A 57,671-nucleotide genomic window follows, 5' to 3' on the forward strand; every position below is an offset into this window, starting at 1 on the left:
GGTGGACCCCCAGGACCTACGGGGCAAACCGGAATAACCGGAGCAACAGGACCTTCTGGTGGACCTCCAGGACCTACGGGGCCGACCGGAATAACTGGAGTGACAGGACCTTCTGGTGGACCCCCAGGACCTACGGGGCCGACCGGAATAACTGGAGTGACAGGACCTTCTGGTGGACCTCCAGGACCTACGGGGCCGACCGGAATAACCGGAGCAACAGGACCTTCTGGTGGACCCCCAGGACCTACGGGGCAAACCGGAATAACCGGAGCAACAGGACCTTCTGGTGGACCTCCAGGACCTACGGGGCCGACCGGAATAACCGGAGCAACAGGACCTTCTGGTGGACCTCCAGGACCTACGGGGCCGACCGGAATAACTGGAGCGACAGGACCTTCTGGGCCAACCGGGCCTTCTGGACTTACAACATCTGGCTTATCTCAGTATGCTTATGTTTTCAATACAGCAGCTCAAGTTGTTGCCTTAGAAGCACCTGTTCTTTTTAATTCACACGGCACAATCACATCCGGTTTTACTCATACTCTTGGAACTTCTCAGATGACAGTTATTAATGCTGGAGATTATAAAATTTCTTTTTCTGTATCAGGAGTTGAGCCTAATCAATTTGCACTCTTTTTAAACGGGGCTCCCGTTACCAACTCCGTTTATGGATCAGGTGCAGGAACTCAACAAAACAATGGGCAAACAGTTCTCACTTTAGCCGCAGATGATATTCTTACCCTTAATAATCATACTTCCGCTGCTGCAGTTACTTTGCAGACTTTAGCAGGTGGAACACAAACAAATATAAATGCTTCGATTGTAATTGAAAAATTAAATTAATTTAATCATTTATTTCTTGAAACTCTAGCAGTAAATAACCTAGAGTGGATTCTTTTTTTAACAAGCAGTTAGCTTTTGCTAGCTGCTCTTTTAATTAAAATAACTATTTTGTAGTAATTCTTTATAAATCGCTCTTAAACTTATATAATCTTTATATAAAAATATTAAAAATCGTTTAATTATAGGGGGCGCTTCGTATGCTACAAGGTATTAATCATATTTGTTTTTCTGTTTCAAACTTGGAAAAATCTATTAAATTCTATCAAAAAATACTTCAAGCAAAATTATTAGTAACAGGTAGAAAATTAGCGTATTTTGATTTAAATGGATTATGGATTGCTTTAAATGTTGAAGAAGATATACCAAGAAATGAAATTAAGCAATCTTATACACATATAGCCTTTACTGTAACAAATGAAGAATTAGATCATTTAAAAGAAATATTAATTCAAAATGAAGTTAATATTTTACCTGGTCGAGAAAGAGACGAGAGGGACCAAAGATCTCTTTACTTTACAGACCCGGATGGCCATAAGTTTGAATTCCACACTGGTACTTTGCAAAACCGCTTAGAGTACTATACAGAGGATAAAAAACATATGACCTTTTACATATAATAAGAAAGCTAAGGCTTTCTTATTATTTTTTATCAAATAACGCTTTTGTTAAGATCTATGAATCCATTTCTTAGGTGAAAAACTTTTATAGAAGCATCTTTTTTGGACAAATTTACCGGATGAATTAGCGGAAATTTCATGTTATTCTGAACTTGTTGAATAACCCAATACATTCAACAATGCTCTTGATTGCATACTTAGTATGTAACCATCCATCCAGATACCTTAGTTAATACATCCCCCTAGTCGTCGTTATTGCTAAGGTATCTTTTTAGATGCCCTGTGTGCAGGGCTTTTTCATTTCAGTTATGATGCTCTTTTTCCCATTTAATTATCGTTGCTTGAAGTCATATTTCTTAACAAAATTCAAATTTGATTATAACAACTGTGTTTTCCGTTCTTCCATCCGAATTACTTTTCCGCTTTGATATACAAATGATTGTTCACCAAATCCACCTTGAGGTGGTTCTATTAGTTGGACTTGACCATTTTTAACAACATATATTCCGTTTATTTTCAAATCTATTTCAGCTGTCATTTCTACAAGATTTTCTTTTCTGATTCCCACCAAGATCACTCCCATATGTTATAATTACTTTGTCGAAGTAAGTCGGGAGCAATCTCGGCTTTTTTGTTTGTCTACAAATATCGCACAACATTTTCTGGAACAAATGATTGTTCAAGTGATAAATGAAGCCGTATCGGAATCGACTCTTTGTTATCCCTTGCCCGTTTACACATATCTTCAGCTTCTTCATATACAAATTCTTTATCCTCCGCTCGCTTATAACGCCAAATCCCCATCGCGTAATCTTCAAATAACTCATAACGCTCATCAGGCGCTATCGTTGGTTTTAATTCATCGATTGCTTTTGCTTGACGTGGTATTTGAACAACTACATCTGCATACCGTAGTTTTGAATTCAAACGGTAAATGTGAGCTTTCTTAGGATCAAATGATACAACTTGTTCCACGTCAAAGATTGTTAGTTGCTTTGGCATCATTGGTTCCCTCCAATACTTGCAAGCTTGCGAGTAATATTCCCTCTAGCTGCGTTAATGTTAGTTGATCTAATGCTTGTCCGTTAATTTCCGATAATCCCATCACTGATAATTTACGGATAATTGCTAATTTTCTATGTTCCAATTCTTGCCGTAACAACATGATCAGGCCTCCTGTTGATGATTGAACTTACGCTCTAAATTTACAAACTTACTAAATTCTTTAATGAATGCTAGTTCAACAACACCAACTGGGCCATTTCTCTGTTTCGCTAAAATGATTTCCGTTATGTTTTTATTTTCTGTTTCACGGTCATAATAATCTTCGCGATATAAGAATGCGATCAAGTCCGCATCTTGCTCAATTTGACCATTTTCACGTAGGTCCGAAAGTAACGGCCTTTTATCTTGTCTACTCTCAACAGCACGACTTAATTGTGATAGTGCAACCACACATACATTTAGCTCTCTTGCCATAAGTTTTAGCTTACGGCTAATCTCACCAATCTCTTGCATGCGATTTCCTTTGTGCTTTGGATCACCTACAATAAGCTGCAGGTAATCAATTGCGACTAGCACCTTTTTGTCTGGGTATTTGCGCTTTAGTTTCCTAGTCTTTGCGTAAATCTCTTGCATCGTTACATTGGCTTTATCGTATATTTCTAACGGCAAATCATTTATTAACCCCATTGCTTGGCTAATCTTTTCCCAATCCTTTAAATTACATAGCTTTTTAGGGTTCTTTAATTTCGTAGCATCTATATTTCCAGTACTTGAGATCATACGCTTAAGTAACTGTTCTTCGCCCATCTCTAGAGAAAAGACCCCTGTTGCTGTATGAGCACTCGCTGCATGGAAAGCAATGTTTAATACAAATGCTGTTTTCCCCATCGAAGGACGGGCACCGACAATAATTAAATCGCCTTCTTGTAGTCCTGCTGTCATTCTGTTTAAGTCGTCATAACCAGTTGGTATACCGGTTAAATCTCCTACATCAATTTGCATATTCTTATACAGATCAACTAGGGTTTCCTTTAGATTAAATTCATCTGAATAACCAGTTTCCTCAATGGCACTTAATTCATCAATCGATGTACTAATAGCACTTATATCTCTTTCATGCTGAAGACGATTATATAAGTTGCCAGCAACCTCTTGAGCATGTCGCATCTTCCACGCCTCAATTACTAAACCTTCGTGATACGAAAAGTTTTTTGTTGTGGTAACAACTTCTGTCAAGTTTACAAAGAATCCAATTCCGCCAATTTGGTTCATAAAGCTTTCATCGAATTTCCCCATGAGAGCGACAAGGTCTATTGGAACCTCAGCATCCTCTAACTCTCTCATCGCTTTAAAAATCACTTGGTGTGTTGGTAAAGAAAACTGTTTTGCCTTTAGCTGGCAATCTTTAATTAAATCGCCTTCTTGGATAATGCTACCTAAAACACTTTGTTCAGCTTCTGTGTTACGAATCATATCGTTACTCATTGAACCATCCACCCACTTTTTTGATTAAGCGCTGCAAGTTCTTCATCCGTTGGAATGTTTTTCTCCCATGATTGTTGCTGCTGTATTACGTTTTTAGTAGATTCCGATAAGCCTTTTTGTTGATAAGGAGCCTGAATATTTTGTTGCCCTTTTGCTAATCGTTGATTACGAAATGCTTTATCAGCTGCTTCAACGTCCGCTACGGTTTTCAATCCCTTAAGGTGCCAATCTCGTAAAATTGTATTTACGTAATTCATGTTTCTTGTATTTTTCTCTAAAGCGATTTCCATAGCTTTTACAACAAGCTCTGCATTTAAATCATCTATCCATGCATGAATACCATCTGCAATAAAAGGTGTAATCAGTCCAAAGTTTTGTTCGTAAAAAGAAATCGGATTAACCTCAACAACTTCTTCCGCGCTTACGCGTTTTTCTTGTTGTTGTTCTTTTTCTTTTTCTTCTTCCTTGCTAGGGTCTTGGAAGCCCCTTATAAGCCCCTCCAAACGCACTGATAAATACTCCTTAATTCTTGGAATCTTAAATTCTTGTTGCACTTCTAATTCCAAGCAGGTTTCATAGAAATCAACTAAAAAATCCTGATCCTTCACAGATTGAATTTCTTTTAATACACACTTTTCAATGTTCACATTTTTAATCGGATTGAATTTTAACCAGTTGATTAAGAACAACTCTTTTGTTTTTTGGTTGTAATTAATTTTCCCGTACTCTGCAAAACGTTCTAATAGCTTCATAACAGTTTCACGATTGTATCCTGTATCAGTTTCAATAATACGAAGTGGAAGCTCATAGATTCCTGATTGAGACGTCTTACTGTTTGTCATCAAATATAAGTAGAAATACTTCTCCTCCGGTGTAAGATCTAAAACAAATGAATCCTGCCAAAATGAAACGTGTACTGGTCTATAAACTGCCATATTATTCATCCTCCCGTTTACATATCGCGAATCCGTCCTCTACACGTAATAAGCGATAATTCTTGTATCCTATTTTGAGATATTGTTTTACTAAGTAAATTAGGTGTTGCTCTGATGTTGCTTGTTGAAACACTTTAGGATTCAACAACACTCTATATAATGATTTTTTTAAAAGCATGTAGCACACTCCGTTGTTATACGAATGCTAATTTGATATAATTAATCCTAAGATCTTTTGCAAAACCATTTATCTATCACTCTGCTAAGTGATAGATTTTTTTATTTTCTACGTCTTACTAATGAGGCGTTAACTCCTCTTGCTCTTAAATCTTTAATCACTACACGATAACTCATTGATGCCTCATGTTCTTCTTTTGTATCACGAAGCATTTTAAATTCCCTCATACATCGCTCCAGCTCTTCTTCCCAGTGATTTGATTCTTCGGTTGATTCTGCATTAAACATGTTATGAATACATGCAGCCATACAGTTATGAAGTTTATTAGCGAATGAGAAATCCCCTGGAAGAACTAGATCATGAAGACGATTGTTTTTATCATTCATGAATTACATCTCCTTTCTAATTAAATTGATGCTGTACGCATCGTTACAACCAGAAAGGAACATTGTAGGGGTATAGGGAGGAAGAATCCCTTTTTGGTCATAACGACAAGCACAGTGGCTTGTCCAAATGATTTATATAATGCTATAATTGCTTTATGATATTTTTCAGAGCTACTGTTGTCTAGGCGGTAGCTTTTTCTTTTGCCCATTTATGTTTTAAAATGAATGATGCTTCAATAATTTTAATTCGAATTCCCACTAACTTCTTCTCTTGCTTTAACGCAACTGACTTTGAATCCTCACCAAGTGTTTTCGCTATTTTAATTTCACCAGTTAGTTTTGCATCATAGCAAATTAATTCCTTATATTCTCTTAAACTTGGTTTCTTATAATCTACTGTCATTTTTCTTCCTCCTTTACAGCATTTTTGTTAAAGCCATTAAGCTATCCACCGATTGAATAATAACGTTCTCTGACATAGCCTTTTGCAACCAACTTCTTTGTATTTGTTCCATAATGCCAAAATGAACTTGTTCAAGAACTTGTACTACACACTGAGTAGCTTGGATTGTATCGAAGATTTCTTTTGCATGAACTGCGTATTCATGTTTCTTCTTTTCATCAAGCTTCCATGACCTTGTTGCAACTTGTAAGTTCATGATTTCCTTCGCTGCTAAAATCCCCTCTTCAGCTTGTTTAATGTAATTCATCAATTGTAAATTCACATCTTGAGTTAATCGTGGATCTGTAGGCGGTAATCCAACACCATAAATATGTTTAATTGCTTGTTGATTTAATTTTGCTCCTGTTGCATGACACCAATCCATCGCAAGCTCAAATTCTGGTTTAGAAAGTCCAGATTCAATACGAGTTAAGCGTTCATGTGTAATGCCAAGATACTTAGATAGTCCTTTCTTCGTTTTCAGCTGAACATTATCACAACATTCTCTAGCATTCTGTAATAATTCCCCTATTGCTGAATTGCAGTATATGCTTGTTCCCATATCTGTTCGCCTCCATATTTAGTTTTCAAATGGTTATAATAAATGTAGTACATGCGTAACTTGTCTATTTTTCATGTAAAAAGAGAGGAATTATTCCTCAATGTTTTCTTTCACTTGCATTTCTTTGATGATGGCCCAACCAGCCTTGTAATATGCTTGAAGGAGTTTATCAATATCTTTTTGCGATTTTGGCTCAGGAGCCACAACATGGACTTTCGTTTTTCCAAATTCATAAGTCGCCGCATATTCTTCTTGTTGGCTCATGGTGTCACCTCTTGAAGTGCTTTTTATATGTTTATGCGACGGATCTGTTGGTACTGCCATGTTAGTTGATGGCATTTTCTCACCTACTTCCTAGTCAAAAAGTATAAGATTCTTGTACTCACATGCATCAAATTAAATCTTTTACATCACACCCAAGAATAGCAGCCAACCTTATAGCTTTTTCAAGATTTGGATTACTATAGCCATTTTCCCAATTACTTATTGTAGATTTTGTAACTTGCATTCTACCTGCAAGATCTTGTTTCGTTAACTTACTTTTTTTCCTAGATCTAATTAACTTGATATTTTTGTTCACTGTCTAGCTCCTTGTATAAGTTATTTGTACTTTTATTATAAGTATAAGATTCTTGTACTTCAATGCATTTGTACAATTTTCTTGTACAAATTTTGATGTTTCATCTATATAATGTACAATATATTTGTACTTTTTTATTAACGGGGGGTGCTAAAAATGTTGAAACAAAGATTAAAAGAAACACGTAAAACACGTAAACTCACTCAACAAGAATTAGCCAATAAAGTAAATACAACTAAAGGCACCATTAGTAACTATGAGAATGGTCATAGCACTCCCTCAAACGAAATGCTAAAAGATTTAGCTAATGTTTTAGGGGTAACAACAGATTATTTATTAGGAAGAGAAGATGAATCAAGAGTATCCAATACACTGCCTGACTTAACAAAAAAAGATAGTCGTGATATTGCACGTGACTTAGAAAAAACATTAAAGGATTTAGAAAACAGTGATGAAGCGTTAATGTTTGATGGAGAACCAATAGACGACCATACAAAAGAAATGATTCGTATTTCTCTGGAGAACTCAATGCGCATGGCAAAACAATTAGCAAAACAAAAATTCACTCCAAACAAGTATAAGGAATAATGAATGGAGCAAAAAATGGACATTAAAGAATACGCACTTAAAATCGTAGAAAAACATGAAACAACAAATCCATTTGAAATTTCTAGACGAAAAAATATTATAGTGTTGTTTGAAGACCTTGGGAATACTCTTGGTTTTTACAACACATATAAACGTTTTAAATTCATTCATATTAATAATCAAATCGACGAAACTACACAACACTTTGTGTGTGCTCATGAACTTGGACATGCCCTATTACACCCAAAAGCAAATACTCCATTTTTAAGAAATAAAACTCTGTATTCTGTAGATCGATTAGAAATTGAAGCAAATACATTTGCAGTCGAGCTCTTATTACCTGATGAAATGATTTCTGAATATCAAGATACTAATCTATCAATTCAAGAAGTAGCTGAAATCTATGGAATTCCAGAAAGTTTTGCTCGTTTAAAAACCTATTAATATGAATTTAAAATACAACTTTATAAGTTAGGAGTTACATAGATGAAAATATTTTTCTCATTTTTATTTGCAATAGCAATGATAGCCACGTTCATTTTACTAATTACATCATTGGTGTTTCGTTTAAAAAAGAAACCAACCACTAAGAAATATTTTAAACTTACAGGTATAGCTTTTGTTTTATCTATCATTTCATTAATTGTAGTTAACATGAACATGACACCACAAGAAAAACAAGAAATTCTAGCTAAACAAAAAGCTGAAGAAAAGCTAAAAGCCGAAGAGAAACAAAAAGAAGCTGAAGAGAAACTAAAAGCCGAAGAGAAACTAAAAGATAAAGAGCAAAAAGAAGCTGATGAAAAGCTAAAAGCCGAAGAGAAACAAAAGGCTAAAGAGCAAAAAGAAGCTGATGAAAAGCTAAAAAACGAAGAGAAACAAAAGGCCAAAGAGCAAAAAGAAGCTGAGGATAAACTAAAAGCTGAAGAGAAACAAAAAGATAAAGAACAAAAAGAAGCTGATGAAAAGCTAAAAAACGAAGAGAAACAAAAGGCTAAAGAGCAAAAAGAAGCTGAGGATAAACTAAAAGCTGAAGAGAAGAAATTAGCTGAGGAACAAAAAAAGGCTGAAGAAAAACAAAAAGAGTTCATCTCCTATGCCCAAAATATCAGAGGTGGAAATTTTATTAAGGATATGAAGCTTAATAATAAAGAAGCTGAAATTACATTCCATGATTCATTTACATCTTATAAATTAGCAAAACCAGATAGCAACGTTACAGAAGAACAATATAAACAATATTTTTCAACTGGAGATGCTATTGAGAAAATGTTTATAAGTGAACCAGCTAGATTACTTAGACAGTTTCCAGATTTAAATACGGTAAAAATGACTCTTCCATTCGATGGGAAAACATATAGTACTAGCTTGGATAGAAATTCTTTGAATTCATATCTTGGATTTAAGATTGAAGATTTAAAAGTTGAAGACAAGTCTTGGGTTAAAAAGTTTAACGATCCATACGTGTATGATAAGGCAAAGCGTAAGGCATTCTTTACGAAATTTGTTACTGTCCAATAATGTATAACGTTTATTACTGATTCTTTACAGCAATAAACGTTTTATTAAATTATCAAAAGGAGTTATGATTTTTATGAGTGATATATCCAATGTACTCAAAGGGTTAGGAGGATTAGCCGCTACCCTTACTTTTCTTGTAGTTATATATCAATTTGTCCTTAAATATAGGACTACAAATGAATTTGATAAACTTTTTATAAGTAAAGCTGAACGAGAGAAACAAAATGATTTTAAATTTATAATGGAGGCCTTATTAATATTTTTTGCTTTTTATCTTTATCCATTGATTACTATTTCACAATTTATTTCCTTATCTAAATCTACTGTTAATGCTATGACTGGTTGGATAAGTATCCTTGTAATCCTTTCAACCATAATGTTTATGTTTACTGTTTATTATGCCAGTAGAAAAACAATTCCTACAGAAAAATACACTCTTGTTAAGAGTATAGGCCTAGTAAATGTAATACTTAGCCTACTTTGGTACATACCTTCATTACTAATTGTAACAACATATAAATCTTGGTCGGCATTATTCATTATAATTCCACTGGTTTTATTATATAGTCTAATTCTAATGAAATCCCTTTATAAGACTAGAAACACACCTCAGAGTAAGTATATCGTAACTACTATAGATGAAGAGGAATTCAGCAAGCTCGAGCTTATCCATGCATATATTATTGATGAAGATCGAACTGTTCTTTATGAAACTTCTGCAACTTCAGAAGAAACATTCTATGTATGCGATTTTTCTTCTGAAGTTTATTTAAAATATAAAAAATTTGATATGCCAACCGATCAAATTATTGAAGAAAATATAAGCCTAAATGTAAATTCAAATCAACAAAGTAATGAAAGTACCAACGCCGAAACAAATGCACGCATAGATATCAATGTAAATATAAATTCAAAATAAATTTATTATAGCTCCTTTTCAGGAGCTTTCTTTTTACTTCTTCCATCTGCCCATTTTTCGTATATTAGATATTAACAAGGAGGTCTAACGATGAAAACCGCAATCTACTTAAGAAAATCCCGTGCCGATCTCGAAGCTGAGGATCGCGGCGAAGGCGAAACTTTAGCAAAACACCGCTCTACCCTGCTGAAAATTGCCAAGGAAATGAACTTAAATGTTTTATCTGTCCGTGAGGAAATTGTTTCTGGCGAGAGCTTAGTGAAACGTCCTGAAATGTTAGCACTACTTGAAGAAATTGAAGACAATAAATATGATGTTGTTCTTTGTATGGATATGGACCGTTTAGGTCGTGGTGGTATGAAAGAGCAAGGAATCATTTTAGAGACGTTTAAACGCTCGAATACGAAGATTATGACACCTAGGAAGACTTATGACCTTAATGATGAGTGGGACGAAGAATACAGCGAATTTGAAGCGTTTATGGCACGGAAGGAGTTAAAGATTATTACACGTCGTATGCAACGCGGCCGTGTCGCAAGTGTAGAGGCTGGGAATTACCTTGGCACACATGCACCATTCGGATATGATATCCACCGTTTAAATAAGCGAGAGCGTACGTTAACGATTGATCCAGAAGAAGCTTCTGTTGTAAGGATGATATTTGATTGGTATGCAAATGAGGATATGGGTGCGAGTGCAATTAGGAACAAGTTAAACGATCTTGGCTATAAGAGTAAGTTAGGGAATGAATGGAATCCTTATAGCATCTTGGATATATTAAAAAACAATGTGTACATCGGAAAAGTAACGTGGCAAAAACGAAAAGAAGTAAAACGTCCTGACGCTGTGAAACGTAGCTGTGCAAGACAAGATAAATCAGATTGGATTATTGCTGATGGTAAACATGAGCCTATCATACCTGAAAGCTTATTTGAGCAAGTTCAAGAAAAATTAAATTCAAGGTATCACGTTCCTTACAATACGAACGGAATTAAAAATCCACTAGCTGGCATTATTAAATGTAGTAAATGTGGTTATAGTATGGTCCAACGTTATCCGAAGAACCGAAAAGAAACGATGGATTGTAAACACCGTGGCTGTGAAAACAAATCAAGCTATACTGAATTAATCGAGAAGCGTTTACTCGAGGCATTAAAAGAATGGTATATCAATTATAAAGCTGATTTTGAAGCACATAAGCAAGGTGACAAATTAAAAGAAACACAAGTTATTCAAATGAATGAAGCTGCATTAAGAAAGCTTGAAAAAGAATTAGTGGATGTCCAGAAACAAAAAAATAATTTACACGATTTATTAGAGCGTGGCGTTTACACCGTCGATATGTTTTTAGAACGTTCGCAAGTCATTTCCGACCGTATCAATGAAATTACTTCCACGATGGAAAACTTAAAGAAAGAAATTAAAACAGAAATTAAGAAGGAAAAAGTAAAGAAAGATACAATACCTCAAGTGGAGCATGTTCTTGATTTGTACTTTAAAACAGATGACCCCAAAAAGAAAAACAGCCTCCTAAAGTCGGTTTTAGAAAAGGCTGTTTATAAGAAAGAAAAGTGGCAAAGGCTCGATGATTTCGAACTTGTGCTTTACCCTAAACTCCCTCAAGATGGCGACATATAAGCGTTTATGCTTTGTCGTCACCTTGTTGGTGTAATTAGATTTACTCCATTAAGCCCTAAAGCATCATTCGTCGAAACAGCTAACACGACAGGCTTCCCATTTCTAAGCGTCGCTTTTGCTGCCATTAATACTGGAGAGTCTGTCATTGCATTTGCAAATTTACTCATCGAATTCCCTGTTAGTGGTGCAATCACCATGCAATCTAGTGGAATTTTCGGTCCTAGTGGCTCTGCGCCAACGATTGAATTAATTGCCTTAAAACCGGTTATTTCTTCGATCTTTTTAATCCATTCTTCCCCTTCGCCAAATCTAGTATTTGTTGATTGGACAGTATAAGAAACAACGGGACGTACTTCTGCACCTTCTGCAATTAACTTCTCTAAATGTGGCATAACTTCTTCATACGTACAATGTGAGCCTGTAAATCCGAAACCAATTCGTTTTCCCTTCAAACTCATTTCTCATCATCCTCCTTTGCGATTGCATCTGCTATTAATAACTGAGAAAGAACATTCGCTAATATTTGTCCTGCTGTTTTCGGTGCAACAATCCCAGGAAGACCAGGTGCTAATAGTGCCTTCACTCCACGCTTCTCCGCATAGCGAAAGTCCGTGCCACCTGGCTTAGAAGCTAAATCAATAACTAGCGTATGAGCTGGCATTTTTGAAATAACATTCGCTGTCACAACGAGATGCGGAATTGTATTAATAACAATATCGATATTACCTACTTCTTTCTCTATGTCTTGCATATGAAAAGGAGAAAACATCATTTCTGTAATACGAGCAATATGTTCCGAACGTCTCGCTCCAACTTTGACATGTGCTCCTAATGATTGAAAGGCTCTTGCAACACTCATACCAGTTCTACCAAATCCTAAAACCATTACATTCGATCCATGAATTGTGTAATCAGTATGTTGAATAACCATCATTAGTGTACCTTCTACGGTCGGAATAGAGTTATAGATTGCAACATCATCACGATCAAATAATTTTACAAGTTTGCGATTTGTAGTAGCTACAAGATTTTCCAAGTAAGGTGTACCAATACCTGAATATATAGTGAAGTTTTCTGGCGTCTTTTCAATTTGTTCTTTCGTTATGGAAACTTTTTCATTTGAAAAAATAGTATCTACTTCTCCTCTGGCATTCGTCCCTGCAACCGGCAAAATAATCGCATCTAAAGAAGTGAAATTTAAATCTTGTATACTTTCCTTTGCTGCCCCTGTGAAGCCATGATCTAACTGTTCAAACCCTATTAATGAAAGTTTCGCGTCCAGTTCGACTAGCTTGCGAATTACTTCTAGCTGCCGTGCATCTCCTCCTATGACAGCAATATGCATCTCAGTCAACATTCCCTAATTCACCTTCTTTTTCTTTCATTTATAAGAAAAATGCCTACTTTTTCTTTTTCCTCCACATCATATGTAATGTACGCGTTTGAGGTGATTGAAAAACAAAATGCACACGTGATTTATTTTCTTTATATAAAGATAAAAAAAAGACAACCAAAATGGTCATCTTTCACTATGATCTTGAATGGTTCGTAAGATCGCAAAGTATCATATCATTTCCAACCTTCTTTATTTTGCTCCATTCTACTCTCACTTCTTGCTGTTCTCTTTTAAAACCTCCCCATTTCCCAGCAGGTATAATAAGCGCTTGTATTTTTCCATCTCTCTCATCAATTTCTAAATCTGCATGACCTAAAACTCCCATTTTTTCTGCTCTTTCTAAATCCACAATCTCTTTGCCACTTAATTCACTTAAACGCATTAAATCTCCCCCTATCCTACTTTTTATGAAGGTTATCCTATAATAAGTACCTATTCTGCATATATAAAAAAAATAACCGTATCTCATATAAAAGAGATACGGTTATTGCCGAAAGCGAATGAATTACAAGATCGATTAAAGTTTCATTCCTTTTGGCAGTTTTCCATCCGGACTAATAAGTGCCGCAGAGAATTCATCGGTAAACATATTGCGAATTAACTCGTCTACATTTTGCTTTGTTACAGTGTTTACACTTTCAATAATCTCATCAAGAGAACGATGTTTACGAAGAAGCAATTCGTTTTTACCATTACGGCTCATACGACTATTCGTACTTTCTAAACTTAACATTAAGTTTCCTTTTAATTGTTCTTTACTGTTAACAAGCTCTTTTTCTGTAATACCTGTATTTTTCAACGTATTTAACGTTTCTTGCATTGTTTCATACAGTGTATCTAATTGTTTACTACCTGTTCCACCGTAAAGTGTTAACATACCTGTATCTTCATAAGAAGAATGGTAAGAAAATACTGAGTACGCTAACCCACGTTGCTCACGTACTTCTTGGAATAAACGGCTACTCATACTACCGCCTAAAACATTATTTAATACAATTAAGTTATAAATATCTTCGTGTCCCATTTGCAAGCCTTTATATCCTAAACATAAATGAGCTTGTTCTGTTTCCTTCTTACGTGCTACTTTATTGAAATGGAAAATTGGGCTATGTACTTGTTCACGATTTGTTGTCCCTTCGTAACTACCGAAATATTGCTCTACAGTTTGTAAAAATGCTTCATCAATATTCCCTGCAATTGATACAACAACATTTTCAGGTGTGTAATGATCTTTCATATATTGACGTAACGTATCACCTGTAAATGTTTCAAGCGTTTCTTCTGTTCCTAAAATAGGATATCCAAGCGGATGCGTTTCATATGTCGCTTTCGTTAACATATCATGCACAATATCATCTGGCGCATCTTCGTACATTTTTATTTCTTCACATACAACATTCTTCTCTTTTTTCAGTTCTTCCTCATCAAATGTTGAATTAAAGAACATATCTGCTAAAACATCTAATGCATATTTAGCATGCTCATCTAGCACTTTCGCATAGTAACATGTATATTCTTTTGAAGTAAAAGCATTTACTTGTCCACCAATGCTATCAAATGATTCTGCAATCTCTCTTGCACTTCGCGTTTCTGTCCCTTTAAAGAACATATGTTCCAAAAAGTGCGAAACCCCATTATTTTTTTCATTTTCATTTCTTGAACCTGCGTGGATCCATATACCAATCGCAACCGAGCGTACAGTTGGTATATTCTCCATAACAATTCTTACACCATTTTTACACGTATATTTTTTAATCAAAAACTTTCCTCCTAATGCCAGTTTCTCTAAATAATTGCTATTATTTAATGATAACAAGTTTAGAGATGAATGTCATGCAAATGTATTTAATCCACACGTTTTTCATCTAGTAATTCTGTAATATTCCCCACTTTATATCCTTGTTCCTTTAAATTTTTAATCATAGTATCTAGCGCTTCTGTTGTAGATGAAGTAGGATGCATTAGCACAATAGCACCTGGATGTATTTTTCGCATTACTCTCTGCAATAGCACACCCGGTTCTGGCCGCTTCCAATCAATTGTATCTACAGTCCACATAATCGTCCCCATTTGGAAATCATCCGCTATTTTTACTACCTCATCCCGAAAGCTTCCACTTGGCGGAGCAAACCATCTCACTTTCTGATTTGTAGCTGCTTCTATCATTCGATTCGTTTTTTGTAATTGATCTCGTATTTCATCTGTAGACAGCGTTTTCATATTAGGGTGTGTGTAAGAATGATTTCCTACTTCTTGATTTGCATCGACAATCATTTTGGCAAATCGTAAGTTTTCTTTCACCCAGCGTCCTTCTAAAAAGAAAGTCGCCTTCACATCATGTTTTTTCAATATCTCTAATATACGTGGCAAATACTCATTACCCCAGGCCACATTAATTGTTAATCCCACCATCTTTTTATGTGGATGTCCTCGATAAATGGGAGCTGGTGGTAAATCTTCTAAGTGAACACTCGGTGATACTTCCTTAAATTCAAGTTGTTTTTGATCAAACTTCTTGATTTTCTTCATATTATTATAGGACGCTTCTATATCCACTTGTTTTCCATTATACCCAGGCGTCGCCTTCCAAATCTTATCAATCATCGCATTTTGCGGCATAATCTCATACTGTTTTACATGCTTTTGAATCTCTTCATGCAAGTTATCCTGCGCAAAAACGGAATAAGAGCCACAACCCATATATAAAGAAAATATAAATATGTACGCTAATATACGAGCTTTCATATAAACCCTCCCATTAACTATAAAAAAGAAACCATTTTCTTCTTATCTTTGTTAATTTGAGCGTTATGATGAAAACTATACCTATACTCACATAAAAATCTAAATGAATCACATTTTTTACATAACAAAAAAAGCCAGCTAAACTGGCTTTCACTTATTGTTGCTCTTGTGCGTTTTCTTCTTTAGCTGCTTCTTCTTTAGCTGCTTCTTTTTCTTGCTCTTCTTTTAGCAATACTTTTCTAGATAAGTTTACACGACCTTGTTTGTCAATCTCGATAACTTTAACTGAAATCTCATCACCGATTTTCACAACGTCTTCTACCTTACCTACACGCTCAAGTGCAAGTTCAGAAATGTGAACAAGTCCATCTTTACCGCTAAATAATTCAACGAACGCACCGAATTTTTCAACGCGTTTAACTTTTCCTAAGTAGATTTCGCCTACTTGTACTTCGCGAACGATATCTTCGATAATTTTCTTCGCTTTTTCATTCATCTCTTGATTAATTGATGAAATGAATACTGTACCATCTTGCTCGATGTCAATTTTAACGCCAGTTTCTTCAATGATTTTATTGATCTGTTTACCACTTGGTCCAATAACATCACGAATTTTATCTGGGTTAATTGCCATTGTAATAATCTTCGGAGCATACGCAGATAACTCAATGCGAGGTTCCGCGATAACAGATAACATGTGATTTAAAATGTGCATACGACCAACTTTCGCTTGTTGTAATGCTTCTTCTAAAATCTCACGAGATAAACCATCGATTTTAATGTCCATTTGTAGTGCAGTTACACCTTTTGCAGTACCTGCTACTTTAAAGTCCATATCACCTAAATGGTCTTCCATTCCTTGAATATCTGTTAAAATTGTGTAATGCTCACCAGATTTCACTAGACCCATTGCAATACCAGCAACTGGTGCTTTAAGTGGTACACCCGCATCCATCATCGCTAATGTACTACCGCAAATACTCGCTTGTGAAGTTGAACCATTTGATTCTAATACTTCAGATACAAGACGAACTGTATATGGGAAATCCTTTTCAGATGGAAGTACAGGTTCAAGAGCACGTTCTCCTAGTGCACCGTGACCAATTTCACGACGACCTGGTCCACGCATTGGTCTTGTTTCACCAACACTAAATGAAGGGAAATTATAATGGTGCATAAAGCGTTTTGACTCTTCTACACCTAGACCATCTAAAATTTGCACATCGCCTAATGCACCTAATGTACAAATACTTAATGCTTGCGTTTGTCCACGTGTGAATAGACCAGAACCATGTGTACGAGATAAAATGCCAACCTCTGATGCTAAAGGACGAATTTCGTCACCTTTACGACCATCTGGGCGGATTTTTTCAACTGTAATAAGACGACGTACTTCTTCTTTTACAATTTTATATAAAATCTCACTTACTTGTCCTAATGTATCAGCATCAGCTTCCTGAGCTTCGTAATGCTCAATTACACGCTTTTTCACTACGCTAATTGCATCTTCACGTGCATGTTTTTCGTGCACTTGAATTGCAGAATGCATATCTGTCTCAGCCATTTCACGTACAGCTTGATTCAAATCAGCATCCACTTCATAAAGTTTCACTGCTGTTTTCTCTTTACCGACAGCTTGTACAATCTCTTCTTGGAATGCAATTAGACGTTTAATTTCATCGTGTCCAAACATAATTGCTTCTAACATTGTTTCTTCAGGTACTTGATCCGCTCCTGCTTCAACCATGTTAATTGCATCTTTCGTACCAGCTACAACAAGGTGCATATCACTTTGTTCTTGCTGTTCTACTGTTGGATTAATAACGAACTCGCCATTAATACGACCAACTGTCGCACCTGCGATTGGACCTTCAAATGGAATATCTGAAATAGATAATGCTAATGAAGAACCAAGCATAGCTGCCATCTCAGAAGAACAGTCTTGATCAACACTCATTACGATGCTGACAACTTGTACTTCATTACGGAAACCATCTGCGAAAAGTGGACGGATTGGACGGTCAATTAAACGACTTGCTAAAATTGCTTTTTCACTTGGACGGCCTTCGCGCTTAATAAAACCGCCTGGGATTTTTCCAACTGCATATAAACGCTCTTCATAGTTTACTGTAAGCGGGAAGAAATCTACATTTTTTGGCTCTTTTGATGCAGTTGCTGTAGATAGAACTGCTGTGTCGCCATATCTTACTAATACTGCTCCGTTTGCTTGTTTTGCAAGCTGACTTGTTTCAATTGTTAGCTGACGACCAGCTAAATCTATCGAGAAGACTTGCTTTTCCTGACTCATTTAAGTACCCCTCTCAATTTAAAATATTCAATTCTTCTATGTAAATGGGTAGTATATCACAATATTCTTTCCTCTAGTATTGCCGAAAATTAAGTAAGCTATAAAGAGTAGAAGATATATTTTTACCTAACAAAAAAGCGGGAATATTCCCGCTTCTTTGACTATCGACGTAAGCCAAGCTTTGTGATTAATTCACGGTAACGTGTGATATCGCTATTACGAAGGTAAGTAAGTAAGTTACGACGTTTACCAACCATCTTTAATAGACCACGACGTGAATGATGATCCTTCTTGTGAGTACGTAAGTGCTCGTTTAGAGTGTTAATTTGCTCCGTTAGGACAGCAATTTGAACCTCTGGAGAACCAGTATCAGTCTCATGAGTTCTAAATTGTGCAATGATTTCGTTTTTACGCTCTTGTGTTAAAGCCATCCTATTTCACCTCCTAATAATTAAACCCCCAGTTACCTAGCAAGCATCGGTGAGTCGCAATGCCAAGTAATGGTTGTCATAAAGTACATAACATAGAATACTACTTTTCATTTGAAAAAGCAAGTATATTCTTTACGCTCGCAAAATATTCTTCGGCAACCTTTTTATCTTGAGCGATTTGCGCAACTAACTCATCAATTCCATTAAACTTTTTTTCTTCTCTTATACGCATGTGCCATTCCACTGTAACACTTTGATCGTATATGTCTTTATTAAATTCAAATAGATGCACTTCAATAGATAATTGACGCTCATTCTCTTTGAAAGTTGGTTTATATCCGATATTACACACACCATCATACCATTCATCATGAACCTTCAACCTTACCGCATATACACCTACAGGTGGCAACAAATATTCATCACTTAAACCTACATTTGCAGTTGGAAAACCAATTTGACGTCCACGCTTATCACCGTGTACAACTGTTCCTTCTACCGTGTAAGCTCTCCCTAAAATAGATGGAATTTGTTCCATTTCACCGTTTCGAATTAACTTTCGTAATGAAGTAGAACTTACTTTTTCTTCTTGATATTCAACTTTTTCGATCACGGTCTGTGTAAACTCCCCTCTTGCATGAAATGGTAAAGTCTCCATCTTCCCTTTTCCTAAACGTCCATATGAATAATCAAAGCCTGCTACTACATGCTTTACATTTAAACCAATAATATACTCATCGACAAACTGCTGTGGTAATAATCCAGCAAATGGCTCATCGAATTTCACCACATATAAGATATCAATTCCTAAACTTGCGATGATTTCTTCTTTAAGGCGCATCGGTGTAATATACTCCACATGCGCTTCTTTTTTTCCTAATACAACAGATGGGTGTGGATGGAACGTCATGACAGCACTTTTACATCCTCTTTCATCCGCTATTTTTTTCGCTGTTCGAATCACACGTTGATGTCCTAAATGAATGCCATCAAAATATCCTAATGCCATTACAGTAGGTGGTAATTCTATTTTATTTTGTTCATGTGGATGAGTTAAATGAATAAGTTTCACGCTTGAATTCACCTTTTTCTGTAATAATCCTTCCAATAATTCATTATAGCTTTAGTTCTTGATTATTCACAAGTACTTTCATTGGCTTTAGCATTCCAGGGTGTTTTGGGTGATGCTCATAAATTGCTAAGCAACGATTATTTTTATCAAATACTGTAATAAATGGTGCTGTTGTTTCTAATTCATTCTTTAAGAACATACCGTTCTTTATTTTTTCAGCTTGCTTTTCATCTACAACCATTTTTGGAAACTTACTTAGCGCCTCATCAATTGAGATGAAAATAGACTCTACTGTTCCATTTTGCACGTTTTCTTCAATTTCTTCAAATGATATGCAATCTTCTAGTAAAAATTCACCAGATGCTGTTCTTACAAGGTGAGACATATGTGATGGAAATCCAAGTTTTTCACCTATCATTACTGCTAGTGTTCTTACATATGTTCCTTTACTACACGTTACACGGAAACGAAATGAAATATTTTCCCCTTCAAAAACTTCACGTTCATCAAGTAATACAAATTCATGAATTGTAATTGTACGAACTGGACGTTCAACTTCTTGTCCTGCTCTTGCATATTCGTATAGTTTTTTCCCGTTAACTTTTACAGCTGAGAACATCGGCGGCATTTGTTCAATTGTCCCTGTTAATTCCGCTAGTACCTCTTCTACTTCTTTACGTGTAATGACACGATTTACATCTTGTTTCTCCACAACTTCACCAGAAGCATCTTCTGTTGTTGTTGAAAATCCTAATGTCACTTCACCTTCGTATGTTTTTGTTTCACTTGTTAAAAATTGCGCAATTTTTGTTGCACGCCCAACGCAAATAGGTAATACTCCTGTTACATCTGGATCCAGTGTCCCTGTATGACCAATTCGTTTCTCACGCAATATCTTTCTTAATTTGAACACACAATCATGTGATGTCATTCCCTTTGGCTTATGTAATAATACTACACCTTCCATATACTCACCTCATCGTTATTCTTTTATAGTAATTGCAATTATGCAAAACTTATTTTACATTGAAAAAATGGATAGACAAATGTCTATCCATTATTCTTCACGTTTACCGTCTTTATTAATTTGATGTAAAAGTGTATCAATTCGATGACCATATCCAATAGACTCATCAAACTCGAAGGAAATTTCCGGTGTTTTACGAAGACGAATACGTTGGCCAATTTCTGAACGAATAAAGCCTTTTGCCTTCGCTAAACCTTTTAATGTATTTTCTTTCTGTTCTTCGTCACCTAAAACAGAAATATATACTTTAGCAATTTGTAAATCTCCACTTACCTGTACATCTGTTACTGTAACAAATCCAATACGTGGGTCTTTAATTTTACGACTGATAATGTCGCCTAATTCTTTTTTCATTTGCTCGCCCACACGGTTCGCACGTAATTTCATAACTCTTCACCTCATTCAATACCATTCCAAATGTGTTATCGTACGTTCAATTTCAGGAAATGAATCGATATACTCAAGTACACGATTCATTTCTTTTTCACAGACAACACGATTTGAGGATACGGAAACAATTGCAATTTCTGTACGTTGCCATACATCTTGATGCCCAACTTCAGAAACAGCTACATTATAGCGCTGTTTCACACGAGTTAACACACGTTGCAAAATTGCTCGTTTCTCTTTTAAAGAATGCACATCGTAAATCATACACTCGAATGAGAGTGAAGCGATAATCATCGCTTCACTTCTTCCATAACGTATGCTTCAATGATGTCCCCTTCTTTAAGATCATTATATCTCTCAATTGTAATACCACACTCATAGTTTTGTGCAACTTCTTTTACGTCGTCTTTGAAACGTTTTAACGTATCAAGTTTTCCTTCGAAGACTACTACGCCATCACGGATAATACGAACGCCACTATCACGTGTAATTTTACCGTCTATTACGTAACAACCTGCGATTGTTCCAACTTTTGTTACTTTGAATGTTTGACGAACTTCCGCTTGACCGATTACTTTTTCTTCGAATTCTGGATCCAGCATACCTTGCATTGCTGATTCAATTTCTTCGATTACTTTATAGATAATACGGTGTAAACGAACATCAACTTTCTCTAATTCAGCTGTACGCTTCGCATTCACATCTGGGCGTACGTTAAATCCAATTACAATTGCATTAGATGCAGAAGCTAAAATAATATCAGATTCTGTAATCGCACCTACGCCTGTATGGATAATTTTCACTTTTACGCCTTCAACATCAATTTTACGAAGTGATGCTGCCATTGCTTCTACAGAACCTTGTACGTCTGCTTTCACAATTAAGTTAATTTCTTTTACATCGCCCTCTTGGATTTGTTGGAATAAATCTTCCAGGCTGAATTTAGATTTCTCACCACGTTGTGCAACTAACGCTTCTTGTGCACGTGATTCACCGATTTGACGAGCTTTCTTCTCATCAGCGAATGCCATGAAACGATCTCCCGCTTGTGGCACTTCATTTAAACCTGTAATTTCAACAGGAGTTGACGGACCAGCAACTTTTACACGACGACCAATATCACTTACCATTGCACGAACACGACCGAATGATGTTCCAACAACAATTGGATCTCCAACTCGAAGTGTACCGTTTTGAACAAGTAATGTCGCGATAGTTCCTTTACCTTTATCAAGCTGTGCTTCAATTACAGTACCAGCTGCATAGCGATTTGGATTTGCTTTATATTCTTCTACTTCACTCACAAGAAGGATCATTTCTAGTAAGTTGTCAATTCCCTCGCCTTGAATCGCAGAAATTGGTACGAAAATCGTGTCTCCGCCCCAAGCTTCTGGAACTAATTCATATTCTGTTAATTCTTGCATTACACGATCAGGATTTGCCGCTGGTTTATCCATTTTATTCACAGCAACAATAATTGGTACTCCAGCTGCTTTCGCATGGCTAATCGCTTCAACTGTTTGTGGCATAACACCGTCATCAGCTGCAACAACAAGAATTGTAATATCTGTTACTTGTGCACCACGAGCACGCATTGTTGTAAATGCCGCGTGACCTGGTGTATCTAAGAACGTAATTTTCTTATCATTTACATCAACTTGGTATGCACCGATATGCTGAGTAATTCCACCAGCTTCGCCAGCAGTTACTTTTGAATTACGGATAGAGTCAAGCAATGTTGTTTTACCATGGTCAACGTGTCCCATAATTGTAACAACAGCTGGACGTTCTTTTAAGTTTTCTTCATCATCTTGCTCATCGATGAATGTTTCAAATTCAGTTTCACTTACAACTACTTCTTCTTCTACTTCAATACCGTAATCAGTAGCAATTAACTCAATTGTATCTTTATCTAAGTCTTGGTTAATTGTCGCCATAATTCCTAGCATGAAGAGCTTTTTAATAATTTCAGATGGCTCTTTGCTTAACTTTTTAGCAAGGTCACCTACTGTAAGGCTTCCAGAGAAAGTGATTTTATCTGGTGTTTCTACTATTGGTGTTTGTTGTCTTCCAGCAAAGTTATCTTGACGTTTATCTTCATTTGCTTTGCCTTTTTTCTTATTCTTATTGCTGTTCTTTTTACTGCGAACAACTTTCTCTTCTACTTCAAACTCATCTGCAACAGAAGGTTTTTCCGCTCCAGCGCTATATTGATTATCTAATTTGTTTACTACTTCATCTTCTAACATTGTCATATGATTCGAAACCTCGATATTCATCTCTTTTAGTTTTGTCATAAGATCTTTACTTGAGATATTATTTTTTTTTGCATATTCATGTACTCGAATTTTACTCATACCTTCACCCCCGGTAATTTGTATCGAGCATGCTACGTAGCTTTTTCGCAAAGCCTTCATCTAAAACAGCTACAACGACTCGCTCGTCTCTCCCAATCGCATGCCCTAATTGTTGTCGATTTTCGACTTTTCTCATTGGTATGTTGTAGTACGTGGTTTTATCAATGATACGTTTTGTAGTGTTCGCTGACGCATCTTCAGAAAGCAATACTAGCTTTGCTTTGCCACTTCGTACTTCTTTTAAAACGAGTTCTTCACCCGAAATAATTTTTCGAGCGCGGTTTGCTAGTCCTAAAAATGATTTCCAATCAGACACTTATTTCGACTCCTTCTCAACAAGCTCAAGAAGCTCTTCGTACAGAGAACTGTCGATTTTCGCTTTTAGATGATGTTCCAAAATGTTTTTCTTTTGGGCTTGAATAATGCTTTCTTTATCTTTTGATAAATATGCACCTCGTCCTGATTTTTTTCCTGATAAATCAATAGACACTTCGCCCTCTTTGGAACGAACAATGCGAACTAGCTCTCGTTTTGATTTCATCTCTTGCGTCGCAATACATTTTCGTAACGGAACTTTTCGATTGCTCATACTCATCACCTCTATTCGATTTCGTCTTCAGCTGAATCGAATCCGAATGCGATTACGCTATCTTCTTCTGTCACAATACCAAGTTGTTTCGCATCAGACTCACTTTTAATATCAATTTTCCAGCCTGTTAATTTAGCTGCAAGACGCGCATTTTGTCCACGCTTACCAATCGCTAATGAAAGCTGGTGGTCTGGAACAACAACAGTTGTTGCTTTCTCTGCTTCATCTACAAGTACTTTAACAACCTGTGATGGACTTAAAGCATTTGCAACATATTCAACTGGGTCATTCGACCAGCGAACGATGTCAATCTTTTCACCTTTTAGTTCATCTACAACGCGTTGTACACGTTGTCCTTTCGGTCCTACACAAGAACCTACTGGATCAACATCGATATTCTCTGCATATACAGAAATTTTAGAACGGTCGCCTGCTTCACGTGCTACAGAGCGAATTTCTACAGTTCCATCATAAATTTCTGGAACTTCCATTTCGAATAAACGTTTTAAAAGACCAGGATGTGTACGTGATACGTAAATTTGTGGTCCTTTTGTTGTCTTTTCTACTTTTGTAATAAATACGCGAATACGATCATGTGGTTTATATTGCTCATTTGGCATTTGCTCACTTACAGGTAATAAAGCTTCTACTTTACCTAAGCTTACATAGATGAAACGAGCATCTTGGCGCTGTACAATACCAACCATAATGTCTTCTTCACGATCACTAAATTCTGAATAAATTACACCACGTTCCGCCTCACGAACTCGTTGTGTTACAACTTGTTTTGCAGTTTGTGCTGCAATACGACCAAAATCTTTTGGCGTTACTTCAATTTCTAGTACGTCACCATCTTGGTAGTTTGGATTAATTTGTCTTGCCTCTTCTACAGAGATTTCAAGACGTGGATCAAACACATTATCTACAACGTCCTTACGTGCTAAAACTTGAATTGTTCCCACTTCTGGGTTAAAGCTCACACGAACGTTTTGTGCTTGGTTAAAATTGCGTTTATAAGCAGAGATTAATGCTGCTTCAATCGCATCAATAATAATATCTTTGCTAATACCTTTTTCTGACTCTAATACGAGCAAAGCATCTAACAACTCAGTGCTCATGAAGATCCCCCTTCTTACTAAAACGTAACAGCAAGTCGCGCATTTGCAACTTTATCCATTGGAATTTGGATTTCTTTTTTACGTGTTTTAATTGTTAATAGTAGTGTAATTGTAGTACCGTCGTAGGAAAGTAGCTTTCCTTCAAACATCTTCTCACCATCAATCGGCTTATATGTTTTAATTGCCACTTGTTTTCCTACCGCTTGCTGGAAGTCTTTCTCTTTCTTTAATGGGCGTTCCGCTCCAGGAGATGATACATCCAAAAAGTAAAGATGAGGAATTGGATCCTCTTTATCTAAAGCTTCGCTTAAACGTTCACTTACCGCACCGCATTCTTCAATTTCGACTCCCTTTTCAGAATCAATGAATACGCGTAAGAACCAGTCTTGTCCTTCTTGCACATACTCTACATCTACAAGTTCAAGATTTAACTCTTCAACGATTGGCTGCGCAAATGCTTCTACAATTTCTGTGACTTTCTTATCCATAAACAGCCTCCTTCCTGCCGCCATGTACCATTTACAAGAAAAGATCCCGTTCATAAAGACGGTCTATCTTATTCTTTCTCGTTAGCTAACAAAAGCCCCTGCCGTTAAGCAGGGAATATCTGTCTTAGTATTACCAAATTTAAGAAGTAAAACTTGTAACAAAATATGTATATACGACAGAAATATCATTACTATCTACATAAGCAAAATGTAGATAGTAACACGAAAGAGTGGGTTTCCCCACTCTCTTTTTCACAAAATATACATGACATGGTTATCTCGGTTTATAGTATACCATAGCAAATGTTGATTTGCAAAGATTTTTCCTACCTATTAGAACAGTGACAATTGGTTTTGATCCGGTAAATCTCCTAGACAACCTTGACCATCTAAATACTCAATAATCGTTTTAGAAACCTTACTGCGCTGCTGTAAGTCTTCTTTTGATAAGAAATCACCATTTTTACGAGCTTCAACAATACTGAAAGCTGCGTTTGTACCAAGACCAGGAACTGCATTAAATGGAGGAATTAAAGTATCCCCATCAATTATAAATTCGGTTGCATGCGAGCGGTATAAATCAACCTTTTGGAATGAATAACCACGCTCACACATTTCAAGTGTCATTTCTAGTACCGTTAATAAACTCTTCTCTTTCGGTGCTGCATCCAATCCTTTTTGTGCAATTTCATCAATTTTTACACGTATGGATGCTGAACCTTTCGCCATCGCCTCTACATCAAAGTCATCTGCACGAACTGTAAAATATGCCGCATAGAATAAAAGTGCGAAATGTACTTTAAAGTATGCAATACGCACAGCCATAAGTACGTAAGCAGCCGCATGGGCTTTAGGGAACATGTACTTAATCTTCTTACATGAATCAATATACCAACCTGGTACATTGTTATTTCTCATTTCCTCTTCCCATTCTTCTGGTACACCTTTACCTTTACGCACCGACTCCATGATTTTGAAGGCTAATGATGGATCCAAGCCTTGATAAATTAAATATACCATGATGTCATCACGACAACCGATAACTTCACTCAGTGTACACGTACCATTATAAATTAATTCATTCGCATTACCTAACCATACATCTGTACCATGGGACAGTCCAGAAATTTGGACAAGCTCTGAAAACGTTGTTGGTTTCGTTTCTTCTAACATTTGTCTTACGAATTTCGTACCAAACTCTGGTATACCAAGTGTACCTGTTTTACAGTTAATTTGTTCTTCCGTTACCCCTAAAGATTCTGGACCAGAGAAAATTTTCATTACTTCTGGATCATCCGTTGGGATTGTTTTCGGGTCAATACCACTTAAATCTTGAAGCATACGAATAACAGTCGGATCATCGTGTCCTAATATATCAAGTTTCAATAAATTATCATGAATTGAGTGGAAGTCAAAGTGCGTTGTTCTCCACTCAGCACCTATTGAATCAGCCGGAAACTGAATTGGTGAAAAGTCAAAAATATCCATGTAATCTGGTACAACGATAATACCACCTGGATGCTGTCCGGTCGTACGCTTTACACCTGTACATCCCGCAACTAAGCGATCAATCTCTGCATTTCGAATTGTTAAGTTATGATCATTAGCATAACCTTTCACATACCCATAAGCGGTTTTTTCCGCAACCGTACCAATTGTTCCTGCGCGGTATACATAATCTTCACCGAACAGTAATTTCGTATAGTTATGGGCGCGTGGTTGGTATTCTCCGGAGAAATTCAAATCGATATCCGGTACCTTATCCCCTTTAAATCCAAGGAACGTTTCGAAAGGAATGTCATGCCCATCTTTCACATATGGAACATTACATGTTGGGCATTCTTTATCTGGTAAATCAAAACCAGAACCTACAGAACCGTCATTAAAGAACTCTGATTGTTTACACTTTGGACATACATAGTGCGGTGGTAATGGGTTTACTTCTGTAATTTCCATCATCGTTGCAACAAATGATGAACCTACCGATCCACGCGAACCTACTAGATAACCGTCCACTAACGATTTTTTCACAAGCTTATGTGAAATTAAATAAATAACAGCGAATCCATGTCCAATAATACTTTTCAATTCTTTTTCCAAACGAGCTTCTACAATTTCCGGTAGTTCATCTCCATAGATACTTCGTGCCATTACATAGCTCATATCACGTGTTTCATCATCAGCACCTTCAATTTTCGGTGTGTATAAATCATCTTTTACTGGACGAACATCACCAATTAATGATGCGATCTTGTTTGTATTTGTCACAACAATTTCTTTTGCTTTGTCTTCACCTAAGAATGAAAAACAATCTAGCATTTCATTTGTTGTACGGAAATGTACAGGCGGTAATGAATGGCGATTTAACGGATTAGCTCCTCCCTGCGAACTGACTAAAATTTTCCGATATATCGCGTCCTCTGGATCTAAATAATGCACATTCCCAGTAGCAACAACTGGCTTATCTAACGTCTCACCTAGTTTTACTAAGTTAGAAATTATTGTTTTTAACTGTCCTTCATCTCGAACGAGTTCACGTTCCACTAAATGACGTAACACTTCTGGAGGCATAACCTCAATGTAATCATAAAACTGTGCAATTTCTTCTACTTCTTCAGGCGCTTTTTGCATCATAGCTTCAAATACTTCACCTTTGTCACAAGCTGTTCCTACTAAAATGCCTTCGCGATATTTTTTTAATAGTGATCGTGGTACACGTGGTACACGATAAAAGTAATTCAGGTGAGAATATGAAACAAGTTTATATAAGTTTTTCAACCCAACATCTGATGTGGCAAGTAACGTCATATGACTTGGACGCCCACGTTTATACGCATCCCCTTGTCCCATACTATCGTTTAGTTGATCGTGATATTCAAATCCCTTTTCAATCACATCTTTTAACATCTTCAGAAGTAAATATCCCGTTGCTTCTGTATCATAAATCGCACGGTGATGTTGCGTTAATTCAATATCAAGCTTTTTACACATCGTATTTAATCGATGATTTTTCATTTCTGGGAATAAGAACCGTGCAAGTTCTAACGTATCAATAACTGGATTTTTCGTTTTTTCTATCCCAGCCTTTTTAAAACCTACGTTAATAAAGCCCATATCGAAGCTTGCGTTATGAGCAACAAGTGTATGGTCACCCATCCATTCCTCAAACTTTTTAAACACTTCGTCCACTTCTGGTGCATCAGTTAACATATCATCTGTAATGCCTGTTAATTCAATAATCGTCGCCGATAATGGTTGATGAGGATTTGCGAAAGATTCAAAGCGATCAATAATTTCTCCACCTTTTATCTTTACAGCAGCTAACTCAATGACTGTATCATATACAGCAGATAACCCTGTTGTCTCAACGTCAAAGACAACATATGTTTCTTCTGCAAGTAGACGATGCGCTTCGTTATATGCTATCGGCACACCATCATTAACTAAATTTGCTTCTACACCATATAGAACTTTAACTCCAGCCTTTTTACCAGCAGAATATGCTTCTGGGAACGACTGTGCAACAGCATGGTCTGTAACTGCAATAGCCTCATGCCCCCATTTTCCGGCTTGGGCAACGAGCTTAGAAACAGAAGTAACAGCATCCATTTGACTCATTGGAGTATGAAGATGAAGTTCTACTCTTTTTTCCCCTTCTTTTGCTTTATCTTTACGAGAAGGTCCCGTTATTTCATTTATATCATTTGCAATCATAACTAAATCGCGCACGAATGTATCATTTTGAACTGAACCACGCGCTTTTACCCAAGTTCCTTTTTTCAAGGATTGTAACATCGGGATATCTTCTTTATCACGTGAGAACATCTTAATCATAATAGAGTCCGTATAGTCAGTTATCTTTAAAGTTAATAATGTACGTCCACTACGAAGTTCTTTCGTCTCTACATGGAAAACATACCCTTGAACGGTTTTTCTTCTTTCTTCATCTTGAATTTCACGCAGCGGCGTAATCTCTTCATCTGGCTTAATAAGATAACCAAGCACAACTGGTCCTTCATGAACAACATCACTTTCTTCAGCTTGCCTTTTAGCCATCTCTTCCATAGCCTGTATAACTCGTTGACGATCTTCTTCCTGTGTTTGCTCACGAAACTTTTGCATTTCTTCTGCATTTTGCTTTATATGTGTGTCTAACTGAAAACGCGGGAATCCAAAAGCTTCGTATTGATCACCTACTGGTTTCGCAACGTTTTTCTTTAAAGTAGTAGATTCCAGCTCATTATTCACATTTAATAGCAACTTCACGCCATTGACCTGCGGAAGTTGCTTCTTTAAGTACGCGAACATAGGTGAAAATGTAATTCGTTCTGTACAAAGCGGCCAATATGCCTTCACTTCTTCTTCTGTAAATTGTTTATTCTCTGCTTCTAATGCAAATGTTGTTCTTGCAATATGAGAAAATGATTGCTTAAGCTTTGTTTCTAGCAACTCATATAATTCTGTCGGCAAAATACGTGGCACTTGTAAGTCAAAATGCCAACTTTTATTCGCTTTATCAATAACTAGCTTTTCAATACCACCGCCATGTAAATATTGATTTATAAGGTCTTCTGGTATTTGCAACTGTTGGAGCAAAATTTGAAATCGCTCTTGTTGTTCATTTGTTAATGACATAAGCACTCTCCTTCCATTTGCTATTATAAATTGAAACGTACTACAAAGAAAGATTTCTTCCTTCTTCTTTTACAAAATACGTTTACAAAGAAAGAGAAGGTACCTCATTACGAGGTACCTCTTCTTATTTTAAAATATTAGCAATATATGTTTGAAGTTCTTCTACTTTCACTTCTTCAGACTCGCCTGTAGCACGTACTTTCACTTCTACAATACCTTCATCTGCTTTTTTACCAACTGTAACACGAACTGGAAGGCCGAATAAATCTGCATCTGCAAATTTAACACCTGCACGTTCTGCACGATCATCTAGTAATACTTCGTATCCTTGCTCTTGTAATGAGTTATAGATATTTTCACCCATTTCACGTTGTGCATCAGATTTCATATTCACTGGAATTACATGCACATGGAACGGTGCAACAGATTTTGGCCAAACTAAACCATTCTCATCATTAAACTGCTCTGCAATTGCTGCCACTGTACGAGATACACCGATACCGTAACAACCCATAATAAGTGGTTTTGTTTTTCCGTTTTCATCTAGGAACGTTGCGTTCATTGCTTCACTATAACGAGTTCCTAATTTGAATACATGACCAACTTCAATTCCACGTGCGAAAAGAATTGTTCCATTTCCATCTGGAGATTGGTCTCCTTCTTGGATGAAGCGTAAATCTGTATATTGACTTACTTTAAAGTCACGTTCTGGATTTACATTTACATAATGGAATCCTTCTTCGTTCGCTCCTGAACATCCGTTGACAATTGATGCTACAGCATGGTCAGCGATAATTTCGATATCCCCTGTAACACCAATCGGTCCTAAAGAACCCACTTCACAGTTTAATAACTCTTTTATTTCTTCATGTGAAGCAAGCTCAACGACTGAAGCTCCGTATACATTCTTCACTTTTACATCATTGACTTCATGATCGCCACGAACAAGTACTACTACTAATTTCGCATCTACTTTAAACACCATAGATTTAATGCATTTTTCCGCTGCGATATTTAAGAATGCAGATACTTCTTCAATAGCTTTTTGATCTGGAGTTGCTACTTTTTCAAGTGCTTTTTCGGCTTCATCACTCTTCGTATACGTAGCAACAACAGGAGCCATTTCAATATTTGCCGCATAATCAGATGTATTAGAATACGCAATTGTATCTTCACCTACATCAGATAACACCATAAATTCGTGTGTATCTTTTCCACCCATTGCTCCAGAATCAGCTATAACTGCACGGAAATTCAAACCACAACGAGCAAAGATATTAGAATACGCTTTGTATAAACCGCTATATACTTCATCCAAACTTTCTTGTGTTGCATGGAAAGAATACGCATCTTTCATTAAAAATTCTCTTCCGCGTAATAAACCGAAACGTGGTCTTTGCTCATCACGGAATTTTGTTTGAATTTGATATAATGTTAATGGTAATTTTTTGTATGATTTAATTTCATCACGTACAAGATCTGTAATTACTTCCTCATGAGTTGCCCCTAGCGCAAACTCGCGAGCATTACGATCTTTCATACGCATTAATTCTGATCCGTAAGAATACCAACGGCCTGATTCTTGCCATAATTCAGAAGCTTGCATAGCTGGCATTAATAGTTCTACTGCCCCTGCGCGCTCCATTTCTTCACGAACAATACGTTCTACTTTGTGTAACACTTTTAAACCAAATGGTAGAAAACTATAAATACCAGAAGCATTTTGACGCATAAACCCTGCGCGAAGTAATAATTGATGACTCTTAATTTCAGCATCTGCTGGAACTTCACGTAATGTAGGACTGAATACCATACTTTGTTTCATTTATTCGCACCTCTTCATTTTACTCTTACACGCAATAAAACCCCTCACCTCGAGTTAGGTGAGGGATTTTATTCTATGAGCTCTATTTCATTATAACCTTCTTCTTATTTTACAAGAAAAACTTACGGATGTCATTCCATGTTACAACTAACATAAGCAACATTAATAATGCAAACCCAATAAAGTGAACCATTCCTTCTTTTTGACGATCAATTGGTTTTCCTCGTAACGCTTCAATTAAGAAGAAGAACAAACGCCCACCGTCTAAAGCTGGGACTGGTAATAAATTAAATAAACCAAGGTTAATACTTAAAACTGCCGCTAAACTTAGTACACGCGTAAATCCATAATCTACAACTTGATCTGTTAGATTATAAATTCCTACTGGACCTGACAACTCATTAATAGAAAATTGACCCGTTACTAATTTCACAAGAGAATCAAAAATTAGTTTCGTCCATTCGTATGTTTGTTCAAACCCTGATTTAATAGAACCCATCACTGTTTTCTCTACAGGAGAATAAACACCAATTCTACCAACTTCGTCTTTTCCTTCTTTATCAAGCGTTGGTGTTACTTTCACATTAAATTGCTCACTATCACGCTTTACATGTAACGTAATTTCTTTATTTGGGTTTTCACGTACAATCGTTACAACATCTTTCCATGTACTAGTGTTCTTCCCATTGATTGCTTGAATTGTATCGTTTTCTTTTAATCCAGCTTGTTCTGCAGCACTATTCTCCATTACTTTTCCGACCATCGGTTTGTCAACAGGAACTCCTTGTACAAATCCAAGAATCACAAAAATAACAAATGCTAGAATAAAGTTCATTGCAGGACCTGCAAAGATTGTTAGAGCACGTTGGCCCAATTTTTTAGAGCCAAATTGTCTATTGTACGGAGCGATTTGAATTTCTTCTCCCGCAGAAATGATACGAGCTTTTTCATTCACTCGGAATGTTTGCAGCTCTTCCTCGTACTCTTCATAACCCAAAATTGTAAGATTATGCTCTAAATCAGCTTGTTCGACTTCAATGACACGAACATTTGGATATTTTTCATGTCCGTCAAAAACTAATTTCACAACTTCGTCTTTTTCATTTAATACAAGCCCAACCTTTTTTCCAGGTTTTAACTCAACTGTGTCCGCATCCTCGCCAGCCATTCTTACATAGCCACCAAGGGGCAGTAATCGAATCGTATACACCGTTTCATTCTTTTCAAATGAGAATATTTTCGGACCAAAACCAATCGCAAACTCGCGGCACAAAATACCTGCTCTTTTTGCGAAATATAGATGCCCTAGCTCATGGAAAAATACGAGTGCACCGAAAATTAATATAAAGGCAATCGCTGTATTCAATTCCATAACCACCTTTGCTAAATTTGTTCCATCACAAACCGTCTTGTGGCTGCGTCAATTTCCTGAATTTCCTCTAAGCTCGGACGTGCAATGACAGTGTGATGGTGCATTGCTTTTTCAATGAGGTCTTCCACTGTTAAGAAACCAATTCTCTTTTGTAAAAAAGCTTCAACAGCTACTTCATTTGCCGCGTTCATTACAGCCGGCATACTTCCACCTGTCTTTCCAGCTTCATACGCAAAACGTAGACAACGGAAACGCTCTTGATTCATTTTCTCAAAATGCAATGTTCCCATTTCCCATAAATTTAACTGTTTCGTGTCTGAAAGAGGTAATCTATCAGGATATGTAAGCGCGTATTGAATCGGTACTCGCATATCAGGTGAGCCAAGCTGTGCCATTACACTACGATCTTCAAATTCAACCATAGAATGAATAATACTTTCTTTATGTAGAACAACATCGATTTGCTCATAAGGGATACCAAAAAGCCAGTGTGCTTCAATTACTTCTAGCCCCTTATTCATCATTGTAGCAGAATCAATTGTAATTTTCGAACCCATTGACCAGTTTGGATGACGAAGTGCATCTTCTACGGTCACTTGATGCAATTCATCTCTCGTTTTATCACGAAAACTTCCGCCTGAAGCAGTTATAATTAAGCGAGAGATTCTTTTTTCATTTTCACCATTCAAGCATTGAAAAATAGCTGAATGTTCACTGTCTACTGGAAGTAACGATACATTATGTTTTCGTGCTGCTTCCATTACAAGATGCCCTGCAGTTACTAACGTTTCTTTATTTGCAATTCCAATTGTTTTTTTCGCCTCAATTGCGCGGAGTGTCGGTAACAACCCTACGCTCCCTACAACAGCATTCACTACAATTTCTGTATCTGGGTGCAGCGCTACTTCTAATAAGCCTTCGCTACCATATACTACTTTTGTATTACCAGAAACAGCTTGTAATTTTAAAACATCTTCCTCTCTTTGCACAGAGACAATTTGCGGGGAAAATTCTTGAATTACCTTTACTGCATAATCAACATTTTTCCCTACAGAAAAAGCAACGAGACGGAATTGGTCTGGGTGCGAGCGTAACACATCTAATGTTTGTGTACCGATTGATCCGCTTGCACCTAGTAAACTAATGTTTTTCATGACTCCAACCCCTCGTTCATTTATTAATTGTATTGTAATAAGAAGTATAGAATTGGTAACACAAATAACCAACTATCTGTTCGATCTAAAATACCACCATGTCCAGGTAAAATTGTACCTGAATCCTTTACACCATAATGGCGTTTAAATGCAGATTGCACTAAATCACCAATTTGTCCAAAAATAGAAATGATAATCGTCAGAACGATTAAAACTCCTACATTCGCTTCAACTGGGAAGAACATATTGTAAACAAGTGCAACAACAATTCCACAAACAATACCGCCTAATGAACCTTCAATCGTTTTATTCGGACTAATTTCTGGCCATAATTTTCTTTTTCCAAATGCTTTCCCTATGAAATATGCACCTGAATCAGTTGCCCATATGACAAATAGTGCACAGAACACATATTTGATTCCTAATATTCTCGTTTCATTTAAATATAAGAATCCCATTCCAACATATGTCGTTGCCATAAGTAAAAATGAAGCATTGTCAAAAGTAAATGTATTCTTAGAAAGGACTGTATATGATAAAAGTAATAAAACAATCACAAATGTGATTTCTAATTTACCTAATCCAATCCACGTAAACAGTTCTGATGCACTACTCGGAATTAAAATAATCCACAATAATACTGCAGCTAAAACTGTTGGTACCGAAATAAGCGTAAGCTTGTTCATACGAATTAATTCATATAAACCTATAGAAGCAAGTGCATACACTAAAACTGTAAAAGGCACGCCACCGTAAATTACGATGGGAATGAATAGCGCGGCAGCAATCACTCCAGTAATAATTCTCTGTTTCACTACCAAACCCTCTCTTTCTACACGCCTCCGAATCTGCGCCCTCTATGTTGAAAGTCTGTAATCGCATTTAGCAAATGTTCTTCGGTAAAATCTGGCCAATACACATCTGTAAACCAAAATTCCGAATAAGCAATTTGCCATAACATGAAATTACTAATACGTAGCTCTCCGCTTGTACGGATTAACAACTCTGGATCAGGTAAAGAACTCGTCATTAAGTAAGAAGAAATCTTTTCTTCACTTATTTCTTCCGAACGAATTTTTCCTTCCTCACTATCTTTCATCATATGTTGCACAGCAGAAACGATTTCATCTCGACTTCCATAGTTTAACGCGAAATTAAGAATTAATCCCGTATTCTCTTTCGTATCTTCCATGGCTTTTTCCATCGCTCTGCGCGTATGCGTAGGAAGACGATCTTTTTGCCCTATTACTCGGACTTGTACGTTTTCTTCAATCAACTCTGGTAAAAATGCACCTAAAAATTCTTCTGGAAGCTTCATCAAATAATCAACTTCTTTTTTCGGTCTTTTCCAGTTCTCAGTCGAAAAAGCATAAAGAGTTAATACTTTCACATCAAGCTTACTTGCAAATTTTGTGATTTTCTTCACAACTTGCATACCTTCATGATGACCAGCAATGCGAGGCATGGCTCTTCTCTTTGCCCATCTTCCATTACCATCCATAATAATAGCAATATGTTCTGGGATATATCCTTTTTTCACTTTTTCAATGAGATGATCAAACGATGTGACCTTTTTACTTTTAAAAAAAGGAAACTTTTTAAACATCATTCATACCCTCCAACAAGCAGACGTATGCCTAAAAGTGTAAAAAGACCCCCTTAAGAAGAGGGTCATATTTGCGAAATTATCGCTATTACACTTCCATAATTTCTTTTTCTTTGTTTTTTGCGATTTCGTCAACTTTTGCAATATATTTATCTGTTTCTTTTTGGATATCTTCAGTATATCCTCTTAAATCATCTTCTGTAATGTCGCCAGCTTTTTCAAGCTTCTTAAGGTCATCATTACTGTCACGACGTACGTTACGAACAGCAACTTTTGCTTCCTCAGCATATTTCTTCACAACTTTTACAAGATCGCGACGACGCTCTTCTGTTAATGCAGGGAATGCAATACGAATTACAGTTCCATCATTAGAAGGGTTTAAGCCTAAATCTGCTTTTAAAATTGCTTTTTCAATATCACCGATAGAAGTTTTATCATAAGGTTGAATTACAAGCAAACGTGCTTCTGGAACTGTAATGTTCGCTAATTGCACAACTGGTGTTGGTGCACCATAGTAATCAACTTGTACCTTATCTAATACAGACGAGCTTGCACGACCAGCGCGAACTGTTGCTAATTCACGAGAATAAGCAGCAACTGCTTTTTCCATTTTTTCATTTGAAGACTTCAATACTTGTTGTCCCATAATTTATTTCCCCCTTACAACTGTTCCAATATTTTCGCCTAAAACGGCACGTTTAATGTTACCTTTTTCCATAACCGAGAATACAATTAATGAAATATCATTATCCATACATAAAGAAGAAGCTGTAGAATCCATTACACCTAAACCTGCTTTTAATACATCTAAGTAAGTAAGTGTTTCGTATTTCGTAGCTGTTGGGTCAATAGATGGATCTGCACTATATACGCCATCCACATTATTTTTCGCCATTAAAATAACGTCCGCTTCGATTTCAGCTGCACGTAATGCTGCTGTTGTATCTGTAGAGAAGTATGGGTTACCTGTACCTGCAGCAAAGATAACAACACGTTTTTTCTCTAAGTGACGAATTGCTTTACGACGAATGTAAGGCTCTGCCACTTGACGCATCTCAATTGAAGTTTGTACGCGAGTTTGAATTCCAATATTCTCTAAGCTATCTTGAAGAGCTAATGAATTCATAACTGTTGCTAACATGCCCATGTAATCTGCTCCTGCACGATCCATGCCCATTTCACTTCCAATTTTCCCACGCCAAATGTTACCGCCACCAACAACAACAGCAACCTCTACATCAAGTTCTGCAATTTCTTTCACTTGTTCCGCAACTGACTTAATAACAGCTGGGTTAATTCCAAATCCTTGCTCGCCAGCTAAAGCTTCTCCGCTCAGCTTTAAAACGACACGATTATATTTCGGTTTACTCATAATGAACCTCCAATTGCTTACATCTTTATTTTAAAAAAGGGAACACAATGTGTTCCCTAATCTGTATTAGTTGTTACCTTTTACTTGGTTCATTACTTCTTCAGCAAAGTTGTCTTCGCGTTTTTCGATACCTTCACCAACAGCGTAGCGAACGAATCCTTTTAATGTTCCGCCTTTAGACTCAACGAATTGACGAACTTTCATGTCAGGATTCTTAACGAATGTTTGGTCAAGTAAGCAAATCTCTTCAAAGAATTTGCCAAGACGGCCTTCTACCATTTTCGCAACGATTTTTTCAGGCTTGCCTTCGTTTAAAGCTTGTTGTGTTAATACTTGACGCTCATGCTCAACTTCTTCAGCTGTTACAGCATCGCGGTCGATGTATTTAGGGTTAACTGCTGCGATGTGCATTGCTACATCTTTAGCAGCTGCTTCGTCAGTAGAACCTTCAAGAACTGTTAATACACCAATACGTCCACCCATGTGTAGGTAAGCGCCGAATGCATCAGCATCAGTTTTTGATACGATTTCGAAACGACGAAGTGTAAGTTTTTCACCAATTTTAGCGATTGCTTCGTTGATGTGCTCTTCTACTGTTTTGCCGCCTTCGATTGTTTGAGCCATAGCTTCTTCAACGTTAGCAGGTTTGTTAGCTAATAAGTGAGCAGCTAATTCTTTAATTAACGCTTGGAAACCTTCGTTTTTCGCAACGAAATCAGTCTCAGAGTTTAATTCTAAGATTAAACCTTCGTTACCGTTTGTTTCGATGAAAGTTAAACCTTCAGCAGCGATGCGATCTGCTTTTTTAGCAGCTTTCGCAATACCTTTTTCACGTAAGAAGTCAATTGCTTTCTCCATGTCGCCGTTAGTTTCTGTTAAAGCTTTTTTGCAGTCCATCATACCTGCGCCAGTTTTTTCGCGAAGTTCTTTTACCATTTGTGCAGTGATTGCCATATTTTTCATCCTCCTAAAATATGTATTTATACCTTTTATAAAGGTGTTTATACCTTAAAAAAGGTGATAAAAGGCCGAACCCCTTATCACCTTTCCAAATTTGTTACGCAGTAACAGTTTCTTCACCTTGTTTTGTTTCAAGGATCGCGTCTGCCATTTTAGATGTAAGAAGTTTTACAGCACGAATTGCATCATCGTTTGCTGGAATAACGTGATCGATTTCGTCCGGATCACAGTTTGTATCAACGATACCGATGATTGGAATGTGTAATTTGCGTGCTTCAGCAACTGCAATACGCTCTTTACGAGGGTCTACTATGAATAATGCACTTGGAAGACCTTTCATATCTTTAATACCGCCTAAGAATTTCTCAAGACGCTCTAACTCTTTTTTAAGTTGAACAACTTCTTTCTTAGGAAGTACTTCGAAAGTACCATCTTCTTGCATTCTTTCGATATCTTTAAGACGCTTGATACGCTTTTGGATTGTTTGGAAGTTTGTTAAAGTTCCACCTAACCAACGTTGGTTAACGAAGTACATACCAGCACGAGTTGCTTCTTCTTTAATAGCTTCTTGTGCTTGTTTTTTAGTACCTACGAATAAAATGTCTCCACCTTCAGCAGCGATGTCACGCATCGTTCTGTAAGCTTCCTCAACTTTTTTCACAGTTTTTTGTAAGTCGATGATGTAGATACCGTTACGCTCTGTGAAGATGTAACGCTTCATTTTTGGGTTCCAACGACGAGTTTGATGTCCGAAATGAACACCAGCTTCAAGCAATTGTTTCATAGAAATTACTGACATAATTTAGTTCCTCCTAAATGGTTTTTTTGATATCCTCCGTTTACTTCATCTCTAAGCGAAACTACGAACGTAGCACCAACACTTAAATCAGTAAACGTGTGTACTTTGTACTGACACCACTGCTTACTATATCATACTGAAATATTACAATCAAGTCGAAAATGCGAACAATGTAAAACTTTCTTTTTTTCACGCTCAAATCCTAGTATTACCAACCTTCAATTCCTTTAAGCAAGGAATTGAAGGTTAATTAATAGTTTTCTAATGAATGTTGTCATGACGCCTTACGTAAGCAAAATCATTCACTTGAAAAAACAAAAAACTCTCCTCAAGCGCGGAGAGTTTTTTTATAAATTAGTTTGTTTTTAATTTAGCAAGTTCCTGTAGAAACTTGTCGTTTAGCACTTTAATGTATGTTCCTTTCATACCTAAAGAGCGAGACTCAATAACACCAGCACTTTCTAATTTACGTAGTGCATTTACGATTACCGAACGAGTAATTCCTACGCGATCAGCAATTTTACTTGCAACAAGTAAACCTTCTGTTCCATTTAATTCTTCGAAGATATGCTCGATTGCTTCTAACTCACTGTAAGATAATGAGCTAATCGCCATTTGAACAACAGCTTTACTACGTGCTTCCTCTTCGATTTCTTCTGCTTTTTCACGTAAGATTTCCATACCTACAACAGTTGAGCTGTATTCAGCAAGAATTAAATCATCGTCTAAGAACTCTTGACCAAGACGAGCTAACACTAGTGTACCTAGACGCTCACCGCCACCAACGATTGGTACGATTGTAGTTAAACCTTGACCGAATAATTCTCTATTTTCTACTGGGAATGCTGTGTAGTCACTATCCACACCTAAATTTGAAGATGTTTCTGTAACATTGAATAAACTTTGCGTATACTCTTCTGGGAATTGACGCTCTGCAAGCATGTGCTTCATACGTTCGTTTTCGATTTGTTGGTGAATCGCATATCCTAATAATTTACCGCGACGACTTACAACGAACACGTTCGCTTCAATTACTTCACACATTGTGTCAGACATCTCTCTAAAGTTTACAGGCTTTCCTGCTGCGCTCTGTAATAACGCATTTAATTTTCTCGTTTTTGCTAATAATTCCATTTCAAAATTTCCTCCTACATGTTACTTACATATTTTTTCATCACTTGGAAACTAGGGCGAGTCACCTGATGACACTATTACAAAATAAACTGGCTCACATCTTTATTTTTAGCTATTGTCGCTAATTTTTCCTCAACATATTGAGGTGTTATCGTTATTTTCTCTAACGTAATTTCAGATGCCTCAAACGATAAATCTTCAAGGAGCTTCTCCATAACAGTATGAAGTCTTCTCGCTCCAATATTATCTGTATCCTGATTAACTTGATAAGCAATCTCAGCAATCTTACGAATAGCTTCGTCTGAAAATTCAATTTCTATACCTTCAGTCGCTAATAACGCCGTGTACTGTTTAATTAGCGCATTGTCAGGCTCGATTAATATTTTAACAAAATCATCCGCCGATAATTTTGTTAATTCTACTCGAATCGGAAATCTCCCTTGCAATTCCGGAATTAAATCCGACGGTTTAGACATATGGAACGCTCCAGCTGCAACAAATAAAATATAATCCGTTTTTACTGATCCGTATTTCGTTGCTACATTCGACCCTTCTACAATCGGTAAAATGTCACGTTGCACACCTTCACGCGATACATCTACGCTATTCGACTGCTTACCAGCAATTTTGTCAATTTCATCGATAAAAATAATCCCGAGCTGTTCAGCACGATAAACAGCCTCTTGTGTAACTTCATCCATATCAATTAAGCGCTGTGCCTCTTCATTTGTCAAGAGTTTTCTTGCTTCTTTTACAGAAAGTTTACGTTTTTTCGTTTTTTTCGGCATGATACTTCCTAGTGCATCTTGGAAATTCATTCCCATTTGCTCCATGCCAGTTCCTTGCAACATATCAAACATAGAAGACTGTTGTTCCGTCACTTCGATCGATATCACTTCATCTTCAAGAAGGCCTGCCGCAAGCTTTCTTTCCACATCTTGACGTTTCTTTTCGATTTCATCATCTTCCTGTGCATCAGATGTTTGGTTTGAATTTTGATTACCACCAAAAAGCATTTCTAATGGATTTTTAAATCCAGATTGTTTCTCCGGACTCGGCACTAAAATTTCAACAAGACGTTGATTCGCTTGCTCTTCTGCTTTATCTTGAACTTTAACTACCATTTCCTCTTTCACAATACGAACAGACGTTTCAACAAGGTCGCGGACCATCGACTCTACATCTCGACCCACATATCCAACTTCTGTAAATTTCGTCGCTTCAACCTTAATAAAAGGTGCTCCAACGAGTTTCGCCATTCGCCGTGCTACCTCTGTTTTACCAACACCTGTCGGTCCAATCATTAAAATGTTTTTAGGTGCAATTTCATCACGTAAATTTTCAACTAATTTACTGCGACGGTATCGATTTCGTAGAGCTACAGCAACCGCTTTCTTTGCATCTTTTTGACCGATGATGTATTGATCTAATTTTTCCACAATTTGACGCGGAGTAAAATGTAAATGCATATAAAATGCCTCCCTTACGATTCTACAATTCTTCAACAATTATGTTGTGGTTCGTATAAACACAAATATCGCCTGCAATTTCTAAACTGGCCTTCGCAATTTGTTTCGCTGTTAAATGTTCACTTGCATGTTGCTTTAAAGCACGACCAGCAGCAAGTGCATAATGTCCGCCTGAACCAATTGCTAAAATACCATCATCTGGTTCAATCACTTCTCCTGTACCTGAAACAAGGAGCATCGTTGTTTTATCCATGACAATGAGCATTGCTTCTAGCTGACGTAGCATTTTATCACCACGCCATTGTTTCGCCATCTCAACTGCAGCGCGCTGCAAGTTGCCATTATACTCTTCTAATTTTCCTTCAAACATTTCAAAAAGAGTAAATGCATCAGCAACTGATCCTGCAAAACCAGCTAAAACTTTCCCTTGGAAAAGTTTGCGAACTTTGCGAGCTGTATGTTTCATTACAACAGCATTCCCCATCGTTACCTGACCATCTCCAGCCATTGCACATTCTCCATTATGATGAACTGCAAATATCGTTGTAGCGTGGAAATTTCCCATAGAAAAAACTCCTTTATATGTTTTTATAGCCTTAAAAGCAATTTATGCCCGCGGGTGATGCTTCATGTACACAGAACGCAATCTTTCTTTAGAGACATGCGTATAAATTTGTGTGGTTGACAAATTCTCATGACCTAATAGCTCCTGCACAGTACGTAAATCCGCTCCTTCATCCAACATATGTGTAGCAAATGTATGCCTTAACATATGGGGACTTATCCGCATTGTAAGTGAAGCTTTCTTAATGAGTTCGTTCAAAACATAACGTACACCCTGATCTGTTAACGGCTTACCTTTCGCATTTAAAAATACCATATGAGATTGTTCTTCAGTCTTTTGAGCTAACTGTTTTCTTCCGTTCTCTATATAAGTAATTAAAGCATCTTGTGCATAGCTTCCGAACGGAATATATCTTTGTTTTTTCCCTTTTCCCATCACTAAAATTGTTCCCACTGCAAAGTCAATGTCGGTAAGTTGCAAATTAACGCATTCGCTTACACGAATCCCAGTTGCATACATCAACTCTAATAAAGCTTGATTCCTTTGACCTAATGGTGCCTCTGTATCAGAAACTTCAAACAATTCCTCTAACTCTTCAGCATATAAAAACTTTGGGATTGACAATTCTTTCTTGGGAAGTGACGCAAGTGCAAACGGATTATCTTTTTGATAACCTTCACGCATCAAAAAACGATATAAACTTCGTAAGCTTGATACTTTCCTTGCGACAGATTTACGGGCTAACTTCTGATCGTGCAACGTCGTCAAGTATAAACGAACATCCGCGTATGTAACATCTAAAAAAGAGGATATGCCTTCTCGCTCCATAAATTGCACAAAATGTTCTAAATCATTTTGATAACTTGCAATTGTATATTTTGAATAATTTCTTTCAATTTGTAAATATCCAACGAATAATTGTAACAATTTCTTCACATTCACATCCATATAATTCACCTCAATAAAGGCTACTAAATCGTATCACAACTTAGTAGCCTTTGCAAGAAATTTAATTAAATATTTACAAAATTTTGAATTGTTTCCAAAGCGCGTGTAGCATATGCTTCATTTCGCTCTTGTTTCTTTTTAATTTTCTTCTCTAACGGTGTAAATAAACCGAAGTTTGCATTCATTGGCTGGAAGTTTTTCGCATTTGTCGCAGTAATATAATTCGCCATACTTCCCATTGCAGTTACAGGTGGTAATACAACTGGCTCTTCACCTTGTACAAGTCGAGCAGCGTTAATACCCGCTAATAATCCTGATGCTGCTGATTCAACATAACCCTCTACACCAGTCATTTGACCAGCGAAGAATAAATCATCACGTTGTTTATATTGATATGTTGGACGAAGCAAATTAGGCGAATTAATAAACGTATTACGATGCATTACACCATAACGTACAATCTCTGCGTTTTCTAGTCCTGGAATTAGCTGTAACACTTCTTTTTGTGGTCCCCACTTTAAATGTGTTTGGAAGCCTACAATATTGTATAATGTTCCTGCTGCATCATCTTGACGTAACTGAACAACCGCATACGGTGTTTTCCCTGTTTTCGGATCTTCTAACCCAACAGGCTTCATCGGTCCAAATACTAACGTCTGTCTTCCTCTACTTGCCATAACTTCTACTGGCATACAACCTTCAAAGAAAATTTCTTTTTCAAATTCTTTTAAAGGCACTGTCTCAGCAGCAATTAAAGCCTCATAAAAACGATCAAACTCTTCTTCTGTCATTGGACAGTTTAAATATGCCGCTTCACCTTTATCATAACGGGATTTTAAATATACTTTATTCATGTCAATGCTGTCTTTCTCAACGATTGGCGCTGCAGCATCATAGAAATAAAAATAATCTTCACCTGTTAGTTTTTTTAATTGTGCAGAAAGATCCGGAGACGTAAGTGGACCTGTCGCAATAACAGTTGGTCCCTCTGGAATTTCAGTGATTTCCTCATTCATTACAGTTACGTTCGGATGATTTTTCACATATTCAGTCACTTTCGCCGCGAATTCATGACGGTCTACAGCTAAAGCACCTCCTGCTGGTACAGAGCACTCATCAGCTGCACGAATAATGACAGAATCCATTAGACGCATTTCTTCTTTAATAACACCAACAGCATTTGTCAATGTGTTTGCGCGAAGTGAGTTACTACATACTAATTCAGCAAATTTATCTGTATGATGAGCTGGTGTTTGCCTTACTGGTCTCATTTCATATAATTTTACTTGGACACCACGCTTTGCAATTTGGTAAGCTGCTTCGCTTCCTGCAAGACCTGCGCCAATGACGTTTACTACTTGTGTTGTCATATATATCACCTTTCCTTTTCTTCCCGAAAAAAATGTGAGCAGTTACGCTCACATTTGTTGTTCTTCTTCATAATCACACGAAATACATTGTACTTGCACGCCTTTTTTTAACTTTTTCTCTACGAGCATACCTTCACACTTCGGACATTTACGACCAATCGGCTTATCCCAAGATACAAAGTCACATTCTGGATACGTACCGCATCCGTAGAAAAGACGTTTCTTTTTATTACTACGGCGTTCAATAATTTGCCCTTTATCACACTTCGGACAAGTAACACCGATTTCTTTTACAATCGGTTTTGTATTACGACATTCCGGGAAATTTGAACAAGCCATAAACTTCCCATATTTACCCATTTTAAAGACCATCGGGTGACTACATAATTCACAGTCTTCCCCAGCTGGTTCATCTTTAATTTCCACTTCACGCATTTCTTTTTCCGCTTTTTCTAAGCGCGGTTCAAATCCTACGTAGAAATCATCAACAATTTTCACCCAATTTGCATTTCCTTCTTCTACTTCATCAAGGCTTTGCTCCATATTGGCAGTAAATTCAATGTTAATGATTTCTGGGAAAAACTCTAAAATAAGTTCGATTACTATTCCACCAAGCTCAGTCGGAACGAAGCGTTTATTATCTAAAGCAACGTATCCTCGTTTTTGGATTGTTTCAAGTGTTGGTACATAAGTAGACGGTCTCCCAATTCCAAGCTCTTCAAGTGTTCTTACTAGACGAGCCTCTGTATAACGCGGCGGAGGCTGTGTGTAATGTTGCTTTGGTTCTATATCTTTTGAAAATACAGTTTCACCTACTTCTAACGGTGGCAACATCTTATCCTTTTCTTCCGCACCATCATCTTTCGACTCTACGTACACTTTCATAAATCCTGGGAACTTTACAACTGATCCACTTGCACGGAACTGAACATTGTTATTAATGAGTTTCGCTGTAACAGTATCCATTATAGCAGATGCCATTTGACTTGCAACAAATCGCTCCCAAATCAGTTTATACAAACGGAGTTGATCACGACTTAAGAAACTTTTTAGTTCCTCTGGCTTTCTCATTACCGAAGTAGGACGAATCGCCTCATGCGCATCTTGTGCTTTCGACTTTTTCGTTTCTTTCCTCTTCTCTGTTCCTATGTATTCCGCACCAAACGCCTCAGTAATGTAATCACGAGCCTCTGTTTGAGCTGTTTCTGAGATACGTGTTGAATCAGTTCTCATATACGTAATAAGACCTACAGTCCCTTGTTTTCCAAGATCTATCCCTTCATACAGCTGCTGTGCAAGCATCATTGTTTTCTTTGCTCGCATATTTAACTTACGCGCTGCCTCTTGTTGCAAGGAAGATGTTGTAAACGGTAATGCAGGGTTACGCTTTCGCTCTTTTCGCGTTACATTTTCAACCGAAAACGCATTATCTTTCATCTTTTCGATTATTTCGTTCACTTGTGCTTCGTTCGTTAATTGAACTTTTTCACCATCTACACCGTAAAAGCTTGCTTCAAATGTGTCTTTCCCTTTGACAAATTCTGTTTTAATTGTCCAGAATTCTTCAGGTTCAAAACTTTGAATTTCTTTTTCACGTTCGATGATTAAACGAACTGCTACAGATTGTACGCGTCCTGCACTTAATCCTTTTTTTACTTTCTTCCATAATAAAGGACTAATATTGTAACCAACAAGACGATCGAGTATACGCCTTGCCTGTTGTGCATCTACTAAATCCATATTAATTGCACGAGGATATTTAAATGATTCTTTTATTGCATCTTTTGTAATCTCATTAAATACAACTCGGCAATCTGATTCAACGTCCACATTTAACGTATTTGCTAAATGCCAAGCAATTGCTTCTCCTTCACGATCCGGATCGGCCGCGAGATAGACTTTCTTTGCTTTTTTTGCCGCTGATTTTAAATCTTTTAAAACGGGACCCTTACCACGAATGGTAATATACTTCGGAGTGAAGTTATTCTTTACTTCTATCCCCATTTGGCTTTTAGGTAAATCGCGGACATGTCCCATGGACGCGACGACTTTGTATTTTTTCCCTAAATATTTTTCAATGGTCTTCGCCTTAGAAGGCGACTCCACGATTACGAGGTAATCTGACATGCTAGTGCCTCCTTAAGAGGTGGATTCAAGTCTTCATCAATCTTATTGATTTCTCTTGTTTTTGTCAATCAAGAATGAATATACCATACAGCGACAATCTACCATTTGTCAATAATTGTTTAATAAAAACATAAAAATATATGGTTAATTTAAAATTTCTTCAAGGATATCCTCCGCATTTCTTACTAGCTTGGCGCCTTGTTGAATTAGATGATTCGTTCCTGCTGCACTCTCTATAAATATAGGTCCAGGAAGCGCAAACACCTCTCTATTTTGTTCTAGCGCAAGGTCTGCAGTAATAAGGGATCCACTTCTCGTTTTTGCTTCTACAACTAAAACACCTTTACTTATACCGCTAATAATTCGATTTCTTTTTGGAAAATACCATTTTTTCGGCACATAATGGGGCGGATACTCTGTCAATAACAATATATAATCTTTCCACGTGTCATATAAACCTCTATTCTCCTTTGGATACATATAAGATAATCCGTGTCCTAATATTGCAATGGTCGGGCAATGCTGCCTTACTGTAACTTCATGAGCAATTGTATCTATCCCTCTTGCAAACCCACTAACAATAAGCCATTCTTTTTCAAGTAAAGGTTGTAAAATAAACTTCATACTCTCCTTTCCATATAAAGACGGTTCTCTCGTTCCAACAATCGCTAATTTATTTACTTTATTTAGAAAATCTCTTTCTCCTTTTCCGTATAAAACAAAAGGGGGATCTTGTATTTCTCGCAGTAATTGTGGATAGTCCTTATCCCATATTGTTATATAAAATATTCTCTTTTTTTCTAACTGGGATACATATTGTTGGAGATTTGAAATTTGAAGAAAATTTACTAGTTCTAAAGATTTTTTCGAGGATATTCCAGCGTAATATTCAAATTGTTTCGGACTAAAAGTGTATATTTCCTTCAGTTCTGGATCAACATATAGTAGTCTCTCCATCGCCTTCCAATGATCCGACAACATGTAATGAAGGTGCAATAAACGTTCTCTTTTCATCTCAATTCTCCTTACCCATAATTTTTATTATGTAAACAAAAAATGTGTAAAAAGACACCCTCTAATAAGAAGGTGTCTTTCAAAAAGATTAGTAGTTTTTACAAGTCTCAAATAATCCCTTTTCTTTTAAAACAGAGATTAATGTTTCACCCATAACAGCTGGTGTTTCCGCTACTTTAATACCACAAGCTTCCATTGTTTTAATCTTTTCAGCAGCAGTTCCTTTGCCGCCAGAAATGATCGCCCCAGCATGACCCATACGTTTGCCTTCAGGCGCTGTTTGACCACCAATGAAGCCTACAACTGGTTTTGTCATATTAGCTTGTACCCATTCTGCTGCTTCTTCTTCTGCCGTACCGCCGATTTCACCAATCATAATTACAGCATGCGTTTCTTCATCTTCATTAAATGCTTTTAACGCATCAATAAAGTCCGTACCGTTAACAGGGTCTCCCCCGATACCTACAGCAGTAGATTGGCCAATACCTTCTTGCGTTAACTGATGTACAGCTTCATACGTTAATGTACCAGAGCGAGATACGATACCAACATGACCTTTTTTGTGAATATATCCTGGCATAATACCAATTTTACATTCGTCAGGTGTAATGACACCAGGGCAGTTTGGTCCAAGTAAACGTGTATGTTTACCCGCCATATATCTCTTTACGTTTACCATATCTAATACAGGGATTCCTTCAGTAATACATACTACTAAATCAACCTTTGCATCAACTGCTTCCATAATTGCATCAGCCGCAAAAGCGGGTGGAACGTATACAACTGAAGCGTTTGCGCCTGTTGCTTTCACAGCATCTTCTACTGTATCAAATACTGGTACGCCTTCAATATCAGTGCCACCTTTACCTGGTGTTACACCACCTACAATTTTCGTACCGTATTCAATCATTTGCTTTGTATGGAATAACCCTTGAGAACCTGTAATACCTTGAACAATAACTTTTGTATCTTTATTAACTAATACGCTCATTTTTCTCCCCCGCTTTCTATTAGCCCACTAGTGAAACAATTTTTTGTGCACCGTCTGCCATAGATTCTGCTGCAACAATATTTAAACCAGACTCATTTAAAATTTTCTTTCCTAGCTCTACGTTTGTACCTTCAAGACGTACAACTAAAGGCAACTCAAGACCTACCTGCTTCGTCGCTTCAATAACACCTTCTGCGATAACATCACACTTCATAATGCCACCAAAAATGTTAACGAAGATACCCTTTACATTTTTGTCAGAAAGGATAATTTTGAATGCTTCTGTAACTTTTTCAGCTGTTGCGCCGCCACCAACATCTAAGAAGTTAGCCGGGTCACCATGGTAATGTTTAATGATATCCATTGTAGCCATTGCTAAACCTGCACCATTAACCATACAACCGATATTTCCATCTAAAGGAATGTAGTTTAAGTCATATTTAGAAGCTTCAATTTCTTTTGAATCTTCTTCTTCAAGATCACGAAGTTCTAAAATATCTTTATTGCGATATAACGCATTAGAATCAAAGTTTAATTTTGCATCTAACGCCATAACTTTACCGTCACCTGTTGTAACAAGTGGATTAATCTCAGCGATAGAGCAATCTTTTTCGATAAACGCACTGTATAAGCCCATCATAAACTTCACAGCTTGTCCTACAAGTTCTTTTGGAATATTGATGTTAAACGCGATTCTACGCGCTTGGAAACCTTGTAAACCTACTGCTGGATCAATATATTCTTTAAAGATTTTTTCAGGCGTTTTTTCTGCTACTTCTTCAATTTCTGTTCCACCTTCTTCAGATGCCATTAAAACAACTTGAGAAGTTGCACGATCTAATACAAGACCTACATAATATTCTTTTTTAATATCGCAACCTTCTTCGATAAGTAAGCGTTTTACTTCCTTACCTTCAGGACCTGTTTGATGCGTCACAAGTGTAGTTCCTAAAATGCTTTCTGCATATGTACGAACTTCTTCTAAATTTTTCGCAACTTTTACACCGCCAGCTTTGCCGCGTCCACCAGCGTGAATTTGCGCTTTAACTACACATACTTCCGTTCCTAATTCTTTCGCTGCTTCTACAGCTTCTTCTACTGTAAATGCAACCTTCCCGTTCGGAACGCTAACCCCATAGCTTCTAAGGACTGCCTTACCTTGGTACTCATGGATATTCATGGTCCCATCCTCCCCTGTTTTCCTGTTTTACTCGAAAAGTTTTTTAATGTTTAAAAAACATTACATTGCCATTGTATAAGATGATTGGCACGCTGTCTACAATAAAGTGTCAGAAAACTGAAATCGCTTTATTCTTTTTCGAAAATAATAATGTTTATATACCAAAATAAAAAATAAGCTGTGAATATACAGCTTATTTTTTAATCATATCTTTAATTGGCGCAAATGATTTTCGATGTTCCTCTAATACTCCATGTACTTCAATCGCTTCTAAATGCTGTTTCGTCCCATATCCCATATGTTGTTCAAATCCATATGCAGGATACTTTCCTCCTAACTCTTTCATCATACGATCTCTCGTCACTTTCGCAATAATAGATGCAGCTGAAATAGAGACACTTTTCGTATCACCTTTAATGATTGATGTTTGCGGAATTGATGTAGGAAGCTTCATCGCATCGATTAATAAATATTCTGGTGTACACGATAAATTAGCAACCGCATCTAACATCGCTTGCTTCGTCGCTTGATAAATATTTATTTCATCAATAACTTGTGGTGATATAATTCCAACTCCAATCGCAATTGCATGCTCTTTAATTTCATCATAAAAACGCTCACGTTTCGCTTCACTTAATTTTTTCGAGTCATTTAATCCTGGAATATAAAAATCTTCCGGAAGGACGACAGCCGCCGTCACAACCGGTCCTGCTAACGGCCCACGACCCACTTCATCAATACCAGCAATGTATGTGAGCCCTTTTTCACGTAACTCATTTTCGTACTTTGACATTTCTAGAAATTTTTCTCTTTCTTTTTGCGCTAACTCTTTTTGTTTATACCACTTCAAAATTAGTTTTTGAACACCTTTTCGCTCATCTTTCACTAACATTTGAAAACGCTCGTCTTCTTCATTCATAATTTCTTGCAGCAAACATTCAGCTTCTTGAATAGTCATTTTTTGCATCTATTTACACTCCTTTTAAACGTAACCAAAAAGAAAAGACGTACAAACGCACGTCTTATACTTCTTCTACTTTTTCCACATCTTCTACCTGCTCTGCAAACTCTTCTGGTGTTTCAAACGTCATTTTTCCAAATCTTCCACCACGAAGCTCACGAAGTATAAGCTCAGATGTTTTATCATAATCAATCATTCCGCCGCCCATTAAGCAACCTCTGTTTTTTCCAATCGCATCAAATAACTCCACAATTTCTTCTGGAATGTCATTTAAATTATATCGCTCTTTTAAACGTTCTGGATAATGTTTTTCCATAAAACGTAACGCATAAATAGCTACATCCTGTAAATTTAATATAGAATCTTTAATTGCACCAGTCGTCGCTAAACGAAGACCAACTAATTCATCTTCAAATTTAGGCCACAAAATACCTGGTGTATCTAATAATTCCATTTCTTTCCCAACTTTAATCCACTGCTGGGCCGTTGTCACACCAGGACGATCTCCTGTTTTTGCTATATTTTTCTTCGCTAATTTATTAATCAGTGTAGATTTACCAACGTTTGGAATACCTACAATTAAAGCACGAATTGCTCTTGGTCTAATACCTTTAGCAACCATTTTATCGAATTTTTCTTTGACAAGAACTTTACAAGCTGCTGCAATTTCTTTCATACCTTGTCCAGCTTGCGCATTAATTGAAATTGCCTTTTGACCTCTTTCATCAAAATATGCAATCCACTGCTTTGTAAGACGATCATCCGCCATATCCGCTTTATTTAAAACAACAAGCCTTGGTTTATGTGTAATAATTTCATCAATCATTGGATTACGAGAAGATAAAGGTAATCGAGCATCTACAAGCTCAATTACAACATCAATTAACTTTAATTTTTCTGTTACTTGGCGTCTAGCCTTTGCCATATGTCCTGGGAACCATTGAATTACCATGTTGCCACCTTCTTTTTCTTTTATTTCACAATACGTGCATCTTTTAACGGCCAATATAGCATATTTGCTTTACCTATCATTTGGTCCATTGAAATTGTACCAATCGAACGGCTATCTTTACTAAAACGACGATTATCGCCTAAAACAAATAATTGACCTTCTGGAACAGTTTTCTTTCCTGTCATTTCTTCAAGAGTAAAATCATATGTAAGCGGTCCGTCAGCAAGTTGTTTTTTCTGCTTATCTAAATACGGCTCCTCATAAGGTTTCCCGTTAACATATAGTTTATCATTACGGTATTCGATTTCGTCGCCTGGCAGGCCAATAATACGCTTAATATAATCTTTTTCTTCCGTCGCTCGGAATACAATAATATCAAAGCGTTTCGGATCACCTATGTGATAGCCAATTTTATTAACAATCATTCGATCACGGTCATGTAAAGTCGGCGACATCGATACACCGTCTACGAGAATTGGGGCAAAGAAAAACTGTCTAATTACGCCCGCTAATACAACAGCAATCAAAATTGCTTTGATCCATTCCCAAAGTGAGCTCTTCTCTTTCTTCATGCTTTCCCCTCCACTGTTATGTAAGCTGCTCGTATTATACCAAAATTTCATATAGATTGGAAAAAGGGAGCTTGTGTATTTACAAGCTCCCATACATGTCTTATCGAATTTCTTTAATACGTGCTTTTTTACCGCGAAGGTTACGTAAGTAGTATAACTTAGCACGACGTACTTTACCACGGCGAAGTACTTCGATGTTCGCGATTCTTGGCGTGTGAACTGGGAATGTACGCTCAACACCTACACCGTAAGAAATCTTACGAACTGTGAATGTTTCACTGATTCCGCCACCACGACGTTTAATTACAACACCTTCGAAAAGCTGAATTCTTTCACGAGTTCCCTCAACTACTTTTACGTGTACACGTAAAGTGTCTCCAGGACGGAATGAAGGAAGGTCAGTTTTCAATTGGCCTTTTGTGATTTCTGTGATTAATTGTTGCATATTAAATTCTCTCCTTTAAACAGATGCTCTTATAAAGTCTTATTAAATTACAGCGGAACATCGTTAATACGGCTACTGATTTCAGTAGCACAAATGTTATAATAGCATATTGCTAGGACTGTTGCAATAGAAAATATATCAAGCCCTTATCGGTCTTCTTTAATCTGTTCCAGCCATTTCTCTTCTTGCTTAGATAATTCTCGTTCTTCCAGTAAATCCGGTCTACGTGTGTACGTACGACGTAGTGACTCTTTATGGCGCCATTCATCAATGTTTTTATGATTTCCTGACATTAGTACATCCGGTACCTTCATACCACGAAAATCAGCAGGACGTGTATAATGTGGGTGTTCTAACAAACCTGTGCTAAAAGAGTCTTCCACTTGTGACGTTTGATTCCCAAGCACTCCTGGCAAAAGACGTACAACACTGTCAGTGACTACCATAGAAGCCAATTCTCCACCCGTTAATACGTAATCCCCAATAGAAATCTCATCTGTTACAAGATGCTCACGAATTCGTTCATCGTATCCTTCATAATGGCCACATACAAAAATAACATGCTCTTCTCCAGCAAGCTCTTCTGCCTTCTTCTGCGTGAAACGCTCTCCTTGTGGACACATTAAGACGATTCTCGGCTTACGGTCTGTTTCCTTCGTTAACTCTTCTACTGCGTCAAAGATAGGCTGTGGGGTTAATACCATACCAGCGCCCCCACCATACGGATAATCATCTACACTATTATGCTTACTAGTTGTATACTCACGAAAATTGACAACACGAAGCTCTACCGCTTCTTTTTCTTGTGCTTTCTTTAAAATTGAAGACCCAAATACACCCGTAAACATATCTGGAAACAATGTTAAAATGTCAATTTTCATTATAGTAGCCCTTCCATTACATGAATGGTTACTAATTTATTTTCAATGTTAACTTGAAGTACAACGTCATCAATATAAGGAATTAACAAATCTTGACCCTTTGGACGTTTAATCACCCAAACGTCATTCGCACCAGGAGATAGAATCTCTTTGATTGTCCCTAACGCTTCTCCTTCTTCCGTTACAACGTTGCAACCAATAATTTCATGGTAGTAGTATTCGCCTTCAGCTAGTTCGCCTAACTGCTCTTCTGGTACTTTTATTAAAGAACCTTTTAACTTCTCTACTTCATCTACATTGTTGTATCCTTCAAGTGTTAATAAATCAAATGTCTTATGTTGACGATGAGAAGTTACCTTCACTGTAAGATAGTCTGTACCTTTCTCATCCCATATGTATAGCGTGTTCCCTACTTTATATCGCTCTTCTGGAAAATCAGTACGAGAAATAACACGAATTTCTCCTTTTACGCCATGAGTATTTACAATTTTCCCTACATTAAACCACTTTGTCATAAATAGTATGTCACCCCTGGTTTCTATATAAATTAAGCATTTCCATTTTATATATGGAACATGCAATTTCTCTTTAAATGTTAAAAAAGGGAGAGGAAATAACTCCTCGCCCTTTTTACGTTTATTGAATTTCCAGTGTGACGTTCTCATCATTATGATGTCCCACTGAATACAAGAGCATTCTAATCGCTTTCGCAACTTTCCCTTGCTTTCCAATGACTTTTCCAACATCCTCAGGATGTACAGTTAATCGATACTTTATTTCTCCGTTGCAAAGTTCCTGTGTAACTTTTACATCTCCAGGATGATCCACAAGAGGTTTAACAATTGTCTCGACTAACATTTTCATTGTCATTGCCTCAATTACTTACCTTGTTTAGATAAGTGGAATTTCTCCATGATACCTTGGTTAGAGAAAAGGTTACGAACTGTATCAGATGGTTTAGCACCATTTCCTAACCATTTTAATGCTGCTTCTTCGTTGATCTTAACTTCCGCTGGTTGAGCAACCGGATTGTAAGTACCGATTTCCTCAATGAAACGTCCGTCACGAGGAGAACGAGAATCTGCAACAACTACACGATAGAAAGGAGTTTTTTTAGCTCCCATACGTTTTAAACGAATTTTAACTGCCATTTATAAAGCACCTCCGAATTTATTTCACACAGATAATTATATTAGCAAAAAGACTATTGCTTTGTAAAGTATTTTTTCTTAACAGAGCCATCTTTTTTCCTTACATGAATGGAAACTTCAATCCACCTAGTCCTTTTTTCTTACCTTTTTGCATTCCCGTCATCGTCTTCATCATTTTTTTCATATCATCAAATTGCTTGATTAGACGATTGATTTCTTGTACCGTTGTACCGCTACCTTTGGCAATGCGCTTTTTACGACTAGCATTGATTATTTCCGGTTGTTCTCGTTCTACTTTAGTCATAGAACGAATAATTGCCTCAATATGCCCAATTTGTTTTTCATCAACTTGTGCATTTTTCAGCCCTTTAATTTTATTTGCACCAGGAAGCATTCCTAACAATTCGTCAAGTGGTCCAAGTTGACGCACTTGTCCAAGTTGTTCTAGAAAATCGTCAAGCGTAAACGAAAGCGTACGCATTTTTTGCTCAAGTTCTTTTGCTTTCTCTTCATCAACTGTAGCTTGCGCTTTTTCAATTAATGTTAAGACGTCGCCCATCCCTAAAATACGGGATGCCATACGTTCTGGATGGAACGCTTCAATTGCATCTAGTTTTTCACCCATACCAGCAAATTTAATTGGTGTATTTGTTACAGCCTTAATAGATAATGCCGCACCACCGCGCGTATCACCATCTAATTTCGTTAGTACAACACCTGTTAATCCTAACTGTTCATGGAAACTTTGTGCTACATTTACCGCGTCTTGTCCTGTCATCGCATCGACAACAAGGAAAATTTCATCCGGCTTCGCAACTTCTTTGACTTTCGCTAATTCACCCATTAGTTCTTCATCAATATGCAGGCGACCCGCTGTATCGATTAAAACGTAATCGTGATGATCTTCTTTTGCTTTCGCAATCGCTTGTTTCGCAATTTCAACCGGACTTACTTGATCTCCTAAAGAGAAAACAGGCATGTCCAATTGCTTCCCTAATGTTTCAAGCTGTTTAATCGCTGCTGGACGGTAAATATCCGCTGCAACAAGCATCGGTTTACGATTATGCTTTTTACGAAGCAAATTTGCAAGCTTACCTGTCGTCGTTGTTTTACCCGCACCTTGCAGACCAACCATCATTATAACAGTAGGTGGCTTATTAGCAACAGCAATTTTGCTTTGCTCTCCGCCCATAAGTTCTGTAAGTTCTTCCTGTACGATTTTAATTACTTGTTGTCCAGGTGTCAAACTTTTCATTACATCTTGTCCGACAGCACGCTCAGACACACGCTTTATAAAATCTTTTACTACTTTAAAGTTAACATCCGCTTCTAAAAGAGCTAGACGAACTTCTCTCATCATTTCTTTTACATCGGCTTCAGAAACTTTTCCTTTGCCGCGGATTTTTTGCATTGTCTGTTGAAGTCGGTCGGCTAATCCTTCAAATGCCATATTGCCGCCCTCCTAATCTAATTTTTCGATAGCTTCAACAACTTGTTTCATTTCTTCATTCACATGCTCTTCTTCGCTGAGTAGCTGTTTTAGCTTTGCAACAAGTCGCTGTCGCTCTTGAAACTTTTGAAGTAATACTAATTTATCTTCATATTCTTCAAGCATCGCTTCAGTCCGTTTAATGTTATCATACACGGCTTGGCGACTTACATCAAATTCTTCCGCAATTTCACCAAGAGATAAATCATCTAGATAATAAAGCGACATATAACTTCTTTGTTTTTGCGTTAACAACGATTGATAAAAATCAAATAAATAGTTCATTCTCGTTGTTTTCTCGAGCATGTTGGATCATCCTTTGTTAAGTGATTTCCCTTTACATGACTTAGTTTACATGGAGTATAAAAGAGTGTCAAGTTTTTTTCTTAACATCACATATTTTTATAAAAAAAGAAGCGGAAATACCACTTCTTTCACTTACACTTCTTCTGTTTCTACTACGTTCGCAAACAAACCATAAACATATTGTTCTGGATCAAACTGTTGCAGATCATCCATTTGCTCTCCTAGCCCAACAAATTTCACCGGAACATCCATTTCGTTACGAATCGCTAAGACGATACCACCTTTAGCAGTTCCATCTAACTTCGTTAAAACAATACCAGTAACATTCGTTGCTTCACGGAATGTTTTCGCTTGGCTTAAACCATTTTGCCCTGTTGTTGCATCAATAACAAGTAATACTTCATGAGGAGCCCCTGGTACTTCACGCTCAATTACACGCTTCACTTTCTCTAACTCATTCATTAAGTTTACTTTATTTTGTAAGCGTCCCGCTGTATCACATAGCAATACATCCACTTTACGGGCCTTTGCCGCTTGTACAGCATCATACATAACAGCCGCTGGATCAGATCCTGATCCTTGCTTAATTACTTCTACACCAACACGATCGCCCCATACTTCTAATTGCTCAATCGCCCCAGCACGGAATGTATCTCCTGCCGCCAATAGGACAGACTTACCTTCTGATTTAAATTTATGTGCAAGCTTACCAATCGTCGTCGTTTTCCCCACACCATTCACACCAACAAATAAAACTACTGTTAATCGATCCT

The 57,671-nt window shown here is 37.0% G+C and carries 62 protein-coding genes and 1 pseudogene (1 of these 63 running past the window's edge); 7 read left to right on the top strand and 56 right to left on the bottom strand.

The genetic code is table 11. The annotated features are described in order from the left end of the window. Both ABH955_RS07880 and fosB read left to right on the top strand, forming a co-directional pair. The coding region (locus ABH955_RS07880) for a BclA C-terminal domain-containing protein (RefSeq protein ID WP_404491024.1) at positions 1-843 on the top strand (843 nt) is incomplete at its 5' end. Between the two features lie 197 nt (positions 844-1,040). After that, positions 1,041-1,460, top strand: a complete 420-nt coding sequence (gene fosB / locus ABH955_RS07885) for a FosB/FosD family fosfomycin resistance bacillithiol transferase (RefSeq protein WP_404457863.1) — start codon at positions 1,041-1,043, stop codon at positions 1,458-1,460. Between the two features lie 376 nt (positions 1,461-1,836). Here fosB and ABH955_RS07890 read toward each other — a convergent pair whose 3' ends face one another. The 10 genes from ABH955_RS07890 to ABH955_RS07935 form a co-directional block, all read right to left on the bottom strand. After that, positions 1,837-2,028 carry a DUF3954 domain-containing protein gene (locus tag ABH955_RS07890; protein ID WP_000512853.1) on the bottom strand — a complete coding sequence of 64 codons (192 nt, stop codon included), beginning with the start codon at positions 2,026-2,028 and terminating at the stop codon, positions 1,837-1,839. Positions 2,029-2,099: 71 nt separating this feature from the next. Continuing rightward, complete coding sequence (locus tag ABH955_RS07895; protein ID WP_404457861.1) at positions 2,100-2,462, bottom strand: cell division protein SepF; 363 nt, start codon at positions 2,460-2,462, stop codon at positions 2,100-2,102. After that, on the bottom strand, positions 2,437-2,625 hold the full coding sequence (locus ABH955_RS07900) for a hypothetical protein (RefSeq protein WP_404457858.1): 189 nt from the start codon (positions 2,623-2,625) through the stop codon (positions 2,437-2,439). Before ABH955_RS07900 ends, ABH955_RS07895 begins: the two co-directional genes overlap by 26 nt. A gap of 2 nt (positions 2,626-2,627) precedes the next feature. Further along, positions 2,628-3,950: a replicative DNA helicase gene (dnaB, locus tag ABH955_RS07905; RefSeq protein ID WP_404457855.1), complete on the bottom strand. Its 1,323-nt coding sequence runs from the start codon at positions 3,948-3,950 to the stop codon at positions 2,628-2,630. Then, a complete protein-coding gene (locus ABH955_RS07910) occupies positions 3,947-4,885 on the bottom strand; it encodes a DnaD domain-containing protein (protein ID WP_404457852.1) in 939 nt (312 codons plus the stop codon). The genes dnaB and ABH955_RS07910 overlap by 4 nt, the downstream gene beginning before the upstream one ends. 279 nt (positions 4,886-5,164) lie before the next feature. Continuing rightward, on the bottom strand, positions 5,165-5,449 hold the full coding sequence (locus ABH955_RS07915) for a hypothetical protein (protein WP_098987459.1): 285 nt from the start codon (positions 5,447-5,449) through the stop codon (positions 5,165-5,167). A 181-nt stretch (positions 5,450-5,630) separates the two neighbouring features. After that, complete coding sequence (locus tag ABH955_RS07920) at positions 5,631-5,852, bottom strand: RNA polymerase subunit sigma (RefSeq protein ID WP_404457849.1); 222 nt, start codon at positions 5,850-5,852, stop codon at positions 5,631-5,633. Positions 5,853-5,865: 13 nt separating this feature from the next. Then, a complete protein-coding gene (locus ABH955_RS07925; RefSeq protein ID WP_404457846.1) occupies positions 5,866-6,453 on the bottom strand; it encodes a sporulation sigma factor-processing peptidase in 588 nt (195 codons plus the stop codon). A gap of 90 nt (positions 6,454-6,543) precedes the next feature. Further along, positions 6,544-6,792: a hypothetical protein gene (locus ABH955_RS07930; protein ID WP_088040037.1), complete on the bottom strand. Its 249-nt coding sequence runs from the start codon at positions 6,790-6,792 to the stop codon at positions 6,544-6,546. Positions 6,793-6,844: 52 nt separating this feature from the next. After that, positions 6,845-7,033 (bottom strand): helix-turn-helix transcriptional regulator, encoded by a 189-nt coding sequence (locus ABH955_RS07935; RefSeq protein ID WP_404457843.1) that lies wholly within the window; start codon positions 7,031-7,033, stop codon positions 6,845-6,847. A gap of 156 nt (positions 7,034-7,189) precedes the next feature. On the opposite strand from ABH955_RS07935, the gene ABH955_RS07940 reads away from it, so the two are divergent. The 5 genes from ABH955_RS07940 to ABH955_RS07960 all read left to right on the top strand — a co-directional run bounded on the left by ABH955_RS07940 (position 7,190) and on the right by ABH955_RS07960 (position 11,699). Beyond that, positions 7,190-7,621 carry a helix-turn-helix domain-containing protein gene (locus ABH955_RS07940; RefSeq protein WP_404457840.1) on the top strand — a complete coding sequence of 144 codons (432 nt, stop codon included), beginning with the start codon at positions 7,190-7,192 and terminating at the stop codon, positions 7,619-7,621. 15 nt (positions 7,622-7,636) lie between these two features. Next, positions 7,637-8,065: an ImmA/IrrE family metallo-endopeptidase gene (locus ABH955_RS07945; RefSeq protein WP_404491127.1), complete on the top strand. Its 429-nt coding sequence runs from the start codon at positions 7,637-7,639 to the stop codon at positions 8,063-8,065. A gap of 42 nt (positions 8,066-8,107) precedes the next feature. Continuing rightward, entirely contained in the window at positions 8,108-9,142 is a 1,035-nt protein-coding gene (locus tag ABH955_RS07950; RefSeq protein WP_404491025.1) for a hypothetical protein, read from the top strand. Positions 9,143-9,215: 73 nt separating this feature from the next. After that, complete coding sequence (locus ABH955_RS07955; RefSeq protein WP_404457834.1) at positions 9,216-10,061, top strand: hypothetical protein; 846 nt, start codon at positions 9,216-9,218, stop codon at positions 10,059-10,061. Between the two features lie 90 nt (positions 10,062-10,151). Beyond that, positions 10,152-11,699, top strand: coding sequence for a recombinase family protein (locus ABH955_RS07960; protein WP_404491026.1), 1,548 nt, complete (start codon positions 10,152-10,154; stop codon positions 11,697-11,699). Between the two features lie 32 nt (positions 11,700-11,731). Here the strand turns inward: ABH955_RS07960 and dpaB are convergent. From dpaB to ftsY, 46 genes and pseudogenes are all read right to left on the bottom strand, one after another. Next, a pseudogene (gene dpaB / locus ABH955_RS07965) lies at positions 11,732-12,157 on the bottom strand (dipicolinate synthase subunit B); the annotation flags it as partial. Continuing rightward, positions 12,154-13,056, bottom strand: a complete 903-nt coding sequence (gene dpaA, locus ABH955_RS07970) for a dipicolinic acid synthetase subunit A (protein WP_002128797.1) — start codon at positions 13,054-13,056, stop codon at positions 12,154-12,156. The gene dpaA and the pseudogene dpaB, both read right to left, overlap by 4 nt. A gap of 172 nt (positions 13,057-13,228) precedes the next feature. Then, positions 13,229-13,477, bottom strand: coding sequence for a YlmC/YmxH family sporulation protein (locus tag ABH955_RS07975; RefSeq protein ID WP_002014571.1), 249 nt, complete (start codon positions 13,475-13,477; stop codon positions 13,229-13,231). Positions 13,478-13,612: 135 nt separating this feature from the next. After that, positions 13,613-14,854, bottom strand: coding sequence for a M16 family metallopeptidase (locus ABH955_RS07980; protein ID WP_002088150.1), 1,242 nt, complete (start codon positions 14,852-14,854; stop codon positions 13,613-13,615). Positions 14,855-14,940: 86 nt separating this feature from the next. Then, the gene (locus tag ABH955_RS07985; protein WP_113936806.1) at positions 14,941-15,840 is read right to left on the bottom strand and encodes a polysaccharide deacetylase family protein; all 900 of its coding nucleotides are present in this window, start codon (positions 15,838-15,840) and stop codon (positions 14,941-14,943) included. Positions 15,841-15,994: 154 nt separating this feature from the next. Continuing rightward, the gene (gene pnp, locus ABH955_RS07990; RefSeq protein ID WP_113936805.1) at positions 15,995-18,148 is read right to left on the bottom strand and encodes a polyribonucleotide nucleotidyltransferase; all 2,154 of its coding nucleotides are present in this window, start codon (positions 18,146-18,148) and stop codon (positions 15,995-15,997) included. Between the two features lie 161 nt (positions 18,149-18,309). Beyond that, complete coding sequence (gene rpsO / locus ABH955_RS07995) at positions 18,310-18,579, bottom strand: 30S ribosomal protein S15 (protein WP_001229392.1); 270 nt, start codon at positions 18,577-18,579, stop codon at positions 18,310-18,312. Positions 18,580-18,679: 100 nt separating this feature from the next. Then, a complete protein-coding gene (gene ribF / locus ABH955_RS08000; RefSeq protein ID WP_404457827.1) occupies positions 18,680-19,651 on the bottom strand; it encodes a bifunctional riboflavin kinase/FAD synthetase in 972 nt (323 codons plus the stop codon). Positions 19,652-19,694: 43 nt separating this feature from the next. Beyond that, complete coding sequence (gene truB / locus ABH955_RS08005; RefSeq protein WP_404457824.1) at positions 19,695-20,618, bottom strand: tRNA pseudouridine(55) synthase TruB; 924 nt, start codon at positions 20,616-20,618, stop codon at positions 19,695-19,697. A gap of 90 nt (positions 20,619-20,708) precedes the next feature. Continuing rightward, complete coding sequence (gene rbfA / locus ABH955_RS08010; protein WP_002146104.1) at positions 20,709-21,065, bottom strand: 30S ribosome-binding factor RbfA; 357 nt, start codon at positions 21,063-21,065, stop codon at positions 20,709-20,711. 15 nt (positions 21,066-21,080) lie between these two features. Next, positions 21,081-21,362, bottom strand: a complete 282-nt coding sequence (locus ABH955_RS08015) for a DUF503 domain-containing protein (RefSeq protein WP_002088157.1) — start codon at positions 21,360-21,362, stop codon at positions 21,081-21,083. Continuing rightward, the gene (gene infB, locus ABH955_RS08020; protein ID WP_002014558.1) at positions 21,359-23,425 is read right to left on the bottom strand and encodes a translation initiation factor IF-2; all 2,067 of its coding nucleotides are present in this window, start codon (positions 23,423-23,425) and stop codon (positions 21,359-21,361) included. The genes ABH955_RS08015 and infB overlap by 4 nt, the downstream gene beginning before the upstream one ends. 4 nt (positions 23,426-23,429) lie before the next feature. Continuing rightward, on the bottom strand, positions 23,430-23,741 hold the full coding sequence (locus tag ABH955_RS08025; protein ID WP_001286519.1) for a YlxQ family RNA-binding protein: 312 nt from the start codon (positions 23,739-23,741) through the stop codon (positions 23,430-23,432). Further along, complete coding sequence (gene rnpM / locus ABH955_RS08030) at positions 23,742-24,014, bottom strand: RNase P modulator RnpM (protein WP_002088161.1); 273 nt, start codon at positions 24,012-24,014, stop codon at positions 23,742-23,744. It lies immediately after the preceding gene. 11 nt (positions 24,015-24,025) lie between these two features. Next, complete coding sequence (gene nusA, locus ABH955_RS08035) at positions 24,026-25,132, bottom strand: transcription termination factor NusA (protein ID WP_002014554.1); 1,107 nt, start codon at positions 25,130-25,132, stop codon at positions 24,026-24,028. A gap of 17 nt (positions 25,133-25,149) precedes the next feature. Continuing rightward, entirely contained in the window at positions 25,150-25,620 is a 471-nt protein-coding gene (gene rimP, locus ABH955_RS08040) for a ribosome maturation factor RimP (protein WP_002146103.1), read from the bottom strand. A 333-nt stretch (positions 25,621-25,953) separates the two neighbouring features. Then, complete coding sequence (locus ABH955_RS08045) at positions 25,954-30,255, bottom strand: PolC-type DNA polymerase III (protein WP_404491027.1); 4,302 nt, start codon at positions 30,253-30,255, stop codon at positions 25,954-25,956. 124 nt (positions 30,256-30,379) lie between these two features. Beyond that, positions 30,380-32,080, bottom strand: a complete 1,701-nt coding sequence (locus ABH955_RS08050; protein WP_002014550.1) for a proline--tRNA ligase — start codon at positions 32,078-32,080, stop codon at positions 30,380-30,382. A gap of 109 nt (positions 32,081-32,189) precedes the next feature. Beyond that, the gene (gene rseP, locus ABH955_RS08055) at positions 32,190-33,446 is read right to left on the bottom strand and encodes an RIP metalloprotease RseP (RefSeq protein WP_002088169.1); all 1,257 of its coding nucleotides are present in this window, start codon (positions 33,444-33,446) and stop codon (positions 32,190-32,192) included. Positions 33,447-33,463: 17 nt separating this feature from the next. Further along, complete coding sequence (gene dxr / locus ABH955_RS08060; RefSeq protein WP_002014547.1) at positions 33,464-34,606, bottom strand: 1-deoxy-D-xylulose-5-phosphate reductoisomerase; 1,143 nt, start codon at positions 34,604-34,606, stop codon at positions 33,464-33,466. A gap of 23 nt (positions 34,607-34,629) precedes the next feature. After that, positions 34,630-35,421, bottom strand: a complete 792-nt coding sequence (gene cdsA / locus ABH955_RS08065; protein ID WP_002088171.1) for a phosphatidate cytidylyltransferase — start codon at positions 35,419-35,421, stop codon at positions 34,630-34,632. Positions 35,422-35,438: 17 nt separating this feature from the next. Next, positions 35,439-36,215 (bottom strand): undecaprenyl pyrophosphate synthase, encoded by a 777-nt coding sequence (locus tag ABH955_RS08070; RefSeq protein WP_002014545.1) that lies wholly within the window; start codon positions 36,213-36,215, stop codon positions 35,439-35,441. Between the two features lie 85 nt (positions 36,216-36,300). Next, a complete protein-coding gene (frr, locus tag ABH955_RS08075) occupies positions 36,301-36,858 on the bottom strand; it encodes a ribosome recycling factor (protein ID WP_000531506.1) in 558 nt (185 codons plus the stop codon). 3 nt (positions 36,859-36,861) lie between these two features. Beyond that, positions 36,862-37,584, bottom strand: coding sequence for a UMP kinase (gene pyrH, locus ABH955_RS08080; protein ID WP_002014544.1), 723 nt, complete (start codon positions 37,582-37,584; stop codon positions 36,862-36,864). A 66-nt stretch (positions 37,585-37,650) separates the two neighbouring features. Further along, on the bottom strand, positions 37,651-38,538 hold the full coding sequence (gene tsf, locus ABH955_RS08085; protein WP_002088177.1) for a translation elongation factor Ts: 888 nt from the start codon (positions 38,536-38,538) through the stop codon (positions 37,651-37,653). 103 nt (positions 38,539-38,641) lie between these two features. Next, positions 38,642-39,343 (bottom strand): 30S ribosomal protein S2, encoded by a 702-nt coding sequence (rpsB, locus tag ABH955_RS08090; RefSeq protein WP_002088178.1) that lies wholly within the window; start codon positions 39,341-39,343, stop codon positions 38,642-38,644. Positions 39,344-39,697: 354 nt separating this feature from the next. After that, the gene (codY, locus tag ABH955_RS08095; RefSeq protein ID WP_002014541.1) at positions 39,698-40,477 is read right to left on the bottom strand and encodes a GTP-sensing pleiotropic transcriptional regulator CodY; all 780 of its coding nucleotides are present in this window, start codon (positions 40,475-40,477) and stop codon (positions 39,698-39,700) included. A gap of 77 nt (positions 40,478-40,554) precedes the next feature. Further along, positions 40,555-41,946 (bottom strand): ATP-dependent protease ATPase subunit HslU, encoded by a 1,392-nt coding sequence (hslU, locus tag ABH955_RS08100; protein WP_002014539.1) that lies wholly within the window; start codon positions 41,944-41,946, stop codon positions 40,555-40,557. Between the two features lie 22 nt (positions 41,947-41,968). Continuing rightward, positions 41,969-42,511 carry an ATP-dependent protease proteolytic subunit HslV gene (gene hslV, locus ABH955_RS08105; RefSeq protein WP_002014538.1) on the bottom strand — a complete coding sequence of 181 codons (543 nt, stop codon included), beginning with the start codon at positions 42,509-42,511 and terminating at the stop codon, positions 41,969-41,971. A gap of 42 nt (positions 42,512-42,553) precedes the next feature. Next, entirely contained in the window at positions 42,554-43,453 is a 900-nt protein-coding gene (gene xerC / locus ABH955_RS08110) for a tyrosine recombinase XerC (protein ID WP_404457866.1), read from the bottom strand. Between the two features lie 71 nt (positions 43,454-43,524). Then, positions 43,525-44,829, bottom strand: a complete 1,305-nt coding sequence (trmFO, locus tag ABH955_RS08115) for an FADH(2)-oxidizing methylenetetrahydrofolate--tRNA-(uracil(54)-C(5))-methyltransferase TrmFO (RefSeq protein ID WP_002066796.1) — start codon at positions 44,827-44,829, stop codon at positions 43,525-43,527. A gap of 48 nt (positions 44,830-44,877) precedes the next feature. Then, complete coding sequence (gene topA, locus ABH955_RS08120; protein ID WP_002088184.1) at positions 44,878-46,956, bottom strand: type I DNA topoisomerase; 2,079 nt, start codon at positions 46,954-46,956, stop codon at positions 44,878-44,880. A gap of 144 nt (positions 46,957-47,100) precedes the next feature. Further along, complete coding sequence (gene dprA / locus ABH955_RS08125) at positions 47,101-47,970, bottom strand: DNA-processing protein DprA (protein ID WP_404457811.1); 870 nt, start codon at positions 47,968-47,970, stop codon at positions 47,101-47,103. Between the two features lie 88 nt (positions 47,971-48,058). Then, entirely contained in the window at positions 48,059-48,961 is a 903-nt protein-coding gene (sucD, locus tag ABH955_RS08130; protein ID WP_002033796.1) for a succinate--CoA ligase subunit alpha, read from the bottom strand. Between the two features lie 19 nt (positions 48,962-48,980). Then, a complete protein-coding gene (gene sucC / locus ABH955_RS08135) occupies positions 48,981-50,141 on the bottom strand; it encodes an ADP-forming succinate--CoA ligase subunit beta (protein WP_002014529.1) in 1,161 nt (386 codons plus the stop codon). A gap of 193 nt (positions 50,142-50,334) precedes the next feature. Further along, a complete protein-coding gene (locus tag ABH955_RS08140) occupies positions 50,335-51,108 on the bottom strand; it encodes a ribonuclease HII (protein ID WP_404491028.1) in 774 nt (257 codons plus the stop codon). A gap of 55 nt (positions 51,109-51,163) precedes the next feature. Beyond that, entirely contained in the window at positions 51,164-52,054 is an 891-nt protein-coding gene (gene ylqF, locus ABH955_RS08145) for a ribosome biogenesis GTPase YlqF (protein ID WP_002088188.1), read from the bottom strand. A gap of 20 nt (positions 52,055-52,074) precedes the next feature. Beyond that, entirely contained in the window at positions 52,075-52,626 is a 552-nt protein-coding gene (gene lepB, locus ABH955_RS08150; RefSeq protein WP_002088189.1) for a signal peptidase I, read from the bottom strand. A 100-nt stretch (positions 52,627-52,726) separates the two neighbouring features. After that, positions 52,727-53,071, bottom strand: a complete 345-nt coding sequence (rplS, locus tag ABH955_RS08155) for a 50S ribosomal protein L19 (protein WP_002014524.1) — start codon at positions 53,069-53,071, stop codon at positions 52,727-52,729. 146 nt (positions 53,072-53,217) lie between these two features. After that, positions 53,218-53,952 (bottom strand): tRNA (guanosine(37)-N1)-methyltransferase TrmD, encoded by a 735-nt coding sequence (gene trmD / locus ABH955_RS08160; RefSeq protein WP_002014522.1) that lies wholly within the window; start codon positions 53,950-53,952, stop codon positions 53,218-53,220. Beyond that, a complete protein-coding gene (rimM, locus tag ABH955_RS08165; protein WP_002014521.1) occupies positions 53,952-54,467 on the bottom strand; it encodes a ribosome maturation factor RimM in 516 nt (171 codons plus the stop codon). The genes trmD and rimM overlap by 1 nt, the downstream gene beginning before the upstream one ends. Positions 54,468-54,588: 121 nt before the next feature. After that, complete coding sequence (locus ABH955_RS08170; protein ID WP_002088196.1) at positions 54,589-54,816, bottom strand: KH domain-containing protein; 228 nt, start codon at positions 54,814-54,816, stop codon at positions 54,589-54,591. A gap of 14 nt (positions 54,817-54,830) precedes the next feature. Further along, the gene (rpsP, locus tag ABH955_RS08175; protein WP_000268750.1) at positions 54,831-55,103 is read right to left on the bottom strand and encodes a 30S ribosomal protein S16; all 273 of its coding nucleotides are present in this window, start codon (positions 55,101-55,103) and stop codon (positions 54,831-54,833) included. A 100-nt stretch (positions 55,104-55,203) separates the two neighbouring features. Further along, the gene (ffh, locus tag ABH955_RS08180) at positions 55,204-56,553 is read right to left on the bottom strand and encodes a signal recognition particle protein (RefSeq protein WP_002014519.1); all 1,350 of its coding nucleotides are present in this window, start codon (positions 56,551-56,553) and stop codon (positions 55,204-55,206) included. A 12-nt stretch (positions 56,554-56,565) separates the two neighbouring features. After that, positions 56,566-56,898: a putative DNA-binding protein gene (locus ABH955_RS08185; protein WP_002033794.1), complete on the bottom strand. Its 333-nt coding sequence runs from the start codon at positions 56,896-56,898 to the stop codon at positions 56,566-56,568. Between the two features lie 132 nt (positions 56,899-57,030). Beyond that, positions 57,031-57,671, bottom strand: partial view of a signal recognition particle-docking protein FtsY gene (gene ftsY / locus ABH955_RS08190; RefSeq protein ID WP_404457802.1) — the 3' portion only. 349 nt of this gene lie beyond the right edge of the window; only the last 641 of its 990 coding nucleotides appear in the window; its start codon lies off the right edge, out of view — the gene reads right to left on this strand; its stop codon occupies positions 57,031-57,033.

The sequence above is a fragment of the Bacillus sp. RC240 genome (assembly GCF_044907945.1).
In the GTDB taxonomy this organism is placed as follows: domain Bacteria; phylum Bacillota; class Bacilli; order Bacillales; family Bacillaceae_G; genus Bacillus_A; species Bacillus_A mycoides.

What these genes read in the sequence shown, in the direction of transcription:
- fosB (WP_404457863.1), top strand. Translation starts at nt 1,041, where the DNA reads ATGCTACAAGGTATTAATCATATTTGTTTTTCTGTTTCAAACTTGGAA.
- ABH955_RS07895 (WP_404457861.1), bottom strand. Translation starts at nt 2,462, where the DNA reads ATGCCAAAGCAACTAACAATCTTTGACGTGGAACAAGTTGTATCATTT.
- ABH955_RS07900 (WP_404457858.1), bottom strand. Translation starts at nt 2,625, where the DNA reads ATGTTGTTACGGCAAGAATTGGAACATAGAAAATTAGCAATTATCCGT.
- dnaB (WP_404457855.1), bottom strand. Translation starts at nt 3,950, where the DNA reads ATGAGTAACGATATGATTCGTAACACAGAAGCTGAACAAAGTGTTTTA.
- ABH955_RS07910 (WP_404457852.1), bottom strand. Translation starts at nt 4,885, where the DNA reads ATGGCAGTTTATAGACCAGTACACGTTTCATTTTGGCAGGATTCATTT.
- ABH955_RS07915 (WP_098987459.1), bottom strand. Translation starts at nt 5,449, where the DNA reads ATGAATGATAAAAACAATCGTCTTCATGATCTAGTTCTTCCAGGGGAT.
- ABH955_RS07920 (WP_404457849.1), bottom strand. Translation starts at nt 5,852, where the DNA reads ATGACAGTAGATTATAAGAAACCAAGTTTAAGAGAATATAAGGAATTA.
- ABH955_RS07925 (WP_404457846.1), bottom strand. Translation starts at nt 6,453, where the DNA reads ATGGGAACAAGCATATACTGCAATTCAGCAATAGGGGAATTATTACAG.
- ABH955_RS07930 (WP_088040037.1), bottom strand. Translation starts at nt 6,792, where the DNA reads ATGCCATCAACTAACATGGCAGTACCAACAGATCCGTCGCATAAACAT.
- ABH955_RS07940 (WP_404457840.1), top strand. Translation starts at nt 7,190, where the DNA reads ATGTTGAAACAAAGATTAAAAGAAACACGTAAAACACGTAAACTCACT.
- ABH955_RS07945 (WP_404491127.1), top strand. Translation starts at nt 7,637, where the DNA reads ATGGACATTAAAGAATACGCACTTAAAATCGTAGAAAAACATGAAACA.
- ABH955_RS07950 (WP_404491025.1), top strand. Translation starts at nt 8,108, where the DNA reads ATGAAAATATTTTTCTCATTTTTATTTGCAATAGCAATGATAGCCACG.
- ABH955_RS07955 (WP_404457834.1), top strand. Translation starts at nt 9,216, where the DNA reads ATGAGTGATATATCCAATGTACTCAAAGGGTTAGGAGGATTAGCCGCT.
- ABH955_RS07960 (WP_404491026.1), top strand. Translation starts at nt 10,152, where the DNA reads ATGAAAACCGCAATCTACTTAAGAAAATCCCGTGCCGATCTCGAAGCT.
- dpaA (WP_002128797.1), bottom strand. Translation starts at nt 13,056, where the DNA reads ATGTTGACTGAGATGCATATTGCTGTCATAGGAGGAGATGCACGGCAG.
- ABH955_RS07975 (WP_002014571.1), bottom strand. Translation starts at nt 13,477, where the DNA reads ATGCGTTTAAGTGAATTAAGTGGCAAAGAGATTGTGGATTTAGAAAGA.
- ABH955_RS07985 (WP_113936806.1), bottom strand. Translation starts at nt 15,840, where the DNA reads ATGAAAGCTCGTATATTAGCGTACATATTTATATTTTCTTTATATATG.
- pnp (WP_113936805.1), bottom strand. Translation starts at nt 18,148, where the DNA reads ATGAGTCAGGAAAAGCAAGTCTTCTCGATAGATTTAGCTGGTCGTCAG.
- rpsO (WP_001229392.1), bottom strand. Translation starts at nt 18,579, where the DNA reads ATGGCTTTAACACAAGAGCGTAAAAACGAAATCATTGCACAATTTAGA.
- truB (WP_404457824.1), bottom strand. Translation starts at nt 20,618, where the DNA reads ATGGAAGGTGTAGTATTATTACATAAGCCAAAGGGAATGACATCACAT.
- rbfA (WP_002146104.1), bottom strand. Translation starts at nt 21,065, where the DNA reads ATGAAATTACGTGCGAACCGTGTGGGCGAGCAAATGAAAAAAGAATTA.
- ABH955_RS08015 (WP_002088157.1), bottom strand. Translation starts at nt 21,362, where the DNA reads ATGATTATCGCTTCACTCTCATTCGAGTGTATGATTTACGATGTGCAT.
- infB (WP_002014558.1), bottom strand. Translation starts at nt 23,425, where the DNA reads ATGAGTAAAATTCGAGTACATGAATATGCAAAAAAAAATAATATCTCA.
- rnpM (WP_002088161.1), bottom strand. Translation starts at nt 24,014, where the DNA reads ATGAGCAATCGAAAAGTTCCGTTACGAAAATGTATTGCGACGCAAGAG.
- nusA (WP_002014554.1), bottom strand. Translation starts at nt 25,132, where the DNA reads ATGAGCACTGAGTTGTTAGATGCTTTGCTCGTATTAGAGTCAGAAAAA.
- rimP (WP_002146103.1), bottom strand. Translation starts at nt 25,620, where the DNA reads ATGGATAAGAAAGTCACAGAAATTGTAGAAGCATTTGCGCAGCCAATC.
- ABH955_RS08045 (WP_404491027.1), bottom strand. Translation starts at nt 30,255, where the DNA reads ATGTCATTAACAAATGAACAACAAGAGCGATTTCAAATTTTGCTCCAA.
- ABH955_RS08050 (WP_002014550.1), bottom strand. Translation starts at nt 32,080, where the DNA reads ATGAAACAAAGTATGGTATTCAGTCCTACATTACGTGAAGTTCCAGCA.
- dxr (WP_002014547.1), bottom strand. Translation starts at nt 34,606, where the DNA reads ATGAAAAACATTAGTTTACTAGGTGCAAGCGGATCAATCGGTACACAA.
- ABH955_RS08070 (WP_002014545.1), bottom strand. Translation starts at nt 36,215, where the DNA reads ATGATGTTTAAAAAGTTTCCTTTTTTTAAAAGTAAAAAGGTCACATCG.
- frr (WP_000531506.1), bottom strand. Translation starts at nt 36,858, where the DNA reads ATGGGACAACAAGTATTGAAGTCTTCAAATGAAAAAATGGAAAAAGCA.
- pyrH (WP_002014544.1), bottom strand. Translation starts at nt 37,584, where the DNA reads ATGAGTAAACCGAAATATAATCGTGTCGTTTTAAAGCTGAGCGGAGAA.
- tsf (WP_002088177.1), bottom strand. Translation starts at nt 38,538, where the DNA reads ATGGCAATCACTGCACAAATGGTAAAAGAACTTCGCGAAAAAACTGGC.
- rpsB (WP_002088178.1), bottom strand. Translation starts at nt 39,343, where the DNA reads ATGTCAGTAATTTCTATGAAACAATTGCTTGAAGCTGGTGTTCATTTC.
- codY (WP_002014541.1), bottom strand. Translation starts at nt 40,477, where the DNA reads ATGGAATTATTAGCAAAAACGAGAAAATTAAATGCGTTATTACAGAGC.
- hslU (WP_002014539.1), bottom strand. Translation starts at nt 41,946, where the DNA reads ATGCATTTACATTTTACTCCGCGTCAAATTGTGGAAAAATTAGATCAA.
- hslV (WP_002014538.1), bottom strand. Translation starts at nt 42,511, where the DNA reads ATGGGAAATTTCCACGCTACAACGATATTTGCAGTTCATCATAATGGA.
- trmFO (WP_002066796.1), bottom strand. Translation starts at nt 44,829, where the DNA reads ATGACAACACAAGTAGTAAACGTCATTGGCGCAGGTCTTGCAGGAAGC.
- topA (WP_002088184.1), bottom strand. Translation starts at nt 46,956, where the DNA reads ATGTCAGATTACCTCGTAATCGTGGAGTCGCCTTCTAAGGCGAAGACC.
- dprA (WP_404457811.1), bottom strand. Translation starts at nt 47,970, where the DNA reads ATGAAAAGAGAACGTTTATTGCACCTTCATTACATGTTGTCGGATCAT.
- sucD (WP_002033796.1), bottom strand. Translation starts at nt 48,961, where the DNA reads ATGAGCGTATTAGTTAATAAAGATACAAAAGTTATTGTTCAAGGTATT.
- sucC (WP_002014529.1), bottom strand. Translation starts at nt 50,141, where the DNA reads ATGAATATCCATGAGTACCAAGGTAAGGCAGTCCTTAGAAGCTATGGG.
- ABH955_RS08140 (WP_404491028.1), bottom strand. Translation starts at nt 51,108, where the DNA reads ATGCAAAAAATGACTATTCAAGAAGCTGAATGTTTGCTGCAAGAAATT.
- ylqF (WP_002088188.1), bottom strand. Translation starts at nt 52,054, where the DNA reads ATGGTAATTCAATGGTTCCCAGGACATATGGCAAAGGCTAGACGCCAA.
- lepB (WP_002088189.1), bottom strand. Translation starts at nt 52,626, where the DNA reads ATGAAGAAAGAGAAGAGCTCACTTTGGGAATGGATCAAAGCAATTTTG.
- rplS (WP_002014524.1), bottom strand. Translation starts at nt 53,071, where the DNA reads ATGCAACAATTAATCACAGAAATCACAAAAGGCCAATTGAAAACTGAC.
- trmD (WP_002014522.1), bottom strand. Translation starts at nt 53,952, where the DNA reads ATGAAAATTGACATTTTAACATTGTTTCCAGATATGTTTACGGGTGTA.
- rimM (WP_002014521.1), bottom strand. Translation starts at nt 54,467, where the DNA reads ATGACAAAGTGGTTTAATGTAGGGAAAATTGTAAATACTCATGGCGTA.
- ABH955_RS08170 (WP_002088196.1), bottom strand. Translation starts at nt 54,816, where the DNA reads ATGAAAATGTTAGTCGAGACAATTGTTAAACCTCTTGTGGATCATCCT.
- rpsP (WP_000268750.1), bottom strand. Translation starts at nt 55,103, where the DNA reads ATGGCAGTTAAAATTCGTTTAAAACGTATGGGAGCTAAAAAAACTCCT.
- ffh (WP_002014519.1), bottom strand. Translation starts at nt 56,553, where the DNA reads ATGGCATTTGAAGGATTAGCCGACCGACTTCAACAGACAATGCAAAAA.
- ABH955_RS08185 (WP_002033794.1), bottom strand. Translation starts at nt 56,898, where the DNA reads ATGCTCGAGAAAACAACGAGAATGAACTATTTATTTGATTTTTATCAA.